Raw genomic sequence first — 57,671 nt, forward strand, 5'->3', positions numbered from 1 at the left:
AACAATTTGCGGTCTCTGGCGCGTTTAACGGCGCGTTACCGTTATGGCTGAACAACGATAAATGGATCATTAAAGACGGCTGGTTTAGCAACCCCGGCCCGATGACCCTGCGGCTGGATAAAGACACCGCCGATGCGTTGGTGGCCGATAACGTCTCCGCCGGCGCGGCAATTAACTGGCTACGCTACATGGAAGTCTCGAAATCATGGACGCGCATCAACCTTGATAATCTCGGCAAGCTGACGATGAGCGCGGCGATTAGCGGCACCAGCCGGGTGGACGGAAAAAGCAGCACCGTGCATTTAAACTATACCCATGAAGAGAATATTTTCGATCTGTGGCGCAGCTTGCGCTTCGGCGATAATTTGCAGGCATGGCTTGAGCAGAATGCAAAACTGCCCGCCCCGCGCTGTACGGATACATGTAAGGAACCAAAATGATAAAACTGTTCGCCGCGGCGCTGGCGACCCTGCTGCTGGCAGGCTGTACGCCGCGTATTGAAATCGCCGCGTCCAAGGAGCCGATCACCATCAATATGAATGTCAAAATTGAGCATGAGATTCATATTAAGGTGGATAAGGATGTCGAAAATTTGCTGAAGTCACGTAGCGATCTGTTCTGAGGCGATAATGAGAAAACGACTGCTGACTGCCACCCTGGCGTTAATGCTGTTGAGTAGCCCGGCGCTGGCGCTGACCTTGAATGAGGCGCGGGCGCAGGGTCGAGTGGGGGAGACGCTGAACGGCTATCTGGCGCCGCTGAAACAGGATGCGCAGACGTTGGCGCTAGTTAAACAGATTAATGCCGCGCGCAGCGAAAGCTACCAGCAACTGGCGGACGACAATAATCTGCCGGTTGATGAGGTGGCGAAAATGGCCGGACAGAAACTGGTCGCCCGCGCACAGCCGGGAGAATATGTGCAGGGGATTAACGGTAAATGGTTGCGCAAATAGTTAACGATAGCGCTTGCGGTATTCGCCAGGCGACACGCCGAAGCGCTGCTTAAACGCCGTTGAAAAATGGCTATGGTCGCTAAAGCCCCAGCTGTAGCCAATTCCCGCCAGTTTCTCTTCATCGTGCGCGTTTTGTAACGCCCGGGCGCACAGGTCAAGACGCCGGTTTTTAATATACTGCGCGACCACCAGACCCTTATCGGCAAACAGGCGGTACAGGCTGCGTACCGACATGCCGGTTTCCCCGGCCAGCCACTCCGGACGCAGCTGTTCCGACTGTATCGACTCATCTATCAACGCCATGATCTTTTGAAATTGCTTGTCGCGGCGCGTCGGCGGCGCGTCCTGTTGCAGCAGCATTGGGCGTAACAGGCAGATGATAGCCTCCAGCGCCGCTTCGCCTTCGCTTTCTGAGAGCGCCGGGCTGCGTAAACTTTCTTGCAGCAACCGCTGGCTGAGCTGGACCATCGGCAGCGTTTTATTCAGCCGGGTGGCGATGCTGATGTCGCCGCCGTGCAGCTGGCTTTCCACGAGCTGGCGGGGCAGCAGCAGCGAAGCCTGTTTTGACGTGTGTTGCCAGAAGATAGAACAGGGGCGCGAGGCATCAATGAGCGTGATATCGCCGGCTTCGAGCGCCACCTGGCGATCGTCCTGCTCGATAGCCGCCTGGCCTTCGAGCTGAAAAACGGTATAGAACCAGGCGTCGTTGTCGCGTTTGATTTCGTTACGGGTGCGGTAAAGATTGACGCCGCGGGCGGTGACGGTACTGACTTTGAGACTACCGGTATAGCTTGCATCAATCTCGCCATGGAATTCGTCGCCCAGCGGACGGGCGGCAAAATGGCCGCATACCTGATTAATCTTCGCTAACCAACGCTGATAGTCCTGCCCGCTTTCTACCGTCGCCATTGTCTGCACCTTGTAATAATGATGTTTCTGCATTGTTGCATTTATGCTGTGAGTGGCAAGAGCGCAGCGTGGAGTATATGAAAGAACTATTACCTGCGGCACATTTCACCGCCTTTCTGGGTGCTTAATTGCGGGACCTGTCACAGCGGCAACAACGATTGTCACAGAGAAAAAAGCGCAAATGGCTGACCCGTCCTAGACTGTGTTCACTTATCCGCGAACAATAAGGAAGTCGCATGTCCACATCACAGGTCGCGCTGCTCGCCAGCGTACAGCAGTTTCTCGACAGACAGCATGGCTTATATATTGATGGCAACCAGCAGGCGGCGCAGAGTGAAAAACGCTTAACCGTCTGGGACCCGGCCACCGGCCAGGCGATTGCCACTACGGCAGATGCTAATGCCGCCGACGTTGACCGCGCGGTGATGTCCGCCTGGCGCGCTTTTGTCGCCCGGAGCTGGGCCGGGCGCACGCCGGCCGACCGCGAGCGGATCCTGCTGCGTTTCGCCGATCTGGTGGAACAGCATGGTGAAGAGCTAGCGCAGCTCGAAACCCTTGAACAGGGGAAGTCGATCAATATTTCGCGCGCGTTTGAAGTCGGTTGCACCCTCAACTGGATGCGCTACACCGCCGGGCTGACCACCAAAATCAGCGGCCGTACGCTGGACGTTTCCATTCCGTTCCCGGAAGGCGCGCGCTATCAGGCGTGGACCCGTAAAGAGCCGGTTGGGGTAGTGGCGGGGATTGTTCCGTGGAACTTCCCGCTGATGATCGGCATGTGGAAGGTGATGCCGGCGCTGGCTTCCGGCTGTTCAATTGTGATTAAACCCTCCGAGACGACGCCGTTAACGTTGCTACGGGTAGCAGAGCTGGCAACGGAAGCCGGGATCCCGGATGGCGTCTTTAACGTCGTCACCGGCAGCGGCGGCGAGTGCGGCGCCGCCTTAACCACCCATCCGCAGGTGGCGAAAGTGAGTTTCACCGGTTCGACCGCCACCGGCAAGCATATTGCCCGCGCGGCAGCTGACCGTCTGACCCGCGTAACCCTTGAGCTCGGCGGCAAAAACCCGGCCATTGTGCTGAAAGATGCCGATCCGCAGTGGGTGATTGAAGGGTTGATGACCGGAAGTTTCCTCAATCAGGGGCAGGTATGCGCCGCCAGTTCGCGGATCTATATAGAAGCGCCGCTGTTTGATAACCTGGTGGCAGGCTTTGAGCAGGCGGTTAAGTCGCTGCAGGTGGGGCCGGGAATGGTTGAAACGACGCAGATTAACCCGGTGGTGTCGCAGGCGCACTGCGCCAAAGTGGCCGCTTATCTGGATGAAGCGCGTCAACAAAACGCCGAGCTGATTAGCGGTAACGTTGGGCCAAATGGCAACGGTTTTTATATTGCGCCGACGCTGGTGATTAATCCGGATGCCGGGCTGCGCCTGAATCGCGAAGAGGTGTTCGGCCCGGTGGTAAACCTGGTGCGCGTCGCCGATGGCGAAGAGGCGCTACGTTTAGCCAACGACAGTGATTTTGGCCTCACCGCCAGCGTCTGGACCCGCGACCTGACCCAGGCGCTGAACTATACCGATCGCCTGCAGGCCGGTACGGTATGGGTTAACAGCCATACGCTGATTGATGCCAACCTGCCGTTCGGCGGAATGAAGCAGTCCGGTACTGGGCGCGATTTTGGTCCGGACTGGCTGGACGACTGGTGCGAAACCAAATCGGTGTGCGTGCGCTACTGATTTTTTGTCGGATGGCGCTACGCTTATCCGACCTACGGTTCGTGCGGCCTGCCTTTAATTTATTCACCATGCTGACTGAAACTGCCGGTGTTGGTGGCCTCAAAATCGCTGAGACGTTCCCGGAAGGCCGGGGCAGCCCGCATGGATGCGGGCTGAGGGCCGTGTTTTGCACGGACGCTGCCTCGGCCCGACCCGAAGCCTGCAGGGATAAGTCGAAGGCACCACGAAGTGGCGATTTTGGCGGCCAGAGCCCGGGAGTACAGAGGGCGGCGGCGACTGGCCGCCCTTTGTGCGCTCCCTGCGCCATGATAGACATAACGCAGAAGACATTTCGGGAGCGCAATGTGCTCTGAAATAATAAAAAACAACTGTTTTTCCCGGACCAAAACAGTTGCAAATCGATAACAGTATCTACAGCGCTGTGCGATTTGGTAGCCCGGAGAAGGCGCACATACCTCTTCCCCCTGAGCGCTGATTTGCTATGATCGGCGCTCTTTTTTTCTGATGTTGCCCCGCTATGTGGAATGATGCGCTTTGCTATCAGCAGTACGGCGCGCCGGAAACGGTGCTCGCGCTGCATCACCTGCCGTTGCCGCCGCTGGCACCCGGACTTGTTCGGGTACAAATGCGCTATGCGCCGGTCAACCCTTCCGATCTGATTCCCATTACCGGCGCTTACCGCCATCGTACGACGCTGCCATCGGTGGCGGGCTATGAAGGTGTTGGGGTGGTAGTTGAAGACTCGACAAACGGTCGCCCACTTCTGGGGCAACGGGTTCTGCCGCTACGCGGCGCCGGAACCTGGCAGCGTTATCTCGATATTGACCCGCGCTGGCTGGTGCCGGTCGCTGAAGATATCGATGACATCCTGGCCGCGCGCGGCTATATCAATCCGCTGACCGCGATGCTGATGCTCACGCGCTGGCCGGTAGCGGGGAAACAGGTGCTTTTGACCGCCGCTTCATCGTCCTGCGCCAGCCTGCTGGGACAGTGGGCGCTAGCCATGGGCGCGCGTTCGGTCAGCGGTATTATTCGTTCGCCGCAGCACATCGCGCGCTTACAGCAATATGGCGTCTACCCGCTACTTGAAGGCGATAGAGCGCTGGTTGAACAAGTAAGCCAGTACAGCGATCTGGTGTTTGATGCGGTGGGCGGTGAGCTGGCGAATTTTCTGCTGGTGGTACTGCCGCAGACGTCAACGCTGGTCTCTTACGGGTTATTATCCGGTAAACCGCTCACCCAGACGCGAGGCTGCGCAGCGGTACGCAAATTTCATCTGCGGGAGGCCTTACCGACACTCAGCGTTGATGCGTGGCAGGCGGCGTTTGCCGGGATCTGGCGACAGCTGCCGACCACGGCGCAGCCCGCCGCGCAGGTGATAAAGCTGTGCGACTGGCGTGAGGCGATTGCCGCCGCAGGCCAGCCGGGAAGAGGCGGTAAAATCCTGCTCGATTTCACCGCGGGCTAAGATTACTTTTTCTTCTCGCCAAGCGTTGGGGTTTCGTCAAAGAAGTTCCACGGCTTGAGCAGCGCGTGCGCCCACTCGGTCGGCATAATTGGCCACTCTTCGGCGCGCGCGACGTGGGTGGTGCCGGTCGTGATCCACACGACGTCGTCGTGGTTAGTCAGCGACTCATCATCCTTCGCGTACTGCCCTAAGCCGGTATCCTGGGCGGAACGGTTGGGATATTTCCCTTCCGGATAACGCTCTGTCGGGTGGTAACGCGTCACCCACAGCTGTTTATCCATAAAGCTCAGACGATGATATATCCACTCGTCCGGGGCGAACCTGGCGCCGGTCGCCGCCGGATGCGTGCCGCCGGCATAAGGGATAATCTGGTAAGAGACCGGGTTACCCATGCGGTTCTCTTTGCTGGTGTTGCTCAGCAGGCGAATGGTGCCCGGGTCGAATTTCTGCGCCGCTTTCTGCTCGCTATCGATTGTGTACTGATTCACCTGCATGGTGCTGGTGCGCGGGCCGCCGGCGGTGTTTGGCTTCACTTCAGGATCCATCGCCACCAGGGTGTTGTTTTCGCCGTCCACGTCGAGATCGAGGCGGAAATTATAAATATGCTGGTGGGTGGTGCCGACAATATTATGGTCGATCAGCGTCCCGTAGCGGGTATCCTCTTTGGCGCTGGGGTCGTGCATGGTCTTCGCCTTCACGCCTTTAACGGCTTCAATGCCGGTGGCGCCGGCATCGATACCGATGGTGCCGTTGTCGTGGAACACCCAGTCAAAGATATAATCATAGTTCCCGACGGTACTGATCCAGCGCACCACCAGTTCCCGGCGCTCGGTGCTGACGTTGGGCTTGCCCATTTCCAGGTGCTTATACTCCGGCCCGGCATAGCGTTCGAATATGGCGACCGCGCCTGGAATAGTGGTCGGTTTGCCGGTGTAATCAGCGATAGTTTCGTCCAGCAGTACCGCATTTGACGGCGCATCTTTACCGCGAACAATCGGCGATGTTAGGGTGCCCATGCCGTAATCGCCGGAGTCCAGATAGGCTTTGAAATACCAGCCGACGTCAGGGTCGCCGTAGGGGACGATCATCCCGCCGAGGGAACCTTCATACATCACCTGGCGTTTTGTGCCGTTATCGTTGTAAGTCACCGTCGAGAGAATGGGCCCGACGCGCGAGTTCAGGCGCAGATGAAAATCCCAGTTCCGCCAGTGAATGGTATCGCCGGTGATCGTGTAGTTTTTGCCTTCCGGTTCGGTTATCTCCAGCGGTTTCACCGCCGGGGCGTTGCGGTCGCGGCCATCATAAGGTCGGGGTTCCATTGGGACCGGGATCACCGGGCCTTCTTCGATTTTGATGATTTTCTTCGCTTCAAGGTCGACCACCGCCACCAGGTTTTCAATCGGGTGCGCCCAGTAGTTGCCGTCGCCGGTATCCAGATAACTGACGACTTTCAGCAGACGCGCATCCTGTTGCAGGCCATCTTTGCCATCAAAGTAGCCGACGGTGAGCGGGGTGGTGACCACTTTACTGGGATCGGCAATACCGTGCTTTTTCAGCACCTCAGCGAACTCGCTGCTGGCATTGATAATGTTCTGCACGCTGACGAAGTCATCGAGCAGCACCATCCCGTGGGCGCCTTTAATCGGCGTCCATGAGAGGATTTTTTTGTTTTGCAGATCGACGACGGCTTCAATGACATGTTTGCCATCGAGCATCACCACATCGGCGGTGCGGGGGGAATCAACGGGCGTTCCCTCCAGGGCAAAGGCCCATACCGCCGCTTTATCCGGCTCGTGTAAGGAAATCTCAGTAAAGCGGGTATTCGGCTGGAACTCCGGCGCGGCTTTGACAATGGTCACTGCTTCACCGATTTCCGCCGCCGAGAGGGAGTTTAGCGGGTGAGGGCGTTTTTCTACCTGGAAGGTCTGATCGAGACCGGACTGGAATACATCGTTGATAAAGGTATCGGAGACCCAGGCTTTACCTTCCTTCATTACTACCGGCACCTGTAGATCAAGGGGTTTACCGTTGACGATCGCCGTTTTGGCGCCGGGTTTTACTTTGACGTAAGCGCCGTCTTTTATCAGGGTGAACATTTGCGCGTAGTCATCCCACTGCACATCGGCGCCGAACGCCTGCAGCGTTTTATCCAACGGCACCATGTGCGCTTCGCTACCGTGAGCGAAGACCGGTGATTGCCAGGCGCAAACCACCGCGACAGCCAGCGCCAGCGCGGTTTTACGAGGGGAAAACATCAAGCCGTTTGCCATTGTGACCTCATCTTATTGTTGTGTTGTTGCCGCTGCGAATGTCGGCTTTGTTACGCTTACCCTAGCAGTCTGCCGCCCGGGAACGTTTGTTTGCTTTTGCCAGCTTGTTTGTCAGTTTTGCCAGACGGACGTAAAAAATGCCTCCGTAGAGGCATTAAGCGCGTGGGTGGTGCGTGTTGACTACGCCGGGAAGTCTCCCTGCTGGCGCGCCACCAGGGTTAGAATGGAATACAGCGCCACCGCCTGCTGGTGCTGGTTGAAAATCTCGACAGCCCATTCCACCACGCCGGTGGCTTTCTCATCGGCGCTGCGCTGACGTTTGACCGTTTTCCGCTTACAGGTCAGGCGAACCTGAATGGTGTCTCCCGGTTTGACCGGCTCAATAAAGCGCAGGTTTTCCATGCCGTAGTTGGCGATAACCGGCCCGACGCCGGCATCGACGAACAGCCCGGCCGCAGCGGAGATCAGGAAATAACCGTGGACCACCCGCTCGCCGAAAATCGACTCAGCGGCGGCGATTTTGTCCATGTGCGCGTAGAAATGATCGCCGCTCAGGCAGGCGAAATTAACGATATCCGCTTCGGTCAGCGTTCGGCGCGGGGTTAATAAGCTATCGCCAGGCTGGATCTCTTCGAAGTATTTACGGAACGGATGAATGCGGTCTTCATTCACCTGAGCGCCGCGCACCCACTGCTGGCTTATGGTCGCCAGCATCGTTGGGCTGCCCTGAATCGCGGTACGCTGCATATAGTGTTTCACCGAACGCAGTCCGCCGAGCTCTTCTCCGCCGCCAGCACGGCCGGGGCCGCCGTGTACCAGCTGCGGCAGCGGCGAACCGTGGCCGGTTGATTCTACGGAGGATGCTTCATTCAGTATCTGAATACGGCCATGCGCGCGCGCGGCGCCAAGGATAAACTCGCGCGCCAGCTCGCCGTTGGCGGTGACCAGCGTACCAGCCAGGCTACCGCCGCCGGCGCGTGCCAGCGTGAGCGCATGCTGGCGGTCGCGATACGGCATCAGCGTCGCTACCGGGCCAAAGGCTTCAATGGCGTGAACCTCTGGCGTTTCATCCGGCTGCGGGCAGTACAGCAGGGTCGGCGGGAAGAACGCGCCATCAGCATTAAGATCTGCCTGTCCGCCGAGCAGCGCTTCACAGCCGGCGGCAATCAGTTTATTGACGTTATCCTGCACATCCTGACGCTGTTCGCGATTAACCAGGGCCCCCATCTTAATGCCCTCCTGAGCAGGGTCACCGACGGTTACTTTATGCAGGCGGGAGATCAGTGCATCGCTAACCGCATTAATCTGAGCCAGTGGCACGATGATTCTGCGGATAGCGGTACATTTTTGCCCGGCTTTCGCCGTCATCTCGCGGACCACTTCCCGAATAAACAGCGCGAATTCCGGTTGCTCCGGCGTGACGTCTTCACCTAATACGCAGCAGTTGAGCGAATCTGCTTCCATGGTAAAGGGAATAGATTTGGCCACCAGGTTAGGGTGCGTCCGTAGCTGCTGGCCGGTGGCGGCTGAGCCGGTAAAGGTCACCACATCCTGGCTATCGAGATGGTCGAGAAGATCGCTCGCGCCGCCGCAAATCAGGCTGATGGCGCCTTCCGGCACCAGGCCGCTGTCGACAATCGCTTTCACCATTGCCTGGGTGAGCTGGGCGGTAGCGGTTGCCGGTTTAATGATAGCCGGCATGCCGGCAAGCCAGGTCGGCGCCAGTTTTTCCAGCATTCCCCAGCAGGGGAAGTTGAAGGCGTTGATATGGACGGCGACGCCTGATTTTGATGTCAGCACATGACGCGCGGCAAAACCGCCCTGTTTGGAGAGCGGGATCAGCTCGTCTTCCGGCCACAGAATATCGTCCGGCAGTTCGCGGCTACCGAGCCCGGCATAAGTGAACAAAGTACCGATACCGCCTTCAATATCCACCCAACTGTCGGCGCGAGTGGCGCCGGTTTGCGCGGAGATGGCGTAGAACTCGTCTTTCTGCTCCAGCAACCGTTTTGCTACCGCTTTCAGCATCGCGCTGCGTTCAATAAAGGTCATCGCCTGCAGGGCTTTGCCACCGCGTTCAATCGCGAAGCGGCGCGCCTGCGCCATATCCAGGCCTTCACTGGTCACCTCCCAAAGCGCCGCGCCGGTGATGGCGTGATGGATAGTACGGGCGCGGCCCCGGCCGGTCTGCCAGGCGCCGGATAAGTAACTGGCTAACTGCTGCATCGCAAATCTCCAAATGTGTTACGCATGATTACTATAAATAGTTCTTTTATGAATCATAAAATGCAAGTCTATATTTAATATTTTATTAACATTGTGATCGGTGGTTAATTGGGGTTTTTGCTTATGTGACTGTTATTGATGCTATTTACAAAAGGTTTTGCGGTTATCATCACAAAAAGAACAAACAAAATTTGTGGTTTTATTTAACCAATATGTAACCTTCAATAAACAAAGTGATTCACATAAATGTTTTTGTTGTTAATATCGGAATCATAAAGGTGATGACGTGACAGAAGAACAACGCTTTGACCAGCGCATCGCGCAGGAAACGGCCATCGAACCGCGGGACTGGATGCCGGATGCCTACCGTAAGACCTTGATTCGTCAGATAGGTCAGCACGCGCACTCGGAAATTGTCGGCATGCTGCCGGAAGGCAACTGGATTACCCGTGCGCCGACGCTGCGCCGTAAAGCGATTCTGTTGGCTAAGGTACAGGATGAGGCCGGACACGGGCTGTATCTCTATAGCGCCGCGGAAACGCTGGGCTGCGCCCGGGAAGACCTGTATCAGAAAATGCTCGACGGGCAGATGAAATACTCCTCTATTTTTAACTACCCGACCCTGAGCTGGGCCGATATCGGCGTAATCGGCTGGCTGGTCGATGGCGCGGCCATCGTCAACCAGGTGGCGCTGTGCCGGACCTCTTACGGCCCCTATGCCCGGGCGATGGTCAAAATCTGCAAAGAAGAGAGTTTTCACCAGCGCCAGGGATTTGAAGCCTGCATGGCGCTGGCGCAGGGCAATGACGCGCAGCGGCAGATGCTGCAGGACGCTATTAACCGCTTCTGGTGGCCGGCGCTGATGATGTTTGGCCCTAACGATGACAACTCGCCGAACAGCGCCCGCAGCATGGCGTGGAAAATCAAACTGCACTCCAACGACGAGCTACGTCAGCGCTTCGTCGATAACACCGTGCCGCAGGTAGAGATCCTCGGTATGACCGTACCGGACCCGGATTTGCAGTTTGATGAAGCCAGCGGCCACTACCGCTTCGGCGAAATCGACTGGCAGGAATTTAACGAGGTGATTAGCGGCCGTGGCATTTGCAATCACGAGCGGCTGGCCGCCAAGCGTAAGGCCTGGGAAGAGGGCGAATGGGTGCGCGAAGCCGCGCTGGCCCATGCGCAAAAACAGCAGGCCCGCAGCGCGGCATGAGGAGAGACAACATGAGCAAAGTTTACTGGCCGTTATATGAAGTGTTCGTTCGCAGCAAACAGGGGTTATCCCATCGTCACGTCGGCAGTCTGCACGCTGCCGATGATCAAATGGCGTTGGAGAATGCCCGCGATGCCTACACCCGCCGCAGCGAAGGCTGCTCAATTTGGGTGGTGAAGGCTAGCGAAATCGTTGCTTCGCAGCCGGAAGATCGCGGCGAATTCTTCGACCCGGCGGAAAGCAAAGTCTACCGTCATCCGACTTTCTATACCGTGCCGGACGGCATGGAACATATGTGAGGCGGCGATGAATAATCCTAACCCCGTAGCCACCTACGCCCTGCGTCTTGGCGACAATGGTCTGGTTCTGGCCCAGCGTTTAGGCGCCTGGTGCGGCCATGCTCCCGAGCTCGAGATCGATCTTGCGCTGGCCAACATCGGCCTCGACCTGCTCGGCCAGGCGCGCAATTTTTTAAGCTATGCCGCCGAGCTTAACGGCTGCGGCGATGAAGATACGCTGGCCTTTGGCCGCGATGAGCGCCAGTTCAGCAACCTGCTGCTGGTGGAGCAGCCAAACGGCAATTTTGCCGACACTATCGCCCGCCAGTTCTTTATCGATGTCTGGCACGTCGCTCTGTTCAGCCGCCTGGTGAACAGCCGCGATACGCAGCTGGCGGCCATTGCCGCTAAAGGGCTGAAAGAGGTGCGTTACCACCAGCGCTTTAGCCGCGGCTGGCTGGAGCGTCTGGGTAACGGCACCGAGTTATCAAATCGCAAAATGCAGCAGGCGGTCGATAATCTGTGGCGCTTCACCGGCGAACTGTTCCTTGCCGATGAAGTGGATCTCAGCCTGGTTGAGCAGGGCATTGCGGTTGATCCGCGTGAGCTTCAGGCCGAATGGCAAAGCGCGGTACACACGGCGCTGCTCGACTCCGGCTTACAAATCCCGCAGGAAGCGGCCTTCCGCAGCGGCGGCAAACAGGGGCTGCACAGTGAACATCTCGGCCCGCTGCTGGCGGAGATGCAATATCTGCAGCGTTCGCATCCCGGACTGCAGTGGTAAGTGAGGTGACTATGCAACGTCTTGCCGATATCGCTCCTGCAGAGGTTCGCACCATCTGGGGGTTATTAAGCGCGATCCCGGATCCGGAAGTGCCGGTACTCACCATCACCGACCTCGGTATGGTACGCAGCGTCGCGCGCCATGGCGACGGCTGGGTGATTGGCTTTACCCCGACCTATTCGGGCTGTCCGGCGACGGAGCATCTGCTGGGCGAGATCCGTACGGTCATGAGCGAGCATGGCTTTCTGCCGGTGCATATCGTCCTGCAGCTGGATCCGCCGTGGACCACCGACTGGATGAGTCAGGATGCTCGCGAGCGCCTGCGCCAGTACGGCATCAGCCCGCCCCAGGGGCACGCCTGCCATGCGGACATGCCCGCTGAGGTGAGCTGTCCGCGCTGCGGCAGCACCCATACTTCGCTGATTAGCGAATTCGGTTCCACGGCCTGCAAAGCGCTCTATCGCTGCGACAGCTGCCGGGAACCTTTTGATTACTTTAAATGTATTTGAGGTTGCCATGACGACGTTCCATTCGCTTAAGGTGGCGAGAGTCGAGCCGGAAACCCGCGATGCGGTGACCATCACTTTTGCGATTCCGCAAGCCCTGCAGGCGGAATACTGTTTTCGCCCGGGCCAGCATCTGACGCTAAAAGCCCGTCTGGGCGGCGAAGAACTGCGCCGCTGTTACTCCATTTGTCGCAGCCGCACGCCAGGCGAAATTAGCGTCGCGGTCAAAGCCATCGACGGCGGGCGCTTCTCGCGCTACGCCCAGCACGATATCCAGCAGGGTATGGAGCTGGAAGTGATGGTGCCGCAGGGGCATTTCGGTTATCAACCGCAGGCCGAACGGCAGGGTGAGTATCTGGCGATTGCCGCCGGTTCCGGGATCACGCCGATGATGGCGATCATTAGCGCGACGCTGGCGACCGAGTCGCAAAGCCGCTTTACGCTGATCTACGGCAACCGCAGCAGCCATAGCATGATGTTCCGCCAGGCGCTGGCCGATTTAAAAGACCGCTATCCGCAGCGCCTGCAGGTGATACACCTGTTTAGCCAGGAGTCGATGGACAGCGATCTGCTACAGGGGCGCATTGACGGCGACAAACTGCGCCAGCTCGCTGACCATCTGCTGGATTTCAGCCGTTTCGACGAGGCCTTTATCTGCGGGCCGGCGGTGATGATGGACGAGGCGGAAGCGACGTTACGTGAACTTGGCGTAGCGGAGAAATCGATTCATCTCGAACGCTTTAATACCCCAGGCGGCAATGTGAAGCGGGCCGCTGGAGTGCAGGCGGAAGGGCGCACGGTGACCATCCGTCAGGACGGGCGCGATCGGCTTATCGCCCTCAGCGCCGAAGACGACAGCATCCTGGATGCCGCATTGCGTCAGGGCGCCGATCTGCCGTTCGCCTGTAAGGGCGGGGTATGCGCCACCTGTAAATGCAAAGTGCTACGCGGTGAAGTGGCGATGGCCGCCAATTACAGCCTGGAAGCGGATGAGCTGGCGGCGGGCTACGTGCTGAGCTGCCAGTCGTTGCCGACCAGCGGCGATGTAGTGGTCGACTTTGACGCGCGGGGGATGGCATGAGTGACCTGCTGATCCACCGTCATGGCCGGGCGCTTCAGTTGACGCTGAACCGCCCGCAGGCCCGCAACGCGCTGAACAATGCCTTATTAACCCAGATTGCCGAGGTGCTGGAGGCCGCGGCAGTTGATGACAGCGTCGGCGTCTGCGTTATCAGCGGTAACGCGCGTTTTTTCGCCGCCGGGGCTGACCTCAATGAAATGGCGGAAAAAGATCTGCCTGCCACCCTTGATGATATTCGCCCACGGTTATGGGCGCGAATCGATGCCTTTACTAAACCGCTCATCGCTTCGGTCAACGGCTACGCGCTCGGCGCCGGCTGCGAGCTGGCTCTGCTGTGCGACCTGATTGTCGCCGGCGACAACGCCCGCTTTGGCCTGCCGGAAATTACCCTCGGCATTATGCCGGGTGCTGGCGGCACCCAGCGGCTGATCCGCAGCGTTGGCAAGGCGCTGGCCAGCCGGATGGTGCTGAGCGGCGAGAGTATTGACGCCCGCCAGGCGCAACAGGCCGGGCTGGTTAGCGATATCCATCCGGCGGCTTTAACCGATGAGTATGCCCTGAAACTGGCAACCACCATTGCCCGCCATTCGCCGCTGGCGCTACGGGCGGCAAAACAGTCGCTGCGCCTGTCGCAGGAAGTCAGCCTGCAGGCCGGTCTGCAACAGGAGCGCCAGCTGTTTAGCCTGCTGAGCGCCACCGAGGACCGCCGCGAAGGCATCGACGCCTTCTTACAAAAACGTACACCGGAATTTAAAGGACGCTAATCGTGGAAGCTTTCATTCTCAGCGCAGTGGAACAGGGCGTCATGACCATTACCCTCAATCGCCCGGACCGTCTCAACAGTTTTAACGATCTGATGCATCAACAGCTGGCGGAATGTCTGAAGCAGGCCGAGCGCGATGATGGCGTACGCTGCCTGCTGATCACCGGCGCCGGCCGCGGCTTTTGCGCCGGCCAGGATTTGAACGACCGCAATGTCGACCCCAGCGGCCCGCCGCCGGATCTCGGCATGTCGGTAGAACGCTTTTACAACCCGTTAGTGCGCCGTCTGGCGGCGCTGCCGAAGCCGGTTATCTGCGCGGTCAACGGCGTTGCCGCCGGCGCTGGCGCCACCCTGGCGCTGGGCTGCGATATCGTGCTGGCCGCGCGTTCGGCCAAATTTGTGATGGCGTTCAGCAAGCTCGGCCTGGTGCCGGACTGCGGCGGTAGCTGGTTCCTGCCGCGGGTGGCCGGCCGCGCTCGCGCGATGGGGCTGGCGCTGCTGGGCGATAGCCTCAGCGCGGAACAGGCCGCGCAGTGGGGGATTATCTGGCAACTGGTGGACGATTCAGAACTGGCGGATACCAGTCTGCAACTGGCGCGCCATCTGGCGGCGCAACCGACGTTTGGTCTTGGGCTGATTAAAAAGGCGCTGCTGGCTTCTGAAACCAACAGTCTTGATGCGCAGCTGGATCTTGAGCGCGATTATCAGCGCCTGGCCGGGCGCAGCGATGATTACCGCGAAGGGGTCAGCGCGTTTCTGGCCAAGCGGCCACCACAGTTCAGCGGGAAATAGGCCATGACAACATCCTTAGCCACCGTGGCGGTGATTGGCAGCGGCACCATGGGAGCCGGTATTGCTGAAGTAGCCGCTGCCGCCGGACATCCGGTGCGTATTTTCGATATTAATCAAACCGCGATTGCCCAGGCGATCGACGGCATTGCTATGCGTCTGGCATCGCGGGTCGAGCGCGGCAAACTGGCGTCAGAGCAGGCCGACGCGCTGCTGGCGCGCCTGCATCCGGCCCACGATTTAGCCGCGCTTGCCGACGCGGATTTAGTAATTGAAGCGGCCTCTGAACGCTTGGAGGTCAAAACGACGCTGTTCGCGCAGCTGGCGGAGATCTGTGCGCCGTCAACGTTGTTGACCAGTAACACTTCGTCTATTTCGATTACCGCCATCGCCGCCGGGGTCAAAAACCCGGAGCGGGTGGCCGGGCTGCACTTTTTTAATCCGGCGCCGGTGATGAAGCTGGTCGAGGTGGTGAGTGGCCTGGAGACGTCTGCTGAGGTGGTAGAGCAGCTGTGCCAGTGCGTAAGCGGCTGGGGGAAACAGCCGGTACGCTGCCGCTCAACGCCGGGATTTATCGTTAACCGCGTAGCGCGTCCGTTCTACGCTGAGGCCTGGCGCGCGCTGGAAGAACAGGTTGCCGCTCCTGAGGTTATCGATGCCGCTTTGCGTGACGGCGGCGGTTTTCCGATGGGACCGCTGGCGCTGACTGACCTGATTGGCCAGGACGTCAACTTCGCCGTGACCTGTTCGGTGTTTAACGCTTTCTGGCAGGACCGCCGCTACCTGCCATCGCTACTCCAGCAAGAGCTGGCGCTGGCCGGGCGGCTGGGTAAAAAGAGCGGCCACGGCGTCTATCGCTGGCCCGCGGAGACGCAGCCGGACGCGGCGCTGCCGACGGTATCTATTGGCGCTCAATCCATTACAGCTATAAGTGACAGTGTCACAGAACTCGATGAGCTCTTATTGCTGGAGACCGAAGGCGAGACCGCGCTGGCGCTAAGCGTTAAGCATCACCGCCCGGTGGTGGTATATGACCTGTGCGCCAGCGATACGGTGGTGCTGGCAGCAGCGGCGACCAACGCGCCTGCGGCCACTGATAAGGCCGTGCATTACTTCCAACAGCAGGGCAAGAAAGTTCTGCGTATTGCCGATTATCCCGGCCTGCTGGTGTGGCGCACGGTGGCGATGCTGATTAACGAAGCGCTGGATGCGGTGCAAAAAGGGATCGCCAGCCCGCATGATATTGATACCGCGATGCGCCTTGGCGTCAATTATCCGCACGGCCCGCTGGCGTGGGGAGAACGCCTTGGCTGGCGGCGGGTGCTGCAACTGCTGGAGAACCTGCAACACCATTATGGCGAGGAGCGCTATCGCCCCAGTTCCCTGTTGCGCCAGAAGGCGCTGATGGAGAAGCACCATGAGCAATGATCCGTGGCGCAACGCGCGCGTGATGTACGAAAAAGATACTTGCGCCAGAAAGATGGGGATTGAACTTATCGAAATGGACGACGGTTTTGCGCAGATGAGCATGACCGTCTCGGCGGACATGCTTAACGGCCATCAGACCTGTCACGGCGGCCAGCTATTTACGCTCGCCGATACCGCTTTCGCTTACGCCTGTAACAGCCAGGGGCTGGCGGCGGTGGCTTCGGCGGCAAATATTGATTTTCTTCGTCCGGCGTTTGCCGGCGACAGGCTGGTCGCCACCGCAAGAGTCAAACAGCAGGGCAAGCTGACCGGCGTCTACGACATCGAAATTGTTAATCAACAGCAAAAGATTGTGGCCCTGTTCCGCGGCAAATCGCACCGTATCGGCGGCACAATCACGGGAGAAGTGTAATGCGCGACGCCTTTATTTGTGACGGGATCCGCACGCCGATTGGCCGCTACGGCGGAGCGCTGGCCGGCGTCCGCGCCGACGATCTGGCGGCGATCCCGCTACGTGAGTTGCTGAGCCGTAACCCCGGGCTCGACCCGGCAGCGATTGATGATGTGATTTTCGGCTGTGCGAACCAGGCCGGTGAGGATAACCGCAACGTGGCGCACATGGCGACGCTGTTGGCAGGTTACCCGCATACCGTGCCGGGCACCACGATTAACCGCTTGTGCGGATCGGGTCTGGATGCGATCGGTTTTGCCGCCAGGGCGATCAAAGCCGGCGATGCCGATCTGCTGATTGCTGGCGGCGTGGAATCGATGTCGCGCGCGCCGTTCGTGATGGGAAAAGCCAGCACGCCGTATCAGCGTCAGGCGGAACTCTTTGATACCACGATTGGCTGGCGTTTTGTGAACCCGCTCATGGCGCAACAATTCGGAACTGACAGCATGCCGGAAACGGCAGAGAATGTAGCTGAATTGTTAAATATCAGCCGGGCCGACCAGGACGCTTTCGCCTGGCGTAGCCAGCAGCGCACGGCGCAGGCCCAGCGCGATGGCATTCTGGCGCAGGAAATCGTGCCGGTGCAGATCATCGGCAAGAAAGGGGCGGTCAGCGCGGTACGCGATGATGAGCATCCCCGCCCGGAAACCACGCTTGAGCAACTCGCACTATTAAAAGCGCCGTTCCGTAAAGGCGGAGTCATTACGGCTGGAAATGCTTCTGGCGTTAACGATGGCGCAGCGGCGCTGATTATCGCCAGTGAACAGCAGGCCAGCGTACAGGGGCTCACGCCGCGCGCGCGTATCGTGGCGATGGCGACGGCGGGTGTTGAACCGCGCCTGATGGGGCTGGGGCCGGTACCGGCAGTGCGTAAAGTGCTGGAGCGAGCCGGACTCAATATTAACGATATGGATCTGATAGAGCTGAATGAGGCCTTCGCCGCGCAGGCGCTGGGGGTGCTCAGACAACTCGGCGTGCCGGATGATGCGGCGCACGTGAATCCCAACGGCGGCGCCATCGCGTTAGGTCATCCGCTGGGCATGAGCGGCGCGCGACTGGCGCTGAGCGCCAGCCTTGAGCTGCAACGCCGGGGCGGGCGTTATGCGCTGTGTACGATGTGTATTGGCGTGGGTCAGGGCATTGCCATGATCCTCGAGCGAGTGTGAGCTAATTTACCTGCGAGTACCCTACAATGATAACTACTACAAAATTAGATCCGATTGAAACCGCATCGCGTGATGAACTGCAGGCTCTGCAAACCCAGCGCCTGAAATGGACGCTGAAGCATGCGTATGAAAATGTGCCGATGTATCGCCGCAAATTCGACGCCGCCGGCGTACACCCTGACGACTTTCGGGAATTAAACGATCTGAAAAAATTCCCCTGTACCACTAAACAAGATCTGCGCGACAACTATCCCTTCGATACCTTTGCGGTGCCGATGGAGCAGGTGGTGCGCATTCACGCCTCTTCCGGCACCACCGGCAAACCGACGGTGGTGGGATATACGCAAAACGATATTGATAACTGGGCCAATATTGTCGCCCGTTCGCTGCGTGCGGCCGGTGGTTCAGCAAAAGATAAAATTCACGTCGCCTACGGCTACGGCCTGTTTACCGGCGGCCTTGGCGCGCACTACGGCGCGGAGCGTTTAGGGGCGACGGTGATCCCGATGTCCGGCGGACAGACCGAAAAACAGGCGCAGCTGATCCGCGACTTCCAGCCGGATATGATCATGGTGACGCCGTCTTATTGTCTGAATCTGATTGAAGAGCTGGAGCGCCAGATGGGCGGCGATGCCCGCGGCTGTTCATTGCGGGTCGGCGTCTTTGGCGCCGAGCCGTGGACGCTGGCGATGCGCGCGGAAATCGAGCGCCGCCTGGGTATCACCGCACTGGATATTTACGGTCTGTCAGAGGTGATGGGGCCTGGGGTGGCAATGGAGTGCCTGGAAACCGTTGACGGCCCGACCATCTGGGAAGACCACTTCTTCCCGGAAATCGTCAACCCGGACGACGGTACGCCGCTGGAAGATGGCGAGCATGGCGAACTGCTGTTTACCACGTTGACCAAAGAGGCGCTGCCGGTGATCCGCTATCGTACCCGCGATCTGACTCGCTTGCTGCCGGGAACCGCGCGGACCATGCGCCGCATGGATCGCATCAGTGGACGCAGCGACGATATGCTGATTATCCGCGGGGTTAACGTCTTCCCATCGCAGTTGGAAGAGGAGATCCTCAAGTTTGAACACCTGGCGCCGCACTATCAGTTAGAGGTCAATCGCCGCGGTCATCTTGATTCGCTGGCGGTACGCGTTGAGCTGAAAGAGAGCGGGCTGGCGTTAAGTCATGAACAACGCTGCCAGATTTGCCATCAGTTGCGTCACCGCATTAAGTCGATGGTCGGGATCTCCACCGATATTACTATCGTCAACTGCGGCAGCATTCCTCGCTCTGAAGGGAAAGCCTGTCGGGTATTCGACCTGCGTAAAGCGGTGGTCAGCGGTTAATTCTCTCCCCGGTAACCCGGCTGAGGCCTTTACGCCATAAGCCGGGAATTTCCTGTGCTATGATTTATAAAGGAAAAATATAACAACAGAATGAATCAGATGAGTAAACTCGACGCCTTTATTCAACAAGCGGTGACGGCGATGCCGATCAGCGGTACGTCATTGATTGCCTCGCTGTATGGCGACGCTTTATTACAACGCGGTGGGGAAGTGTGGCTGGGTAGCGTCGCGGCGCTGCTGGAAGGATTAGGATTTGGCGAGCGCTTTGTCCGCACTGCGCTATTCCGTCTCAATAAAGAAGAGTGGCTCGATGTCGTGCGTATCGGCCGACGCAGCTTTTATCGCCTGAGCGATAAAGGGCTACGTCTGACCCGGCGCGCGGAACATAAAATTTATCGGGCGAATGCCCCGGAATGGGACGGAACCTGGCTGCTGCTATTGTCGGAAGGGTTAGAAAAAACGGTTCTGGCGGAAGTCAAAAAGCAACTGTTATGGCAGGGATTTGGCGCGCTGGCGCCGAGCCTGCTGGCCTCGCCGTCGCAAAAACTGGCCGATGTCCAATCGCTGCTACATGAAGCGGGCGTTGCCGAAAACGTCATCTGCTTTGAAGCCCATTCGCCGCTGGCGCTCTCAAGGGCGGCGCTACGCGACCGCGTAGAGGAGTGCTGGCATCTCACCGAACAAAATGAGATGTACGAGGCGTTTATCGCATTGTTCCGACCATTACTGCCGCTGCTGCGCGACAGCGAGCCGTCAGAGTTGACACCGGAGCGCTGTTTCCAGATCCAACTGCTCCTTATCCATTTCTATCGCCGTGTGGTGCTTAAAGACCCGCTGCTGCCGGAAGAACTCCTGCCGGCGCATTGGGCCGGGCAAACCGCGCGGCAGCTGTGCATCAATATTTATCAACGCGTGACGCCAGGCGCGCTGGCCTTTGTCGGCGAAAAAGGCGAAAGCTCAGTTGGCGAGCTTCCCGCGCCGGGTCCGCTTTATTTTCAACGCTTTGGCGGTTTGCCGGGCGTCTAAGGAGGTTGCATGCCGATTTATCAGATTGATGGGCTGACGCCAGTGGTGCCGGATGAGAGCTACGTCCACCCAACCGCCGTGTTGATTGGCGACGTGATCCTGGGTAAGGGGGTCTATGTTGGGCCAAATGCCAGCCTGCGCGGCGACTTCGGCCGTATTGTAGTTAAAGACGGAGCCAATATTCAGGATAACTGCGTCATGCACGGCTTCCCCGGCCAGGATACCGTGGTGGAAGAGGACGGTCACATCGGCCACGGCGCAATCCTGCACGGCTGTGTGATTGGCCGCAACGCGCTGGTGGGAATGAGCGCGGTGATTATCGACGGGGCAGTAATTGGCGAAAATAGTATTGTCGGCGCTTCCGCCTTCGTAAAAGCGAAAGCGGAAATGCCTGCTAACCATTTGATCATCGGCAGCCCGGCAAAAGCGATTCGTACGCTGAGCGAACAGGAGCTGGAGTGGAAAAAACACGGTACCCGTGAATACCAGGTGCTGGTCGAACGTTGTAAGCAGACGCTGCATCAGGTGGAGCCATTAAAAGAGATGGAGGCCGGGCGCAAGCGTCTGGAATTTGACGAAAACCTGCGGCCAAAATCCTAAACCTGAGGGGTAACTATAATGGCAGAGAAATTATCCGCTCATTGTCACTGCGGTGCGGTGGCATTTACCGTTGAGCTCAGCGATGGCTTCAACACCGTTCGTCGCTGTAACTGTTCATATTGTCGAATGCGTGGGGCGGTCGCGGTCTCTTCGCCGCGTTCAGGAATAGAGGTGGTACGCGGAAGGGATAAGCTCACAGAGTATCGCTTTAATACGGGGGAAGCCGTGCACTTCTTCTGCTCGGTATGCGGGATCTACACCTTTCATCAACGGCGATCAAACCCGCAGCAGTATGGGGTAAATGTGGCCTGCATTGATGGCGTTTCGCCTTTCGATTTTCCTTGCGTGGAGGTCAACGACGGCGTGAATCATCCAAAAGATGGCGGCGGAGGCGTGGTGGGGTATTTGCGCTACGAGAAAAAGTAAAACTCTCCTCCCGCAGGCAGCGAGAGGAGTCAAATATTAGGCTGCAACTACGCTGTCGATAGCCGCTTTGGCATCGGACTGCGCTTTGGCCGCAACTTCTGGACCATAAGCAATACCTTCAGCAAATACGAAATTCACGTCGGTGATGCCGATAAAGCCAAGGAAGGTGGTCAGATACGGCGTAACCAGATCGGTCGGCGTATCTTTATGAATACCACCGCGGCTGGTCAGTACTACCGCACGTTTACCGGTGACCAGGCCTTCCGGACCTTTCTCGGTGTAACGGAAGGTGACGCCTGCGCGGGCAACCAGGTCGAAATAGTTTTTCAGCTGAGTCGGGATGTTGAAGTTATACATCGGCGCGGCGATAACAATCACATCGTTAGCTTTCAGTTCAGCGATCAGTTCATCGGACAGCGCCAGCGCTTCCTGTTGACGTGCGGTCAACTGTGCATCACTCGGACGCAGCGCGCCAACCAGTTCACCATCCAGAACCGGAATCGGGTTTGCCGCCAGATCGCGCACGGTGATAACGTCGCCTGCGTGTTTTTCACGCCATTGTTCAACAAAATAGTCGGACAGTTGGCCGGATTGCGAGTACCCTGCAAGAATACTGGACTTCAGAACTAATACTTTGCTCATGGGTGTTTCCTTTTAATGTGATTGACGGGTCAATGCCCTGGTGCTTGTTGACACTGTATTCACAATCATGCCGCAGAGATAGCGCAATATATCGAATCCTATGTTCAATTTTTTTGAACAAGGCATGAGTTCTATAGATGTGGTAATCTACAGCAATATTTCATGAGAGATTTTTCCGGCAGAGCGCTGCCCGATAACGTTATGACAGAACAACAAAAAATCACTTTCTCGCAGCTCTATGAACGGCTCGATGGTCTGATGCTGCGCGATAAATCGCGCTATAGCCGCCGCCTGCATGGCGCAAAGAAGGTTAAAAATCCTGATGCCCAGCAGGCCATTCTGCACGAGATGGCGCGGGAGATAGAGCAGGCAGCAGGGAAAGTCCTGCTACGCGAAGCCGCGCGTCCGGCAATCACCTATCCGGAAAACCTGCCGGTTAGCCAGAAAAAACAAGAGATTCTCGAAGCGGTGCGCGATCACCAGGTGGTGATCGTCGCCGGTGAGACCGGTTCTGGTAAAACCACTCAGCTACCCAAAATCTGCATGGAGCTGGGGCGCGGCCTGAAAGGCCTGATTGGCCACACCCAGCCGCGTCGACTGGCGGCGCGCACCGTCGCTAACCGTATTGCTGAAGAGCTGCAGAGCGAGCCGGGCGGCTGTATTGGTTATAAAGTGCGCTTCAGTGACCACGTCAGCGAAAACACCATGGTTAAGCTGATGACCGACGGTATCCTGCTGGCGGAAATCCAGCAGGATCGCCTGCTGATGCAGTATGACACCATCATTATTGATGAGGCGCATGAGCGCAGTCTGAACATTGATTTTCTGCTGGGCTATCTGAAAGAGCTCCTGCCGCGCCGCCCGGACCTGAAAATCATCATTACCTCGGCAACCATCGACCCGGAACGTTTCTCGCGCCACTTTAATCATGCGCCGATTATCGAAGTTTCCGGGCGGACTTACCCGGTGGAAGTACGTTATCGTCCCATTGTTGAAGAGGCGGACGATAGCGAACGCGATCAGCTACAGGCGATTTTTGATGCCGTCGATGAACTGGGGCGTGAAAGCCCCGGCGATATCCTGATCTTTATGAGCGGCGAGCGGGAAATCCGCGATACCGCCGAGGCGTTGAATAAGCTCAATCTGCGTCACACCGAAGTGCTGCCGCTGTATGCTCGTTTATCCAATAGTGAGCAAAACCGGGTCTTCCAGTCCCATAGCGGGCGGCGTATTGTCCTGGCAACCAACGTTGCCGAAACCTCGTTGACGGTTCCGGGCATCAAATACGTTATCGATCCGGGTACCGCTCGCATCAGTCGCTACAGCTACCGTACAAAAGTGCAGCGCCTGCCTATCGAGCCAGTATCACAGGCCTCCGCTAATCAGCGTAAAGGCCGTTGCGGACGTGTGTCTGAAGGCATCTGTATTCGTCTTTACTCGGAAGACGATTTCCTGTCGCGGCCGGAATTTACCGACCCGGAAATTCTGCGTACCAACCTGGCCTCGGTCATTCTGCAAATGACCGCTCTGGGGCTGGGCGATATCGCTGCGTTTCCGTTTGTCGAAGCGCCGGATAAGCGCAACATCCAGGATGGCGTTCGTCTGCTGGAAGAGCTCGGCGCCATCACCACCGATGAGCAGGCAACGGCCTATAAGCTGACCCCGCTGGGCCGCCAGCTCAGCCAGCTACCGGTGGATCCGCGTCTGGCGCGGATGGTGCTGGAAGCGCAGAAACATGGCTGCGTGCGTGAAGCGATGATCATCACTTCCGCGCTGTCGATTCAGGATCCGCGCGAGCGCCCCATGGACAAGCAGCAGGCATCCGATGAAAAGCATCGTCGCTTCCACGATAAAGAGTCTGATTTCCTTGCTTTTGTCAATTTGTGGAACTATCTCGGCGAACAACAAAAGGCGCTCTCCTCGAATCAGTTCCGCCGCCAGTGCCGGGTGGATTTCCTCAACTATTTACGCGTGCGTGAATGGCAGGATATTTACACCCAACTGCGCCAGGTAGTGAAAGAACTCGGCCTGCCGATCAACAGCGAGCCAGCGGAGTACCGTGAAATTCATACCGCGCTGCTGACCGGTTTGTTGTCGCATATCGGGATGAAGGACTCCGATAAACAGGAGTATACCGGCGCCCGTAATGCGCGGTTCTCTATCTTCCCCGGCTCTGGTCTATTCAAGAAGCCGCCGAAGTGGACGATGGTTGCGGAGCTGGTGGAGACCAGCCGCCTGTGGGGGCGCATTGCCGCCCGCATTGAGCCGGAGTGGGTCGAGCCTGTGGCCCAGCATCTGATTAAACGTTCATATAGTGAACCGCACTGGGAGCGGTCGCAGGGCGCGGTAATGGCGACAGAAAAGGTCACCGTCTACGGTCTGCCAATCGTCGCCGCGCGTAAGGTCAACTATAGCCAGATTGACCCGGCGCTGTGTCGTGAGCTGTTCATCCGCCACGCGCTGGTAGAGGGCGACTGGCAGACGCGGCATGCCTTCTTCCGCGATAACCTGAAGCTGCGTGCTGAAATCGAAGAGCTGGAGCATAAGTCGCGCCGTCGCGACATCCTGGTGGATGACGAGACGATGTTCGAGTTTTACGACCAGCGCATTAGCCACGATGTCATCTCCGCTCGCCACTTTGATAAGTGGTGGAAGCAGGCCAGCCGCGAAACGCCAGACTTGCTCAATTTTGAAAAGAGCATGCTGATTAAAGAGGGGGCGGAGCAGGTCAGTAAACTGGACTACCCGAATTTCTGGCATCAGGGCAATCTTAAACTGCGTCTTAGCTATCAGTTTGAACCCGGTGCGGATGCCGATGGCGTAACGGTTCATATTCCGCTGCCGCTGCTCAACCAGGTAGAGGAAGCCGGGTTTGAATGGCAGATCCCTGGCCTGCGTCGCGAGCTGGTCATCGCATTAATCAAATCGTTGCCGAAACCCGTTCGGCGTAATTTCGTCCCGGCGCCTAATTACGCCGAGGCATTTTTAGGCCGCGCGACGCCGCTGGCGTTGCCGCTACTGGATTCGCTGGAGCGTGAGCTGCGTAAAATGACCGGCGTGACCATCGACCGCGAATCCTGGCAGTGGGATCAGGTGCCCGATCACCTGAAAATCACTTTCCGGGTGGTGGATGACAAAAATAAGAAACTGCAGGAAGGACGCTCTCTGCAGGTCTTAAAAGACGCGCTCAAAGGTAAAGTTCAGGAGACGTTATCGGCGGTGGCCGACGATGGTATTGAACAGAGCGGGCTGCATATCTGGAGTTTCGGCACCCTGGCGGAGAGTTACGAACAGAAGCGCGGTAATTATAAGGTGAAAGCCTGGCCGGCGCTGGTGGACGAGCGTGACAGCGTCGCCATCAAACTGTTTGATAATCCACAGGAACAGCAGCAGGCGATGTGGCGTGGTCTGCGCCGTTTACTGTTGCTCAATATTCCGTCGCCGATTAAGTATCTGCACGAGAAACTGCCCAACAAAGCCAAACTGGGACTCTATTTCAACCCTTATGGCAAGGTGCTGGATTTGATTGACGACTGCATCTCCTGTGGTGTTGACAAGCTTATTGATGAAGCCGGCGGCCCGGTGTGGACCGAAGAGGGCTTTAGTAAACTGCACGATAAAGTGCGCGCCGAACTGAACGACACGGTGGTCGATATCGCGAAGCAGGTCGAGCAGATCCTGACGGCGGTATTTAACATCAATAAGCGTCTGAAAGGGCGGGTAGATATGACGATGGCCCTGGGGCTGTCGGATATTAAAGCGCAGATGGCGGGTCTGGTTTATCGCGGCTTTGTTACCGGCAACGGTTTCCGCCGCCTCGGCGATACGCTGCGTTATCTGCAGGCAATTGAAAAACGTCTTGAGAAGCTGGCAATCGACCCGCATCGTGACCGCGCGCAGATGCTAAAAGTCGAGAGCGTGCAACAGGCGTGGCAGCAGTGGTTGAATAAGCTGCCGCCGAATCGCCGCGATGACGACGACGTACAGGAGATCCGCTGGATGATCGAAGAGCTGCGCGTCAGCTTCTTTGCTCAGCAGTTGGGTACCCCGTATCCGATCTCGGACAAACGCGTGTTGCAGGCGATGGAGCAAATTACGCCGTAGCCTGGCTGGTTGTCCCCGGAGGCGCTGCGCTTACCGGGGCTACTCGCTTAAGCGTTTACCCACGCCAGAGTAAAGCCGTCCCAGCCTTTAGTGCCCACGGTCTGCAGCGCCGTTGCCGTCAACCGTGGCTCGGCGCCCATCATCTCAATGAATTGACGCACGCCCTGAACGCGCTCGTCGGCGCTCTGTGGGTTGACCACTTCACCGTCGCGTACCACGTTATCGCCAATAATTAAGGTTCCTGGGCGGGAATAACGTAGCGCCCAGCTCAGATAGTGGGGATTATTCGGCTTATCGGCATCGATGAAGATCAGGTCGAAAGCGGGACATTCGCCAAGCGCCTCCAGAGAATGTAGCGCCGGCCCCTCTCGCAGCGTGACCCGCTGGTCAACGCCCGCCAGCTGCAGATTCTCCCGCGCCACCTGGGCATGATGCGCGTCGGCCTCCAGCGTGAGTAGTTGGCCGTCGGCAGGAAGCTCGCGCGCCATCCAGATGGTGCTATAGCCGCCGAGAGTACCGATCTCCAGTATCCGCTTAGCCTGGGTAAGCCGTACCAGCAGGGCGAGAAACTGCCCCTGATTGGCGGCGACATCGTGTGCCGGCAGCCCGGCTCGATGGTTGTTTTCCAGTACCCGATCGAGCACAGGATCGCCGGGGATTAAGGCCTCAAGCAAATAATTGTCTACTGCCGACCACTGTTGTTGCATATTACGCTTCCCCATTTAGCTCCCTGATGAGTCAGACCAGCCGCCTCCCAGCGCCCGGTACAAATCAATCTGCGCCAGCAGCAGGTTATTTTTCACCTGCACCACGCTCAACTGAGTGGAGAATAACGTACGTTGCGCATCCAACACGTCCAGATAGGAAGAGTAGCCGTTACGATAGCGGTTCTGCGCGATACGCAACGTCTCTGCGGCGACCGATTCCTGCTCCTGGAGCTCGCTTAACTGTTCGCTGTAGCGGCTGATGGCATCCAGGCTATCGTTCACCTCTTTGAACGCGCCGCGTACGGTTTTCTCATATCCGTATAACGCCTGATTGCGCTGGGCCATCGAGACATCAACCTGCGCATTTAGCGCCTGGCGGTTGAGTAACGGCGCCAGAATACTGCCGCCAAGGCTCCATAATCGCAGCGGGTTGTCGAGCAGATCCGGTAGCGTTCTGTCCTGCAGGCTGCCGGTGGCGGTAAGGTTGATGGAAGGCAGCAACTGCGCCTGCGACGACGCGAGGGTGGCATCAGCGGCCACCAGTTGGCGTTGAGCCTGCACAATGTCCGGACGGCGGCTCATTAGCGTCGAGGGTAACTGTGAGGGCAGGCGTAGCGGGCTAAGTTGTGCGAACTCGTTACGTTTTACCGCACCGGGATTGTCGCCCAAGAGAACGCTCAGGGCGTTCTCTTGTTGCGCGATTTGATGCTGCAATGGCGGGATCTGCGCCCGCGTCGAGCGCAGTTCGGAATCCGCCTGCATGAGCTCCAGGCGCGAGGTATAGCCGGTTTCATACTGCCGTTTAGCCAGATTCCACGCATCTTCTCGCGATTTCAGCGTTTGGCGGGTGACCCGCAACTGCTCGTCTAATGACAACAAGGTGACGTAGCCGACGGCGACCGATGTCGCCACGGTCAGATTAGCGGCGGCGGCAGCGGCTTTCTGCGCTTCAAGGCTGGCTTCGGCTGCGCTGGCGGCGCTGCGGTTGGCCCCCCAAATATCGACGTCATAGCTGGCGGTCAGGCCGCCTTTGTACAGCGTGCTGTGGATGGGCAGACCAGTCGCGGCGGACTGTGCGCGAGCGCGGGTACCGGTCAGGCTGGCATCAAGCGAGGGGAATAAGCTGCTATCAGCGGCGTAGGCACGCGCCTGATACTCGTTAACTCGCTCGCGGGCGATCAGGACGTCGCTGTTGTAGCGCAACGCCCGATCGACATACTGATTAAGCGCGCTATCGTGAAAATTGCGCCACCACACGCCTTCCACCGGGCTGGAAGGACCCACATCGGCACGCCAGGCGGCAGGGATCGCCAGCGTGGGCTCCGCACGTGGGACATCGGCAGACTGACAACCGACCAGCGCCAGCGCCAGCGCCACGGCAAGGGTTAACGGGCGGATCATTGTTTATTCTCCGCGCGGGTATCAATCGTCACCTGCACCGACATCCCCGGACGCAGACGATAGCTGTTTTTCTGCCCCTCATCGACCGCGATACGGACAGGGATCCGCTGGGCGATTTTGACAAAGTTGCCGGTCGCGTTATCCGGCGAGATCGCGCTGAATTCGACGCCGGTCGCTGGCGAAATACTTTGTACTTTGCCGTGGAAGGTTTCGCTGTTCAACGCATCGACCGAGAAGGTGACCGGCTGGCCGACGCGCACCTCGGCGAGCTGTGTCTCTTTCAGGTTGGCGATAACCCAGTGCTGAGGCGGTACCAGCGAGGTCAAATGCGTACCGGCGCTGACATAGGCGCCGAGGCGTACGGAGATCTGCCCCAGTTGCCCGGCCGTCGGGGCGATAATCCGCGTATTCTGCAGGTCGATTTCGGCAAGCTCCAGCGCCGCTTTGGCGCTGGCCACATCGGCCTCCAGCGAATCGCGATTGACGATAGTGGACTGCAGATCCTGGCGCGACATCTCCAGTGTGGCTTTCGCCTGTTCGATATCGGCTGCGCCTTGAGCCGCGCTGGCCCGCGCAGAGTCGCGTTCGCGAATGGATAACGAACCGTCCGCGGTGAGTTCCTGTACGCGTTTTAAATCGGCCTGGGTTTTCTGATTCTGCGCGCGGGCGTTTTGCAAGGCGGCCTCGTTTTTGACGATGGTCGCTTCGGCGCTTTTCCGCTGCTGCTGATTGTTTTTCAGCGCCGCCTGTTTCATCGCCAACGTTGCCTGCGCCTGGTGCACCCGCTGTTTATAGATGCGATCGTCAATCTGGAACAGCACCTGTCCCGGCTGAACGGTATCGAAATCTTTGACGTTCACCGCGGTGATATACCCGTTAACCTGCGGACTGATAAACGTCGTCTGACCGCGCACGTAAGCGTTATCGGTAAACTGACTATGCCGGGTGAAAGGGGGCAACTGCCAGGCGTAAAGAATCACCAATACGCCGACGATGCCGATCGCCGCGGCGGTAAAAATAGACACCACGCGGATGTTGTTTCGGGTATTGGCCTGTTGCCTGGCCGCGTCCTGCTGACTCATAACCACTCCAGAGTAAAAATTATCTTATTATTTATTGCCGGTTGCGCGTTTTAACGCGATACGGGCGGTGATTCGCAATCTGATTAAGCGCCAGAAAATCCACACCAGCGTTGCGGCAGAGATCGCCGCCGTCAGGAGATAAGTGTCATTGTAGGCGAGAATATTGGCCTGTAGCGTCGAGGCGTTTTGCAGCAACGTGGTAGCCTGCACGTTCAATAGCGTGCTGTCGCCAATCTGGCTTTGATACATCTGGCTGTACTGCTGCAGTCGCTCGGCGATTAACGGGTTCAACGTGGTTATCTGATCGGCCAACTGGCTGGAATGAAATTTTTCACGCCAGGTCTGAAAAGTACCGAGGATAGCTGATCCGAGCAGGCCGCCGATATTTTGGCTCATGCCAAACAGAACCGAGAAGCTGACCAGATTCCGCTGGTCGGCAATCACACCGCCAATTCCCGCCAGCATGGCCGGCGCGAGGAAGAAGGCACTGCCGAAGCCAAGTAAAAACTGGCTGAACATCAACTGTTCCGGACGGGTCAGGGCAGTTGACTGACTATCAAGCAAGGAGGCAATCATAATCAACGCCAGCGCGGTCGCGGTGGGCCAGTAGAGGCGCTGCGGGTTAAGCGTCAGGCAACTGGCGACGATACCGCAGACGATACCGGCGAAAATCGACCATGCCAGGTTGGTCATCTGCTCGTTTTGCAAACCGACGTACTGCAGCCAACCGATGACCCCGGTATTCTGTTCCGCCAGTACGATGCGAATCAGCAACATAATCAGTCCCAGACGAAGGATACTGCCGCTGGAAAGCCATTTGGTGTTAAGCAGCGGGTTAGTGCGATTATGCTCGAAGGCGATAGCCGAAACGATCAGCACCACCGCTCCCGCCAGCGACCAGCCAAGCCACGGCGCCTCAAACCACCAGTCCAGACGGCCCAGCGACAGGACCGCGCAGACTAAAGCCATACCGGGAGCCAGTAGGAAGAAGGTAATAAAGTCCTTCTTCTCAAACACCTTTTTGCGGTCGCTGGGCGGCAGTTTCAGCGCGATGACGCAGGCGAGCGACACCAGCGCCAGGCCGAGCTCAAAGAAGTAGAGCCCGCGCCATTCGTCAATCTGCAGCAGTTCGGTCGAGAACAGACGCGCCAGCGGGATCGCCAGCGACGATCCGGTGATACCGATGGTCAACGCCTTCAGGCGGTGGCGTGCCGGCCAGGCCTGCACCTGATAGTAAATTCCCAGTGAACTCAACGCCGCTGCCACCATGCCGTGCGCCGCGCGCACCATCATTGCCGAGCTGAGGTCGTTGACGAACAGGTGGAAGAAAGTGACCAGTACATACAGTACCAGGAAGCCTTCGGTAAAGGCGCGCAGGCCGAACTGTTGGCGAAATTTCACCAGCAGCAGGTTGATGGAAACGTTAGTCATAACGTAGACCGCCGGCAGCCATGCGATTTCCGTCGACCAGGCGGCGAAAGTGCCCTGCAGCAGCTGCAGGTTGGCGGTAACGACGGCGTTACCCAGCGCGCCGGTCAGGCACACCAGCAGCCCGACGATGCCGTAAGCGACGCGTTTCGGCGTACTGTGGATCGGCGTCGACGGCGAACCGAGCATCGCCGGTTTTTCATGCGGCGCCCAGTCGTGGGGCACATAAGGATTAGCTTCGCGACGAGGCATTATTTCTTTTCCACCTCGTGTAGCAGCTTTTCCAGTACCCGGTGGGTTTGCTCACGCTCTTCCGGAGTAATGGCGGTGAGGATCTCCTCACGCAGGTCGTCGGCGACCGCTTTCACCTGATGAAAGAGCGCCATCCCTTTTGCGGTGGCAACCAACAGACGCTTACGTTTATCGCTGTCAGGCTTAACGCGCTCCACCAGTTCAAGTTCGACCAGGCGGTTAATAAGCGGGACGATGGTGGCGCTTTCGACACCCAGTTCCTGCGCCAGTTCGCTTTGCGAGAGGGGCTGTTCGTTGCGGGCAATGGCTGAGACCGCCACCCATGACGCCTGGCTCATGCCAAGATTTTTCAACCGCCGGTTAACCGCCAGCCGCCAGTGATGCGCGGTTAAGTATAAGAGATGGGAAAAGTTAAGCTGTCGGTTATCCATGTTCCGCCTGCAAATTCATTAGAGCTCTAATGATTTTAGGCGCGGCGATTTACCGATTTCAAGTCACGAAGATAAAAATAGGTTAACGCAATGTGCGTTTTTTGTGGAAAAGGCGGGCTGACACGTGGAGAAAAAATAAAAAACCCGGGCGAGCCCGGGTTTCGTATCTGGATTACCTGGACATTAGCCCGGATAGATGCCGCGATCTTTACGCGCCAGCAGAATGCGCTCGCAGGCGACGATGTAGGCCGCGGTACGCAGAGAACACGCTTTCTCGGCGGCTTTATCGCAGACGTGAACAATAGCATCGGTCATGATGCGGTCCATCTTGGCGTTGATCTCTTCTTCGCTCCAGAAGAAGCTTGCCATGTCCTGCACCCATTCGAAGTAGCTGACGGTCACGCCGCCGGCGTTACAGATAACGTCCGGAACCACGATCACCCCACGGTCGGCCAGCACGTCGTCGGCGTCCGGATAGGTCGGGCCGTTGGCGCCTTCGAGGATCAGCTTACAGCTGATTTTTTCCGCGCGTTCACGGGTGATTTGGCCTTCCAGCGCCGCCGGGATCAGGATATCCATCTCGGTGGTCCAGAAATCTTCTTTGGCGATTTCACGCGCGCCCGGGAAACCGGCAATCTTCTTGTTCTCGGCCTGCCATGCGGTCAGCGCCTGCATGTCGATGCCGCCTTCGTTGAACAGGGTCGCGGTGTGGTCCTGGATAACGACAATACGCGCGCCAACGTCGGCGAACAGACGAGCGGCTTCGCTGCCGACGTTACCAAAACCTTGCAGCGCGACTTTCGCGCCTTCGATTTCGATCCCGTTGCGACGGGCCACTTCACGACCGGTGACGAAGACGCCGCGGCCGGTGGCTTTTTCACGGCCCAGCGAACCGCCGAGATGAATCGGCTTACCGGTAACCACGCCGGTGATAGTGGTGCCGTGGTTCATGGAGTAGGTGTCCATCATCCACGCCATCACTTTACCGTTGGTGCCAACGTCCGGCGCCGGGATATCTTTCTGTGGCCCAATGATAATGCCGATTTCGCTGGTATAGCGACGAGTCAGACGTTCCAGCTCGCCTTCAGACAGTGAGAACGGGTCGACGCGGATGCCGCCTTTGGCTCCGCCGTAAGGAATATTGACCGCGGCGCACTTAATGGTCATCCAGGCAGAAAGCGCCATTACCTCGTTAAGATCGACATCCGGATGGTAGCGAACACCACCTTTACCCGGTCCACGCGATAGATTGTGCTGTACGCGATAGCCTTCGAAATGGCGGATGGTGCCATCATCCATCTGCACTGGAATATCAACGATCAGCGCGCGTTTCGGGTGACGCAGAGTTTCCACCCAGTAGGCGAGGTCGCCCAGATACGGCGCGACGCGGTCGATCTGGCGCAGGTAAGTGGTCCATGGAGATGTACTACTTTCAGATGCGTAAGATAACTTTTCCATAAGAGTCCTGTATCTCAATGTTATTTGTGTCGTGTAAAACCGTGGAATAGGTACAGCAGTAAAATCTGTGTGATGAATGTTATCACCAATTTTATAAACCAGTATTTGACGGCTATTCCGAATTTTACATTTTTGTTAGTTTTTTGGGGTTGCATTTGAATAAATAAGCACGACCAGGTGCCTGTATGTCATGCATGGATATGCATATTTTATGCAGATAAGTGAATATAGAAATAATTTTTTCATATTTTTCATTATCTTGATGATCCTCTAAAAGTGAATAAAATGATTCATGGTTGTATTGACTTTGTTGCTCGTCAGGGCCCAGCATTAGCTCACGCAATACACAAGGTATTAACCGTGAATTAACATATATCCATGCAAATAAAATGGCTTATTTCAGTTGTGGTGAAAATATTTGTCATCGCAGCGGGACGTGTGCGCCCTGAAAACGGCTAAAGGGAAATTGTTAAATTCGACTATTCACGATTGGCCAATTTATGCCGCCGATCCTCGTTCCGGAGAATTGTTATGTCAGGCAGTATCACTCGCGAAGATTTTGATGCTTATATGGTTCCGTGTTTCGCTCCCGCGCCGTTTATCCCGGTGAAAGCGGCGGGCTCCCGCGTCTGGGACCAGCAGGGTAAAGAGTACATTGACGTGGCTGGCGGCATTGCGGTTAACGCGCTGGGTCATGCGAATCCGGCGCTGGCTAACGCGCTGAAAGCGCAGCTGGATAAGCTGTGGCACATCGGCAACGGCTATACCAACGAACCGGTACTGCAGCTGGCGAAAACCCTGGTGGAGTCGACCTTCGCCGATAAAATTTTCTTCTGTAACTCCGGCGCAGAAGCCAATGAAGCCGCGCTGAAGCTGGCGCGCAAGTATGCGCACGACAAATTCGGCGCTGACAAGAGCGAAATTATCGCCTTCAAAAACTCTTTCCATGGCCGCACTCTGTTTACCGTAACCGTAGGGGGGCAGCCGAAATACTCCAGCGACTATGCGCCATTACCGCAGGACATCACCCATCTGCCGTATAACGACATCGACGCGGTGAAAGCGGCGTTCTCTTCCCGCACCTGCGCGGTCATCGTCGAGCCGATTATCGGCGAAGGTGGCGTCATGCCGGCGGATCCGCAATTCCTGCAGGTGCTGCGCGAGCTGTGCGATAAGCATGAAGCAACGCTGATTTTTGATGAAGTGCAGACCGGCGCCGGGCGTACCGGCCAACTGTATGCTTACCAGCATTACAACGTGGTTCCGGATATTCTCACCAGCGCGAAAGGGCTGGGCGGCGGCTTCCCAATTGGCGCGATGCTGGCGAAAGAGGCCTGGGCGCAGGTGTTCCAGCCGGGTACTCACGGCACGACTTTCGGCGGCAACCCGCTGGCGGCGACCGTCGCTAATAGCGTGCTGGCGCAAATAGATAGTGCGCTGCTGGCGGGCGTGGGCGAACGCCATACCCTTATCGTCGATAAACTCAATGCGCTGAACGCCAAATATGATGTCTTTAGCGCCGTGCGCGGAATGGGGCTGCTGATTGGCGCCGAACTGGCAAGCCATCTGCGCGGCAAAGCTAAAGCGCTGACCAATCTGGCGGCGGAAGAGGGGCTGATCGCGCTGATAGCCGGGCCGGACGTACTGCGTTTCGCCCCGGCGCTCAATATTCCACTGGCGGATATTGATGAAGCCTTTGTGCGCCTTGAGCGCGCCGTCGCCCGCTTAACCAGCTAATCCGGGAGACGGCCTATGATGTTATTTCGTCCCGTACGGGAAAACGACCTCGATGATATTGTCCGCCTGGCCTCCCGGGCGGGCGTGGGAATGACTTCGCTGCCGAATGATGCCGTGCGCCTCGCCGCACGGATCAAACGCAGCGTGGAGACCTTTGCCGGCAAGCTGACGCGCGGCGAACAGGGGTTTCTGTTTGTTCTGGAAGATACCGAACTGAGCCGGGTTGTCGGCGTCAGCGCCATTGAGGTCGCGGTGGGGCTCGACGAACCGTTCTACAATTTTCGTATTCAGAAGACGGTACGGGCATCCAAAGAGCTTGGGGTTTACAAGCATCAGGAATTGCTCAATTTAAGCTACGACCATACCGGCCACAGCGAACTCTGTACCCTGTTTCTTGACCCGGAGTACCAGAAGAACCGCAACGGCCTGTTGCTCTCCAAAGCGCGGTTTGTCTTTATTGCCGCGTTCCGCGAGTGGTTTTCACCGCATCTGTTCGCCGAGCTGCGCGGGCGCAGCGACGAGCAGGGGAATTCGCCGTTCTGGGATGCGTTGGGGCACCACTTTTTCGACATTCCTTTCGCCGATGCCGACCGCCTCACCGGTACAGGAATGAAAACCTTTATCGCCGAACTGATGCCGGCCTACCCGATTTACATCTCGCTGCTGCCGGATGATGCCCGCGAGGTGATAGGCCAGGTTCATGCTAACACCGCGCCGGCGCGGGCTATTCTCGAAAAAGAGGGGTTTAGCTGGCGCGGGTCCGTCGACATCTTCGATGCCGGCCCGGTACTGGAAGCAGAAACCGATAATATTCGCGCCATCAGAGAGAGCTACTCGCTGCCGGCGCTGCAACTCATGACGCCGCAGGCGACGCCAACCATCGTCGCCAACGGACAGTTTGATAATTTCCGCGCGGTGCTCATCGCGCAAGAGACGCCGGGAGCGCTCGATCAGCAGGCGCTGGACGCCCTGCAGGTCAATGCCACCGACCGGGTTCACGCGGTGACACTCAATCCAGAGGAAAACAGATCATGGCGGTAAACGCACAGTTTATAGCAGGTAAGTGGCAGCAGGGCGCAGGCGCGCCGTTAACCAAGCTGGCGCCGGAAGACCAGTCTATTTTATGGCAGGCGAGCAGCGCCGGCGCGGCCGACGTGCAGGCCGCCTGTACTGCCGCGCGCGAGGCGTTTTATGGCTGGTCGCATCGCCCATTAAGCGAACGCATTGCCGTGGTTCAGCGTTTCGCGGCGCTGCTGGAAGAGAATAAAGAGGCGCTGGCGACGTTAATTTCCCGTGAAACCAGCAAGCCGCTGTGGGAAACCCGCACCGAAGTACAAGCGATGATCGGCAAAGCCGGGATTTCCATTGATGCCTACGCCGAACGTACCGGTTATCGCGAGTCCGCTATGCCGGACGGCAAAGCGCTGCTGCGCCATAAGCCGCACGGCGTGATGGCGGTGTTTGGCCCTTACAACTTCCCGGGGCATCTGCCGAATGGCCATATTATCCCGGCGCTGATCGCCGGTAACACCGTGGTATTTAAACCGAGCGAATTGACGCCCGCGACCGCGGAACTCACCGTTCAGCTATGGCAGCAGGCCGGGATTCCGGATGGGGTGCTAAACCTGGTGCAGGGGGCGAAAGATACCGGCCAGGCGCTGCTGGAAAACCGCGATATCGACGGGGTGCTGTTTACCGGGAGTGCCGCCGCTGGCTTCCATTTCCACCGCTACCTCGGCGGCCAGCCGGAGAAAATGTTGGCGCTGGAGATGGGCGGCAATAACTCGCTGATCGTGGCCGACGTTGTCGATAGAGTTGCGGCGCTGAACGTGATTATTCAATCGGCCTTTATCTCCGCCGGGCAGCGCTGCACCTGCGCGCGTCGTTTACTGGTCCCGCGCGGCCAACAGGGCGATGCGCTACTTGAACAACTGATTGCTGCCAGCCGGCAGATCCGCGCCGGTAAATGGGACGCCGAACCGCAGCCGTTTATGGGCGGGGTAATTTCGCAAACCGCCGCGCAGGGCATGCTGGCGGCGCAGTCGAAGCTGGAAGCACTAGGCGGCAAAGTGCTGCTGCGCATGAGCCAGCCTGATCCGCGCTCAACCGTGCTGACGCCGGGAATTATCGATGTTACCGGGATCGCGGTGCCGGATGAAGAGTACTTCGGCCCGCTGCTGACCGTGATTCGTTATGACCAGTTCGATGAGGCGATCGCGATCGCCAATAACACCCGCTACGGTCTGGCGGTGGGGCTGATTTCAGCCGACCCGGCGCTGTTCGACAAGCTGGCCGATGAAGCGCGCGCCGGGATTGTTAACTGGAACAAACCGCTCACCGGAGCCTCCAGCAAAGCGCCATTCGGCGGTGTCGGCGCCTCCGGCAACCATCGCGCTTCGGCGTGGTATGCCGCCGATTATTGCGCCTGGCCGATGGCTTCTCTGGTCAGCGAAACGCTGACGCTTCCGGCGACGACGTCGCCAGGTCTGCCATTCTGATAACCGTTTTTGTGAGGACACTATGTCTGGATTTGAAGCGAATTTTGACGGCCTGGTGGGGCCAACGCACCACTACGCCGGGTTGTCGGTAGGCAACGAAGCGTCACAAAACAACCGCGACGGTTTATCTAACCCGAAGAAGGCGGCGCTGCAGGGACTTTATAAGATGAAGACCCTGGCCGATCGTGGCTTTGTTCAGGGCATTCTGCCGCCGCAGCCGCGGCCAAATATGACGATGCTGCGCAGTATTGGTTTTCAGGGCAGCGACGAGCAGGTGATCCAGCGTGCGGCTAAAGAGGCCCCGCAGCTATTGTCGGCCTTTAGCTCCGCTTCCTCAATGTGGACCGCCAACGCCGCCACCGTGTCGCCGTCGGCCGATAGCGCTGATGGAAAAGTGCATTTTACGGTGGCGAACCTCAACAATAAGCTGCACCGCATGCAGGAAGCGCCGATCACCTCGGCCATCCTCAGGGCCACCTTCGCCGATGAGCGTTACTTCGCGCATCACGCGGCGCTGCCGCAGCATGGCGATTTAGGTGATGAAGGGGCGGCGAACCATAACCGTTTCTGTGGGGATTATGATCGCCAGGGCGTGCAGTTTTTTGTCTACGGTAAGCGAGCCAGCGGCGGCATTGCGCCAGCTAAATACCCCGCACGCCAGACGCTGGAGGCCAGCGAAGCGGTGGCGCGTCTGCATCAGCTCGACCCGCAGTACACCGTATTCGCTCAGCAAAATCCGCAGGCTATCGACCATGGCGTATTCCACAATGATGTTATCGCCGTCAGCAACCGCCACGTGCTGTTTCATCATCAGCACGCCTTCCTGCAGCAGCGGGAGGTGCTGGCAACGCTGAAGGAGAGCAACGCCAGGCTGAATATTCCATTCACCAGCGTTGAAGTGCCGGACGAGCAGGTTAGCCTCGATGACGCGGTGGCCTCTTATCTGTTCAACAGCCAGTTACTGAGCAAAGCCGATGGCAAAATGCTGATCGTGGTGCCGGAAGAGTGCCGTCAGCGTGAAAACGTCTGGCGTTATCTCTCCGCTCTTGCCGCCGATAGCGCATCGCCTATCGATGAAGTGGCGGCATTCGATCTACGTGAAAGCATGCGCAACGGCGGCGGCCCGGCCTGTTTACGTCTGCGGGTGGTGCTTAACGATGCTGAGCGTGCGGCGGTCAACGCTCACAGCCTGATGAATGACGAACGCTACCAGCAACTGACAGCGTGGGTTGAAAAGCATTATCGCGATCGCCTGCATGCCAGCGATCTCGCCGACCCGCAGCTGCTGCGCGAAGTTTATCAGGCGCTGGATGAGCTGACGCAGATTTTACATCTGGGCGCGATTTATGACTTCCAGCGATAAGGGGCCGGGAATGGAACAAAACGTCAACGATTTACTGCATTGTAAACTGCAGACATGGACCTTTCCGCCGACTATCGAAGCCAGTTGGTTAGGCGATGGCATTCTGCAACTGCTGCCAAAAACGTCATGGCGACAGGCGACGGTGCTTTCTGCCGGGGTGCACGGTAACGAAACCGCGCCGATTGAAATGTTGCTGCAGATCCTGCAGGGATTAAGCCTGGGCGAGCAGCCGCTGACCCACGCGCTGCTGGTGGTGTTCGGCAATCTGCCCGCCATTCGCGCCGGCCGTCGCTATCTGCATAACGATCTCAACCGGTTGTTTGGCGGCCGCCATCTGGCGGTGATGCCGGGTAACGAGTCGCGTCGCGCTTTTGAACTGGAGATGGCCGTACAGGCCTTCTTCCGTAGCGCCGATGCCCACGGTAAGGTGCCGCGCACGCATCTCGATCTGCATACCGCCATTCGCGGGTCAAAATATCGGCAGTTCGCGCTGCTGCCCGCTCATGATGGCGACTACAGCGCGGATTTTTATCAGCTGTTGCAGGCCAGCGGTATGGACGCCATCGTGCGCCATACCGAACCGGGCGGCACCTTTACCCACTTCACCAGCGAGAAGTTCGGCGCGCAAAGCGCCACGCTGGAACTGGGGAAAGTGATGCCATTCGGTGAAAATGATTTGCGCTTGTTTGCCGCCACCGAACTGGCGATCGGCGCGCTGATCGCCGACGGCATCATGCCGCCGCGGAGCAAAGCGCCGGTCGAATACTTTGTGGTGCAGCAGAGCATCATCAAGAGCGAGAACGGTTTTACCCTTAATCTCGACCCGAAAATTGAAAACTTTACCGCGCTGCCGGCAGGCTATGAAATCGCCCGTCAGGCACAGAAAACCTGGGTGGTCAATGCCGACGCCCCCTACATCCTGTTTCCGAATGCGGGCGTCGCCGCCGGTCAACGCGCCGGGCTGTTGCTGACCGCTACCGCGCCAAGCCTTTCCATGCCTGCTTGAAGGAATCAACATGACTGAACATCAACGTGAGGGGCAGGTTCATCCTGCCACCGACGGGGAGTGCCCGTCGCAGCTCAAACGCGGCCTTGGCGCCCGGCACATTCAGATGATTGCGCTGGGCGGCGCTATCGGCACCGGACTGTTTATGGGGGCGGGCAGAAACATCGCCGTCGCCGGAACATCCATTCTGCTTATCTATCTACTGGTAGGTTTCTTTACCTATATGGTGATGCGGGCGATGGGGGAGCTGTTGCTGACCCGCCTGGATTACCGTTCGTTTGCGGATTTCGTCGGCGACTATCTTGGCCCGCAGGCCAGTTTCTATCTGGGCTGGACCTACTGGCTTAGCTGGGTGGTGACCTGTATCGCCGACGTGGTGGTATGCGGCAGCTATATGCAGTACTGGTTTCCGGAGATGTCGGCGTGGATGCCCGCGTTGAGTACGCTTGGGATTCTGTTCTTGTTTAATTTGTTGTCGGTAAAAATGTTCGGCGAGGCCGAATTCTGGTTTGCGCTGATTAAGGTCATCACCATTATTGCGCTGATTTTAACCGGCGCGTGGATGATTGCTATCGGCTGGACTTCGCCGGACGGCGTGAAGGCTTCGTTAGGCCATCTCACCGACCCGACGGCCTTTATGCCGCACGGGGTGACCGGTTTCTTCGCCGGTTTCCAGATAGCGATCTTCTCCTTCACCGGTATTGAGCTGCTCGGCACCATGACGGCGGAAACGCGCGATCCTGAGCGCATCCTGCCGAAGGCGATTAACGCGCTGCCGCTGCGCATCATTATTTTCTATCTGCTGTCGATGGTGGTGATTATTGCCGTGGCTTCATGGCCGGGCGTCTCGCCGGATGCCAGTCCGTTCGTGACCCTGTTCGCCAAGGCCGGGCTACCTGCCGCCGCCGCGGTGATAAACTTTGTCGCCTTGACGTCGGCAATGTCGTCGGCGAACAGCGGCGTTTATTCCAGTACCCGCATGCTGTACGGCCTGTCGGTGGAAAAACATGCGCACTGGCAGTTCCGTATACTATCGCGTAATACCCGCATTCCGGTACGTAGCCTGCTGTTCTCCTGCTTCTGCATGCTAAGCGGTACGTTACTGCTGTTCCTGGTGCCAAACGTGATGACGTTGTTCACCATCGTTTCAACGCTGGCGGCGATCATGGTGGTTTTCAGCTGGGGTATGATCCTCGTGGCGTACCTGGTGTATCGCCATAAACGCCCGGACCTGCACGCGCGGTCGAAATTCAAAATGCCGGCGGGAGTGGTGATGTGCTGGCTGAGCCTGCTATTTTTCGCCTTCTCAATCTTCATTATGATTTTCGACCCGGATACGCTGCTGGCGCTGATGGCCTCGCCGCTGTGGTTTGTTGCGCTATGGTGCTTCTGGAAAGTGAAACAGAAGCGCGAAGGGCAACTGGCATTGGATAACGCCAGCGCCTGATGATACCCGGCAGCTGAAGCGTGGCTGCCGGATTTTCCTTTTCGCCGTAGCGCGGTTTATGATGTCGCCCGACACTTCATTGTTGGATCAGGACAGAAGAAGGAAAGGGTATGACAGAGCATTTCCCGGCGCTTTCACACGACACGTTAGCGGCGGCCAATCTCATCGGCGACTGGTTGGCGCAGGATGATTTGCCGCAGAATGCGCAGCCGCAGATTGCGGTGTTGGCCGGTAACGCGGTGATCCCGACCATTGACGCCGCCTGTCGGCTCGCGGCTCAGAGGCAGATTCCACTATTGATAAGCGGCGGTATTGGTCATTCGACGACCTTTCTTTACGACGCCGTACAAAAGCATCCGCACTATCAGGCGCTGCAGGTAGAGGGGCGTCCGGAATCGCATATCCTGGCGGACATCGCCGAACAATTCTGGCAAATTCCGCGCGATCGCATTGTGGTGGAAGACCGTTCAACCAACTGCGGCGAAAACGCGTGGTTTACCCGCCGGTTACTGGAAGAGCGTGGGCTGGATCATTCCTCTGGCGTGGTGATTCAGGATCCGACGATGCAGCGTCGGACGATGGCGACCTTTGCCCGCGTCTGGCAGGAGGCACCGGCGCAGCCGCAGTGGTGGAGCTATCCCGGTTGTTCGCCGCGGCTTGAAAACAGCGCTGCTGGCCTGAGATTCAGCGGAGACGATAGTGGATTGTGGCCGGTGGGGCGTTATCTGGCGCTGCTGCTTGGCGAGCTGCCGCGTCTGCTGGATAACGCGCAGGGTTATGGCCCCAACGGTAAAGGGTTTATTACCCACGTCGATTTCCCACACGATGTTAGCGCGGCGTGGCAATGCTTGCGTGAAGATACGCTATTGAGCGAGGCGCTGAACGCCAGAACGCTGGGGTAGGGAGAAAGGCGGATAGCCGCAGCTATCCGCTGGTTCTGAGTTTACTTCGCGAATTTATCCAGTACGCGGACAAGCTGGGTAACAAAGCCGTACTCGTTATCGTACCAGGCCACGGTTTTCACGAGCTGTACGCCGCCGGCTTCCATGATCTCCAGTTGAGTCGCATCATAGATTGAGCCGAAATGGCTGCCAATAATGTCGGAGGAGACAATTTCCTCTTCGGTGTAGCCAAAAGATTCATTGTTCGCCGCCGCATTTTTCATGGCCTGATTAACCTCTTCAGCGGTGACTTTCTTCGCCAATACGGAAACCAGTTCCGTCACTGAGCCGGTTTTAGTCGGCACGCGCTGGGCGTGACCTTTCAGTTTCCCGCTGAGTTCCGGAATCACCAGACCAATGGCTTTTGCCGCGCCGGTGGTGTGCGGAATAATGTTTTCCGCCGCCGCTCGCGAGGCGCGCAGGTCTTTGCCACGCGGCCCGTCCACCAGCGATTGCGTACCGGTATAAGCGTGAATAGTGGTCATGGTGCCCACGGTAATGCCGAAAGCATCGTTGAGCACTTTAGCCATTGGCGCCAGACAGTTGGTGGTGCAGGATGCAACCGAAATGATGGTATCATCCGGGCTCATGGTGTCGTCGTTAACGTGATAAACGATGGTTTTCATCTCGCCGGCAGGGGCGGAAATCAGCACTTTCTTCGCGCCGGCGGTCAGGTGCGCCTGCGATTTTTCCGCCGACGTATAGAAACCGGTACATTCAACAATCACCTCAGCGCCTGCGGCTTTCCACGGAATATGCTGAGCCTCTTTTTCCGCATAAACGGTGATTTTTTTACCATTAACGATCAGCGCATCTTCTGTAAAATCAACGCTCCATGGGAAAGGACCGTAGTTAGAGTCATGTTTAAGCAGGTAGGCTAAGACTTTCGGTGAGGTGAGATCGTTGATGGCCACGACCTCCAGCGGGCTATTTACTTCTAACAGGCGGCGAAGTACTAAACGTCCTATACGACCAAATCCATTAATCCCAAGTTTGCTCATGGATATTCTCCTGGTGGTGAAGTTGATACGTTAAAACTTCTTCAGGCAGAGCGGGGAGAGTAAACTATTTACTTTCAGCGGCTTAGCAGTTCACCTGCGGTGTTTCTATTGCTAAGTTACCTGCCTGAAGCGTCTTCAGTAACTGTCACGTGGAGCCAGATGGTGCGAAGGAAGTATAACGCCGGGTCGGAGGTGGTTCCAATGTTCTTACCGCGACAGCACAACAAAAAGAGTGCCTACCATTGTTCGCTATTTCATGCGGTGTTGAGTGGTAAATATGATCTACATCACAATAACAGAAATTAGAAAAAGCGCAGAAGGATATAGCTACATCGAGGTTGTATTGATAACTATAGCGGTGGTTCAGCACAATATCGATAATGAGAATGAATATCATTCATTGACATCTGGTCATATTAATGTAACCTTGCATTAGGAATAATACAGGGATGAATAGAAAATGGATTGCGGCCTGAGGAATAATTATCAACCCATAGCTTAAAAATTTAAAAATCATGCCGAAATTCCATCCTGCTGGCATGAAATGCGGGGAGGAAAATCTGCAGGGTAAATCATAATGCGGGTGTTTAAAGATATTATCCTTGCCGGGAGCATTCTCTTTTCTGTCTTATATTCTGTTTTCTCGTTGTGCGATGTTTTGTTGATTATGCAGATATTTTATTGGCACCCAGAGCACTACTGTCTGTGTTTGCCATTGGATGTATATATTTTCTGAGCAATGCTTATTTTTGGCTATTGAATTACATAAGGAATATGAAAGATGAAAGAGCTAACAAATAAACAGTTGGGTATGGTCTCCGGTGCAGGGGGGGATATTGGGCGGGAAATTGCTCAGGGAATCGGCGCTGGAGCTGGCACATTTGTAGGCGGAACTCCTGGTGCTATAACCGGTGGGATCGCAGGGGGACAGGTTTATGACTGGGCTGCAACAAAAACACCGGACCCAGCGATGTCCCCATCTGGTCTGGGCGGAACGCTCAAACAAAAACCCGCTAACCTTCCATCCGAAGCGTGGAATGCAGCAGCAGGCAGAGAATGCTACTGGAATCCGAATAACCTCAATGATATTTGTTACTGACAGATGCTGATTGGGGTACGGGTATAAACCAGTCTAAAAGCCAATAAGGATAGCTGTTAGCGTATGGAAGAGCATATTATCAGCTCTTCCATCTCTTAACCTTTAAAACTAGCCATAATTAAAGTTTGTCAGTCGAGTGGGAGTCGTCCACGCCTTTTGGCGCCGATGGAATAAAAAATGAACGTTGACGGATATAACCGCGAGTACAATATTGCAAGAAACAAAGCCGTAACCGGCTGTTTTGCCATGTTTGCGCTATTTTTTAGCATCACATGTTTGCCGCTTTTTTTCGAGGGCAGCAAAGACCTTATGATAACGGGATATCTCTATCCACTACTTTTCGGACTAGAGTTCCTGGCAATTGCCCCCCTTTATTATCTCTATTTCTACAAACGCGAGGGTATGGGGAGAGGAAATTTTCATTTCGGCATTTTTATTATACTTTTCCTGTGTATTCTGTTGATCCAATTTCTGTTGCCTTTTGTCACTGCAGGCTATCAGACTGAAAACTGGTCAGCTTCACAGATGCGACTGGATGCGCATGTATTCTGGCTAAATGCCATTGTGATGATTCTATTGGTTCCTGTTTATGAAGAGATGGTCTTCCGCGGCTGTCTTTTCAGTGTGTTTAAATACTGGCTCGGGAATAACAATTATGCGGCGGCTGTCGCTGTGTCTGTTGTATTTTCAGCCTGTCATTTACAGTACATAGACTGGCGATCGTTCCTGATATTATTTCTGGTTTCGCTGATGCTGGTTATCGGGAGAATAAAAACCGGCGGAATACTGATGCCAATTATTCTTCATGCGCTGATGAACGCGGTCGTAATTGGTATTCAGTATGTGTCATTCCTCCAGTATTCCGGAGAGGCTTAGCTATAGCGGGAATGAAATATGTTTCGTAAGGAAGCGCTCGAAAACAGGGATAAAACATGGTGTGGCAAAGCAGTATTACTACCGGGAATCTCCTCTCGGCTGGTTATAATTACCAGCGCGCTTTTTTTCGTCTGCTTCATTGTTTTAATTAGCACCGGCACTTATACACGACGTATTAGCGTGCAAGGTGAAGTTACCACCTGGCCGAGACCGGTTAATGTCTATTCCGGTGTCCAGGGATTTGTCGCGACACAGTTCGTCCGGGAAGGGGACCCTGTAAAAAAGGGTGATCCTGTTTATCAAATTGATGTCAGTAAAAGTACACGTAGAGGCGTGGTCAATGAGACTCAACGACAGGATATCGAAAACCAATTGAAGCGCATCGCCGAGATTATCGCTCGCCTTAGAGAGAGTAAGGAAACCACTTTGCGGATGCTTGAGCAACAGAAAATACAGTATAGCGCCTCTTTTGAACGCTCGGCAGGCATTGTCAGGCGTGCTGAGGAGGGAATAAAATTAATGAAAAATAATATGGATAATTACCGACGGTACCAGCAGCAGGGGTTGATTAATAAGGACCAGTTAACCAGTCTGGTGGCCTTGTACTACCAGCAGCATAATAGTTTGCTCAGCCTGAGCGCGCAGCATGAACAAAATGCTCTACAGTTAACCAATCTGGAAAGTCAAATTCAGACGCAGGCGGCGGAATTTGACAATCGGGTTTATCAGATGGAACTGCAGCGTTATGAGCTACAGAAAGAGCGGATTAATACTGATGCGGGAGGCGATATTATCATTCGTGCCTCATCAGACGGCAAAATTGATTCATTAAGCGTCACCCCAGGTCAGATGGTCAGCGAAGGCGACAGTCTGCTGCAGATAATTCCAGAAAAAATACAACGCTATTATTTGGTTCTTTGGGTACCCAATGAAGCCGTTCCATATATTTCAGTCGGTGATAGGGTGAATATCCGCTACGAAGCCTTTCCGGCTGAAAAGTTTGGTCAGTTCTCGGCGAAAGTCACACTCATTTCCCGGACGCCAGCTTCCTACCGTGAAATGCAGACCTATACGACCGCCCCGATTAACTCTACGGCAGGTGCGGCTGCTTACTACAAAGTTGTGATTAGTCCAGAAAAGCAGGCTGTCAGCTACGCCGGCAAGTGTCTGCCTCTGGAAAATGGCATGAAGGCACAGAGCACGTTATTTCTGGAAAAACGTAAAATCTATCAGTGGATGCTCTCGCCATTCTACGATATGAAGCGCAGCGTTACGGGGCCGATTCATGAACCGTAACCACTTCATATCATCCATCGAGGAGAAATTGGATCTGAAATTTCGGCGGCGAGTCCCGGTCGTTCATCAGACAGAAACGTCAGAATGTGGACTGGCCTGTCTGGCGATGATATGCGGACATTATGGTCGTAATATCGACATGATCGCCCTACGTCGCCAAATAAATCTGTCTGCCCGTGGAGCCTCGCTTGCCAGTGTTCAGCAAACCGGGATTGAGTTAGGGATGGAAAGCCGGGCATTGTCACTGGATCTCCATGAACTTAATGCTCTCAGAATGCCCTGTATCCTGCACTGGAATTTTAATCATTTCGTGGTGCTCGTTAGCGTACGTAAGAATCGGTTCGTGCTTCATGACCCTGCGAGGGGGCGAAGAACTGTCGGGAGTGATGAAATGTCACAGTGCTTCACCGGCGTGGCGCTGGAGGTCTGGCCCGGCAGTACATTTGTGCAGGAAACGATGAAGAGCCGAATCGGAATTCGGGCATTAATCAGCAGCGTGCAGGGTATCCGGGGCGTACTGAGCAAAATTTTCTGTCTGTCGCTGATTATTGAAGCTATCGGCCTGGTGATGCCTGTCGGTACGCAATTGGTGATGGATCATGCTATTCCTGCGAATGACCGGGGACTGCTCATGCTTATCTGTGGAGTCCTGATGTTTTTTATTTTGGGGCGTACTTTGGTTAGCGTGATCCGCGCATGGTCATCCCTTGCGATGGAGTCATTGATAAATGTGCAATGGCAGTCGGGGCTATTCCGTCATCTGCTTCAGTTGCCGTTGACCTATTTTGAGCGACGAAAGATGGGCGATATTCACTCCCGCTTCAGCTCGTTGGATGCGCTTCGCGCCACGTTTACAACCTGTGTGGTGGGGGCAATGATGGACAGCATCATGGTTGCCGGTCTCTTGTTGATGCTTATCCTGTACGGTGGAAAATTGACGGTTTTTGTACTGGGCTTTACAGCGGTATATGTCTTCATTCGTATATTGACCTATAGCCGGTACCGCCAGCTGTCGGAAGAAGCGTTAATCGCCGGAGCCCGTGCTGGTTCATATTTTATGGAAACACTCTACGGAATAGCTACGGTTAAAATGCAGGGAATGGCAGAACGGCGTGGGAGCCACTGGCTGAACCTGAAGATTGATGCCATCAATACCGGTATCAGACTCAGCCGACTTGATATGTTCTTCGGCGGCATTAACACGTTTGTGGCGACGTGCGATCAGGTGACTATTCTGTGGCTGGGCATCAGTCTGGTTATGGAGAACCAAATGACTATCGGCATGTTTGTGGCATTTGGCGCATTCCGCGCGCAGTTTTCTGACCGGGTAGGATCGCTGGTCAACTTCTTATTACAGCTGCGTATGATGAGCCTGCACAACGAAAGGATTTCGGATATCGCTTTGAATGAAAAGGAAGAAAGAAAACCGGATTTAGGATTAAAGGCAACCATGTCTCCGGCTAGTCTGGAGATTAAAGCGCTAAGCTTCCGTTACGACAGCCAGTCAGCACCCGTCTTTAGCGGCCTTAGTTTCAGGATCCGAGCCGGCGAGAGTGTGGCCATTACCGGGCCCTCAGGTTCGGGGAAAACCACGCTGCTCAAAGTACTGTGCGGCTTGTCTGAACCGATATCAGGGACTGTCTTAATGAATGGTACGGATATCAGGCAACTGGGGATAAATAACTATCATCGCTTGATTGCCTGCGTAATGCAGGATGACCGGCTGTTTTCTGGCTCAATTCGGGAGAATATCTGCGGATTCACTGAAAATATTGATGATGCCTGGATGAGAGAATGTGCCCGGACAAGCCGTATTCATGACGTGATATTGGCTCTGCCAATGGGGTATGAGACGTTAATCGGAGAACTGGGGGAGGGGCTATCTGGGGGTCAGAAACAGAGGATTTTTATTGCCCGGGCGCTTTATCGCCGTCCGGATATATTATTCATGGATGAAGCCACCAGCGCACTGGACGCAGAGTGTGAAAAAGACGTCAGTCTGGCAATGAAAAAGTTGAATATAACCCGAATAATTATTGCTCACCGTGAAACGACCCTGCAAACCGCGGACAGGATCATCACCCTCGGCGAATCCAATTAACAGCCAATATCCTAATCCACTGCGGCCATTTGGTTTGCGATGCGGTTGAATAATGAACACAAAGCGGAATGGCAGGAGTGGCAGGGCCTGCAGTGAGTTATCCACAAACTATGCGATCTGATACCGACTCGTTTTGTGGATAACCTCAAATCTTTCGGGATACTTAATTCACTCTGCGTTATAAGTTTGCGCTATACATCACGATAATCAATGTCTTCACTCGGTACCCTTAATATAAGAATACTTAAACAAGGGGAATAGCATACCAATGAAAAAGAGCATTGCACTGACGATGGTGGCGCTGGCCTGCCTGGCGGCTAACGTCCAGGCAGCAGAGAAACTTGCTGGTAATGAAATACTTGCCGTACAGAAAGGCGGGGTGCCGGATAAAGTCTATACCCAACATCAGCCGAAATTACGTATAGCAACCTATAATATCGGCAAGAATGAAGCGTCTGATAATGTGGCCGATTTTACGGCACTTAATTCAGCGATTAAAAAAATTAACGCCGATATTATTGCCGTCCCGGAAGTCGATCACAAAACTCAGCGCAGCCAGAAAATCGATCAGCTTAAGACGATTGCCGATGCTAACAATATGCATTATGCCTTTGGTAAAGCGTTAGATTTCGACGGTGGCGAATACGGACTGGGGCTGCTGTCAAAATATAAAATCCTGCATTCTCAGGTGGTGAAGCTGCCGTCAGGCAATGCGGAACAGCGCGTGGCGCTACTGGCGCAGGTTGATGTACCGGGTTTTGATTCCGCGCCGATTATTATGGTGACCCATCTCGACTGGCAAAAAGATCCCACCATGCGTACCGAACAGGCTCGCTATCTTCTTGATTTGAGTATTGGCGATGCGGCGTCTGATTTTAAAGATATCGCCTCTTCAATTAAGATCCTGGCCGGCGATTTCAATTCAACCCGTGAAGAACAGCCGGTGAAAGAGATCGGTTATTTCTTTAACGAAGTGTCGAAGCAGGGGACGGATACGCGTAGCTGGCCTGCCGTTAACCCGGCCATTGATATCGACCACATTTTCACCTTCAAAGGACAAAAGTGGGATGTGAAGAAGCTGGAGATCCCGCATAACTCGCCGGAATTTAACTGGTCAGCGGCCAGTGACCATCTGCCGGTCATTGCTGAACTGCAACTCACCGAGCAGTAACATTGCCCAGGGCTCTTTGCAAAAGAGCCCTGATGCTATTCAATTCGCGCTAACGCAGTTTTTTAAGCCTCGGTAAAGGTTAATGAAAATTTAAGGGAAGGCGGTTATGTTAACAACATCACACTTCCATTAAGGTTTGTTCATGCGCGATAAATATTCTGGCCTGCAGATAGGAATACACTGGCTGGTCTTTTTACTGGTTGTCGTCGCCTACGCGGCGATGGAACTGCGCGGCTTCTTTCCGCGCAGCGACCGTCCGGTGATAAACATGATCCACGTCTCCTGCGGTATTTCCATTTTTGTCCTGATGATCGCACGCCTGCTGGTGCGCCTGAAGTCTCCGGCGCCGCCGATTGTTCCTAAACCCTCGCCGATGATGACCGGTTTCGCCCATCTTGGCCATCTGGTGATCTATCTGTTGTTTATCGCGCTACCGGCGATTGGCATGGTAATGATGTATTACCGCGGTAACCCGTGGTTTGCTTTCGGCCTGACGATGCCCTTTGCGGCGCAAAGCAACTTCGCTTTGGTCGACAGCCTTAAGGGGCTGCACGGCTTACTTGCCAATATCGGCTATTTCGTGATTGGCCTGCACGCGCTGGCGGCGCTGCTGCATCACTATTTATGGAAAGATAATACGCTGCTGCGCATGATGCCGCGCAAGCGCTGAGTATCACGCCCGGCACTCCTGAACCCGCCCACCGGCGGGTTTTTTGTTTCCGTAACTCGCCAATAAATGATTCGCAAAATGTTACTTATGCTGCAAATTTGTATCGAATATGTAAATAAAAATGTCTAATCGAAACGAAAGGTTCTATAAGAATCTCAGTGCGGTGGATTGAATCCAGCCGGGAGGCCGTCGAAACGACACCCAGGCACGTTCAGCGGTATCCGCAGCGTCATTGGCTAAAACGCCTGCTTTTTCAATACCGATGAGCAAAAGGAAAACCTGACATGACCGATAATATACCGGCCGCTTCTCCCCCTGTCGCCGATGTGGGGGGCGCTGAACGCCTGAGCCCGCGCGAGCAGGTGGTGATCAATAAATTGTTCCGCCGCTTAATTCCTTTTCTGTTTCTGCTTTTTATCTTTTCGTTTCTTGACCGTATCAATATCGGCTTTGCCGGGCTCACCATGAGCCAGGATTTGGGGCTGAGTAGCACTATGTTCGGCCTCGCGACGACGTTGTTCTACGCGATGTACGTCATCTTTGGTATTCCCAGTAACATCATGCTGGGGATCGTTGGCGCGCGCCGCTGGATTGCGAGCATTATGGTGGTGTGGGGAATCGCATCGACAGCGACCATGTTCGCGACTGGGCCAAACAGCCTGTATCTGCTGCGCATGCTGGTGGGGATTGCCGAAGCCGGTTTTCTTCCGGGGCTTCTGCTCTACTTAACCTACTGGTTTCCGGCCTACTACCGGGCGCGCGCCAATGCGCTGTTTATGATTGCTATGCCGGTGACGATGGCGTTGGGCTCGCTGGTCTCCGGCTATATTCTCAGTATGGATGGCATGCTGGCGCTTAAAGGCTGGCAGTGGTTATTCCTGCTGGAAGGATTCCCATCGGTGTTGTTGGGGGCGGTAGTCTGGTTCTATCTTGACGACAGTCCGCAAAAGGCCAAATGGCTCACCGATGAGGACAAACGTTGCCTTAGCGAGATGATGGAGAAGGACAAACTACGGCTAGTGCAACCGAACGGTAGCGCCAGCCTGAGCGCCCTGCAGCAGGGGAAAGGCAGCCTCTGGCGCGACGTCTTCACCCCGGTGGTGTTGATGTATACGCTGGCCTATTTCTTTCTCTGTAATACCTTAAGCGCGCTCAGCGTCTGGACGCCTCTAATTCTCAAAAGCTTTAACCAGGGCAGCAGCAATATCGCCATCGGCTTGCTTAGCGCCGTACCGCATATCTGTACCATTGTGGCGATGATTTGGTGGAGTAAACGTTCTGACCGCTTACAGGAACGTAAGCTGCACACGTTATTGCCCTACCTGTTTGCCGCCGCGGGCTGGATGCTGGCGGCGCACGGATCAAATAGCATCATGCAACTGTTGGGGGTAATTATGGCCTCGGCAGGGGCCTATGCGGCGATGGTGATTTTCTGGACCACGCCAGATCAGTCCATCAGCCTGCGCTCACGAGCGATCGGCATTGCGGTGATTAACGCGACGGGTAATATGGGATCGGCCATGAGTCCGCTGTTATTCGGCTGGCTGAAGGATTTAACCGGCAGCTTTAACGCCGGCTTTTACCTCGTGGCCGGGTTCCTGGTATTGGGGGCGCTGGTGGTATCGCGCATCCCGATGAAGGCCAGCCGTCCACGAGCGACGCCATAAAAAAGATAAAGGAGTAGTGATGAGAGTGAGACGCGCGGTACCTGATGAAGCCCCTGCGTTGTGGAATATCCGTAATCAGGCGATTCGCCATGGCTGTCGTCAAAGCTATGGCGCTGAAGTGATTCACGCCTGGACGCCGGAACAGATGCCCGAAGGGTATCGTCACGCCGTTGCCGATAATCCGTTTTATATCGTGGAAAATAGGCTGGGCCAACCCGTCGCTACCGGCTATCTCGATATTGAGTCCTTAAGCGTGGAAGCGATCTTTACGCTGCCGGAGTGGGGCGGGCAGGGATGCGCGGATTTGATCATGAGGGCGGTTATTGCCGAAGCTCGCCGACGGGGGCTCGAAACGATTACGCTTGAGGCGACCCCCAATGCGGCGGGCTTTTATCTACGCCATGGCTTTGTTTCACAAGGAGAAAAGAGTCATTATTCGAAAATGGCCAACGCCGAGCTACGCTGTATAGCCATGAGCCTCACTCTCGATTAACGGTAAACTTGCGCCGCTATGCTATGGTTGTTAACGGCGTTTCAATTTGCCACTTTAGTTAAATAAATATAGTATACCCCCCTATATGATATGGAGGGCCTCTCGTGCCACATTCACCAGAAGACAAGAAGCGTGCGCTTAGCCGCGTACGCCGTATTCGCGGGCAGGTTGAAGCGCTGGAACGTGCGCTGGAGTCCGGCGAACCCTGCATGACTATCCTGCAACAGATTGCCTCCATTCGCGGCGCCGCCAACGGTTTGATGGGCGAGTTGGTGGAGATGCATCTGCAGGATGAACTGGTTAGCGGCGATACCACCCCGGACCAACGCGCCGCCCGCATGGCGGAAGTCGGTCACCTGCTACGATCCTATTTAAAGTAAAATCACGACGAGGAATGGACAGTATGAAATCACGTGCAGCAGTTGCCTTTGGCCCCGGCCAGCCGTTAAAAATCGTGGAGATTGACGTCGCGCCGCCAAAGAAAGGCGAAGTCCTGGTCAAAATCACCCACACCGGTGTTTGCCACACCGATGCTTTTACTCTCTCTGGCGACGACCCGGAAGGCGTGTTCCCGGCGGTTTTGGGCCATGAAGGCGGCGGTATCGTCGTTGAAGTCGGCGAGGGCGTGACCAGCCTGAAACCTGGCGATCACGTTATTCCGCTGTATACCGCCGAGTGCGGCGAATGTAAATTCTGCAAGTCTGGCAAAACTAACCTCTGCCAGGCGGTCCGCGCCACCCAAGGGAAAGGTCTGATGCCGGATGGCACTACGCGATTCTCCTATAACGGCGAGCCGATTTATCACTATATGGGCACCAGCACCTTCAGCGAATACACCGTCTGCGCCGAGATTTCGCTGGCAAAAGTAAACCCGCAGGCGCCGCTGGAAAAAGTATGTCTGTTGGGCTGCGGCGTCACCACCGGTATCGGCGCAGTACATAACACGGCGAAGGTGAAAGAGGGCGACAGCGTCGCGGTGTTCGGGCTGGGCGGTATTGGCCTGGCGGTGATTCAGGGGGCGGTGCAGGCGAAGGCTGGACGTATTCTGGCGGTCGACACTAATCCGGATAAATTTACCCTCGCCAGGGAGATGGGTGCTACCGACTTCATCAACCCGAACGACTACGATAAACCGATTCAGGACGTGATTGTCGAGCTAACCGATGGCGGCGTTGATTTCAGTTTCGAATGTATTGGTAACGTCAACGTCATGCGCGCGGCGCTGGAGTGCTGCCATAAAGGTTGGGGTGAGAGCGTTATCATCGGCGTTGCTGGCGCCGGCCAGGAAATTAAAACCCGTCCGTTCCAGTTGGTCACCGGCCGGGTATGGCGTGGTTCCGCCTTCGGCGGCGTGAAAGGGCGTAGCCAGCTGCCGGGGATGGTTGAAGACGCGATGGCGGGTAAGATTCGCCTCGATCCGTTTATCACCCACCGGTTACCGCTCGATCAGATCAACGAAGCCTTCGATCTGATGCATGAAGGTAAATCGATTCGTACGGTTATTCACTTCGGTGATAACTAAGTATTGCTGATAGCGAAACCCGGGCCATTTATCGCCCGGGTTGACTTCTGGCCGCGTTAATACTTGCGCCAGTGCTCATAGCCGGTTTGCCAACGACGTTGCTCTCGCCGTTCTCTTTCACGCTGAATATCGGACTTTTGATCTTCCCAGACTGGGCAATCCGGGCCGCTTGCCACTTCGCAGGGGGCGGAGGTATCGTTTAGCGGATTGACCTTTTTCTCTTCCCACAGCTTTGGATCGCGTAAATCCACTTCTGGCGCTTTCAGCGCCTGGGCTGAGGTGGTTGCGGCTAATAAGAGTGCGCCGATCGGCAGGTGATGGAGGGCTCCTTTCATCTTTTATCCTTGTTATGTTGTTATTGATAACCATTCGCAATAATAACATAACGCAATAGAACATTCTAAAATTAGAGCCTGCCGAAGGCACTTATAGTGCTGACGCAGGGATCACATTGAGCTTGAATTCCCCCGGCATAGTGGAAATCGCCTCTACGGTTAAACCGTTTTTATCGGTTCTGCCCTTGAATATTTTGCCGTCTGGCGTGGTGATTTGGTAGGGCAGATACGGAATAGGTTTGCCAGTCAAAGGATGTTTAATTACAAAATCATGGCGATAAAGTTGCTGAGGCTGGTGATGCGTACAACCTTGCAGCAACAGGAGAAAAATCAACGCGGCAGCGCCTTTCATTAAAGACATTATGGCTTCTTCCCTGATTATCGAGCCGGAAATATAAGACGCTAGTGTAACAAAGGCGTGCGGATCGGCACCTAAATGGAATCTGAAAGCGGTGAAGAAAAAAAGGCCCCTGAACGGGGCCCTGGTTTTATTTTTTATCGGGTAACGCGTAGGCGATGATGTAATCGCCGCGGTCCGGAGACTGGCGCGCGCCGCCGGCGTTGATAATGATGTACTGCTTACCGGTTTTCGGTGAAACGTAGGTCATCGGGCCGGATTGGCTGCCCACCGGCAGGCGAGATTTCCAAATCTCTTTGCCGTTGGCGGTATCAAAGGCGCGCAGATAGAAATCCTGGGTGCCGGCGAAGAACAGCAGGCCAGACTGGGTAGACAGCGAAGCTCCCAGCGTTGGCATGCCGATAGGGATCGGCATATGCATGCGGATACCCAGCGGACCGGTATCTTCTACCGTACCTACCGGAACCTGCCAGACCAGCTTACCGCTTTTCAGATCAACCGCCGACATGGTGCCGAACGGCGGCTTCTGGCAGGGGATACCCAGCGGCGACAGGAAACGTTCGCGCATCGCGCCATACGGCGTACCTTCCATCGGCACGATACCCATTTCGATACCGCTGGCATCTTTAGCCACTTTCGCTCGCGGTACCATGTAGTTAGCCAGTCCAAGGCGCATGTCATTGACGAACATCAGGCCGTTATTCGGATCGACCGACACGCTGCCCCAGTTCATTCCGCCAAGCGAGCCCGGATACTGCAAGGAGCGGTCTTCACCCGGCGGTGTAAAGACCCCCTGATGGCGCATCTCTTTGAACTGAATACGGCACAGCAGCAGGTCAACCGGGGTGGCGCCCCACATATCCGATTCTTTCAACGTTTCGTTGCCGATCATCGGCATGCCGACGGAGTAGGGCTGCGTCGGCGAGTAGCGTTCACCTTTGACGTTGCCGGCCGGGACAGGGCGTTCTTCCACTTTCGCCACCGGTTCACCCGTCGCGCGGTTAAGCATGAAGATCATGCCCTGCTTGCTGGTTTGCACCAGTACCGGCGTCGTACCGCCTTTACCGTCCGGCAGATCGTACAGCAGTGGTTGCGAAGGCAGGTCGAAATCCCACAGATCGTGATGGGTGGTCTGGAAATGCCAGCGCACTTTACCGGTGGCGGCATCGACCGCAACGATTGATGAGCTGTATTTATCATCCAGCGCCGTACGTTCGCCGCCGAAGAAATCTGGCGTGGCGTTACCGGTTGGCAGATAAATGAGATTCAGTTTGGCATCGTAGGACATCGCGGACCAAACGTTCGGCGTCCCGCGCGTGTAGGTTTGTCCTTCCGGCGGTACGCCGGTCAGCTGCGGGTTACCCGGATCCCAGGCCCAGGCCAGTTTACCGGTATGCACGTCAAAAGCGCGAACTACACCCGGCGGTTCACCGGTGGAGTAGTTATCCGCGATGCGACCACCAACGACAACAAGGTTACCGGCCACCAGCGGGGTAGAGGTCTGCTGATAATAACCAGGTTTGATTTCCCCCATGCCGACGCTGAGATCGACGGTACCGTGTTCACCAAATGCTTCACAGGCTTTACCGGTATCGGCATCGATTGCGATCAGGCGCGCATCGGTAGTCGGCAGGAACAGGCGGCGGGCACAGGCGGCAGGCTGAGTCCCGGCCACGGCATTAGCCTGTGCCTGGCTATCTTCGTAGTAGCCTAAACCGCGGCAACGTTGCCAGTTCGGCGCCGTCGCTTTTGAGTCATAGCGCCATTTTTCTTTGCCGCTATCGACATCCAGCGCCAGGACTTTGCTATATGGCGTACATACATACAGCGTATCGCCAATCTGTAGCGGCGTATTCTGGTCTTCCGCACCGGAACCGTTACTCTGCGGAATATCGCCGGTATGGGCAATCCAGGCAACCTGTAGCTGGTTGATATTGTTTTTATTGATCTGATCCAACGCGGCGAAACGGTCGCCGTGAGTGGTATTACCCCAGTGCTCCCAGTTTTTTTGTTCTTCACCTGGCTGTACCGGTTTTACCGGAACCGCTTCGCTGGCGCTGACCAGCGGCTGGGATTTAAACATCCAACCAAAACTGACCAGCAGTACCACGGCCAGCACGCCCGCGAGGGTGAAGGCCGCGCCTTTTTTTGCCGGTGCGCTGGAAAGGAAAGGCCAAACAATGGCGCACAGAAAAGCCAGAACGCCAAGCGCAAACAGGCGTGAGAACAGCGGCCAGTAGGTCCAGCCGGCGTCGCTGATCGCCCAAACAATGGACGCCGCGAAGGCGACGGCATAAAGAACGATGCCGCCGCGACGATTGCGGAAAATAAGCAGGGAGGCGATAACCATCACCAGTCCCATAATGGCGAAATACCAGGTGCCGCCGACGCTTGCCAGTTTGGCGCCTAAAATGCCGATTGCCAGACCGATGATTAACATCAGTCCGGCGAGTAGCCACTGCAGGATCCGGGGGAATCCGCGCGGCACGTTGCCCGTAGCCATGTTGTCTCCTTATACCACCCCTTGCCAGGCGTGTACCAAATGAATCAAGTGCAAATAGAAATTGCTTTTGAGTGAAGCTGTTCAAAGCTTCATAAATGTGATTTCAAAAGATGAATTCATTTCACATGAACCAAATGGTGAAATCATGGCTATGATAAATCTGTTAATGAAATGAGCGCAAATGTTAATGAATGATTTCGCACTAATTGATTAGCGCGATGTATATATTAAGTGGCAGAAGAATGAACGTAGCGGTGCCGTTACCTCAATGTGCTGATTCGGGGTAACGGCCACTGAGAGTCAGCCAGGCATGGATTTGCGTATCGCGCTCAGTAGAGTTTGCGCCCCCTGCGACAGGCTGGCGTCCACCCGGGTAAGAATACCGATCGGCTCGCCGGCGCCTTCGGTGGCGATAGGTAATGAGGTTAACAAACCGCGACGCAGGTCGTCTTTCACCGCGCCGGAAGGGACGAACCAGACATAGTCGTAATCGACGGTGAGCTGGCGTGAAAGCGAGGCCGACAGCGTTTCAATACAGCCGGGGGGAATTTTACAACCCTGGCTTTGCAGTAGCGTTTCCGCATTCTGCCGCGGGATTGTCCCTTTCGGTGAGACCACCACCGGCCATTCCATCACCCGGCTGAGCGTTACCGTCTCCTGCAG

The 57,671-nt window shown here is 56.1% G+C and carries 52 protein-coding genes (2 of these 52 running past the window's edge); 37 read left to right on the forward strand and 15 right to left on the reverse strand.

Annotated elements, in window-relative coordinates:
• The 3 genes in view from ABLU86_RS05355 to ABLU86_RS05365 are tightly spaced (at most 7 nt apart) and all read left to right on the forward strand, a layout consistent with a single transcriptional unit that may run on beyond the window.
• A protein-coding gene (locus ABLU86_RS05355) for a YdbH family protein (RefSeq protein ID WP_045414171.1) crosses the window boundary here: on the forward strand, window positions 1–440 show its final stretch. Its footprint begins 2,194 nt before the window's first position; only the last 440 of its 2,634 coding nucleotides appear in the window; its start codon lies off the left edge, out of view; its stop codon occupies window positions 438–440.
• Complete coding sequence (locus ABLU86_RS05360; protein WP_015366326.1) at window positions 437–622, forward strand: YnbE family lipoprotein; 186 nt, start codon at window positions 437–439, stop codon at window positions 620–622. Before ABLU86_RS05355 ends, ABLU86_RS05360 begins: the two co-directional genes overlap by 4 nt.
• Before the next feature lie 7 nt (window positions 623–629).
• Window positions 630–953, forward strand: coding sequence for a YdbL family protein (locus ABLU86_RS05365; protein ID WP_015366327.1), 324 nt, complete (start codon window positions 630–632; stop codon window positions 951–953).
• Here ABLU86_RS05365 and feaR read toward each other — a convergent pair whose 3' ends face one another.
• Window positions 954–1,862 carry a transcriptional regulator FeaR gene (feaR, locus tag ABLU86_RS05370; RefSeq protein ID WP_020078635.1) on the reverse strand — a complete coding sequence of 303 codons (909 nt, stop codon included), beginning with the start codon at window positions 1,860–1,862 and terminating at the stop codon, window positions 954–956.
• 236 nt (window positions 1,863–2,098) lie between these two features.
• Here feaR and ABLU86_RS05375 point away from each other — a divergent pair, with 236 nt between their 5' ends.
• Together ABLU86_RS05375 and ABLU86_RS05380 are read left to right on the forward strand one after the other, a co-directional pair.
• Window positions 2,099–3,598: an aldehyde dehydrogenase family protein gene (locus tag ABLU86_RS05375; RefSeq protein WP_015366329.1), complete on the forward strand. Its 1,500-nt coding sequence runs from the start codon at window positions 2,099–2,101 to the stop codon at window positions 3,596–3,598.
• Window positions 3,599–4,115: 517 nt separating this feature from the next.
• Window positions 4,116–5,066: a zinc-dependent alcohol dehydrogenase family protein gene (locus tag ABLU86_RS05380; protein WP_047465298.1), complete on the forward strand. Its 951-nt coding sequence runs from the start codon at window positions 4,116–4,118 to the stop codon at window positions 5,064–5,066.
• Window positions 5,067–5,068: 2 nt separating this feature from the next.
• On the opposite strand, the gene tynA is transcribed toward ABLU86_RS05380, so the two are convergent.
• Window positions 5,069–7,336, reverse strand: coding sequence for a primary-amine oxidase (gene tynA / locus ABLU86_RS05385; protein ID WP_163359336.1), 2,268 nt, complete (start codon window positions 7,334–7,336; stop codon window positions 5,069–5,071).
• A 180-nt stretch (window positions 7,337–7,516) separates the two neighbouring features.
• Window positions 7,517–9,562: a phenylacetic acid degradation bifunctional protein PaaZ gene (gene paaZ / locus ABLU86_RS05390; protein ID WP_047076384.1), complete on the reverse strand. Its 2,046-nt coding sequence runs from the start codon at window positions 9,560–9,562 to the stop codon at window positions 7,517–7,519.
• Between the two features lie 286 nt (window positions 9,563–9,848).
• Here paaZ and paaA point away from each other — a divergent pair, with 286 nt between their 5' ends.
• The 14 genes from paaA to ABLU86_RS05460 all read left to right on the forward strand — a co-directional run bounded on the left by paaA (window position 9,849) and on the right by ABLU86_RS05460 (window position 21,419).
• The gene (paaA, locus tag ABLU86_RS05395; RefSeq protein WP_015366333.1) at window positions 9,849–10,778 is read left to right on the forward strand and encodes a 1,2-phenylacetyl-CoA epoxidase subunit PaaA; all 930 of its coding nucleotides are present in this window, start codon (window positions 9,849–9,851) and stop codon (window positions 10,776–10,778) included.
• 11 nt (window positions 10,779–10,789) lie between these two features.
• A complete protein-coding gene (gene paaB, locus ABLU86_RS05400) occupies window positions 10,790–11,077 on the forward strand; it encodes a 1,2-phenylacetyl-CoA epoxidase subunit PaaB (protein WP_002902768.1) in 288 nt (95 codons plus the stop codon).
• 7 nt (window positions 11,078–11,084) lie between these two features.
• Window positions 11,085–11,840, forward strand: coding sequence for a 1,2-phenylacetyl-CoA epoxidase subunit PaaC (paaC, locus tag ABLU86_RS05405; RefSeq protein ID WP_015705612.1), 756 nt, complete (start codon window positions 11,085–11,087; stop codon window positions 11,838–11,840).
• Window positions 11,841–11,851: 11 nt separating this feature from the next.
• Window positions 11,852–12,349 (forward strand): 1,2-phenylacetyl-CoA epoxidase subunit PaaD, encoded by a 498-nt coding sequence (paaD, locus tag ABLU86_RS05410; protein ID WP_004224495.1) that lies wholly within the window; start codon window positions 11,852–11,854, stop codon window positions 12,347–12,349.
• Window positions 12,350–12,356: 7 nt separating this feature from the next.
• Window positions 12,357–13,427, forward strand: a complete 1,071-nt coding sequence (gene paaE, locus ABLU86_RS05415) for a 1,2-phenylacetyl-CoA epoxidase subunit PaaE (RefSeq protein ID WP_015366337.1) — start codon at window positions 12,357–12,359, stop codon at window positions 13,425–13,427.
• Window positions 13,424–14,191: a 2,3-dehydroadipyl-CoA hydratase PaaF gene (gene paaF, locus ABLU86_RS05420; protein ID WP_015366338.1), complete on the forward strand. Its 768-nt coding sequence runs from the start codon at window positions 13,424–13,426 to the stop codon at window positions 14,189–14,191. Before paaE ends, paaF begins: the two co-directional genes overlap by 4 nt.
• 2 nt (window positions 14,192–14,193) lie before the next feature.
• Complete coding sequence (gene paaG, locus ABLU86_RS05425; RefSeq protein WP_015366339.1) at window positions 14,194–14,982, forward strand: 2-(1,2-epoxy-1,2-dihydrophenyl)acetyl-CoA isomerase PaaG; 789 nt, start codon at window positions 14,194–14,196, stop codon at window positions 14,980–14,982.
• Between the two features lie 3 nt (window positions 14,983–14,985).
• Window positions 14,986–16,407, forward strand: a complete 1,422-nt coding sequence (gene paaH, locus ABLU86_RS05430) for a 3-hydroxyacyl-CoA dehydrogenase PaaH (RefSeq protein WP_015366340.1) — start codon at window positions 14,986–14,988, stop codon at window positions 16,405–16,407.
• Window positions 16,397–16,819 carry a hydroxyphenylacetyl-CoA thioesterase PaaI gene (paaI, locus tag ABLU86_RS05435; RefSeq protein ID WP_015366341.1) on the forward strand — a complete coding sequence of 141 codons (423 nt, stop codon included), beginning with the start codon at window positions 16,397–16,399 and terminating at the stop codon, window positions 16,817–16,819. Before paaH ends, paaI begins: the two co-directional genes overlap by 11 nt.
• Window positions 16,819–18,024 carry a 3-oxoadipyl-CoA thiolase gene (gene pcaF / locus ABLU86_RS05440; RefSeq protein ID WP_015366342.1) on the forward strand — a complete coding sequence of 402 codons (1,206 nt, stop codon included), beginning with the start codon at window positions 16,819–16,821 and terminating at the stop codon, window positions 18,022–18,024. The genes paaI and pcaF overlap by 1 nt, the downstream gene beginning before the upstream one ends.
• Window positions 18,025–18,050: 26 nt before the next feature.
• Window positions 18,051–19,367: a phenylacetate--CoA ligase PaaK gene (paaK, locus tag ABLU86_RS05445; RefSeq protein WP_004224503.1), complete on the forward strand. Its 1,317-nt coding sequence runs from the start codon at window positions 18,051–18,053 to the stop codon at window positions 19,365–19,367.
• A 99-nt stretch (window positions 19,368–19,466) separates the two neighbouring features.
• On the forward strand, window positions 19,467–20,393 hold the full coding sequence (gene paaX / locus ABLU86_RS05450) for a phenylacetic acid degradation operon negative regulatory protein PaaX (protein WP_026612287.1): 927 nt from the start codon (window positions 19,467–19,469) through the stop codon (window positions 20,391–20,393).
• A 9-nt stretch (window positions 20,394–20,402) separates the two neighbouring features.
• Window positions 20,403–20,993, forward strand: coding sequence for a phenylacetic acid degradation protein PaaY (gene paaY, locus ABLU86_RS05455; protein ID WP_020078643.1), 591 nt, complete (start codon window positions 20,403–20,405; stop codon window positions 20,991–20,993).
• Between the two features lie 15 nt (window positions 20,994–21,008).
• Window positions 21,009–21,419, forward strand: a complete 411-nt coding sequence (locus tag ABLU86_RS05460; protein ID WP_031590551.1) for a GFA family protein — start codon at window positions 21,009–21,011, stop codon at window positions 21,417–21,419.
• A 36-nt stretch (window positions 21,420–21,455) separates the two neighbouring features.
• On the opposite strand, the gene azoR is transcribed toward ABLU86_RS05460, so the two are convergent.
• Window positions 21,456–22,061, reverse strand: a complete 606-nt coding sequence (gene azoR, locus ABLU86_RS05465) for an FMN-dependent NADH-azoreductase (RefSeq protein WP_015366346.1) — start codon at window positions 22,059–22,061, stop codon at window positions 21,456–21,458.
• Between the two features lie 201 nt (window positions 22,062–22,262).
• Here azoR and hrpA point away from each other — a divergent pair, with 201 nt between their 5' ends.
• Window positions 22,263–26,165 (forward strand): ATP-dependent RNA helicase HrpA, encoded by a 3,903-nt coding sequence (gene hrpA, locus ABLU86_RS05470; protein WP_058676192.1) that lies wholly within the window; start codon window positions 22,263–22,265, stop codon window positions 26,163–26,165.
• Between the two features lie 47 nt (window positions 26,166–26,212).
• Here the strand turns inward: hrpA and ABLU86_RS05475 are convergent, their stop codons facing one another.
• The 6 genes from ABLU86_RS05475 to ABLU86_RS05500 all read right to left on the reverse strand — a co-directional run bounded on the left by ABLU86_RS05475 (window position 26,213) and on the right by ABLU86_RS05500 (window position 32,924).
• Complete coding sequence (locus ABLU86_RS05475) at window positions 26,213–26,887, reverse strand: O-methyltransferase (RefSeq protein ID WP_072201346.1); 675 nt, start codon at window positions 26,885–26,887, stop codon at window positions 26,213–26,215.
• On the reverse strand, window positions 26,888–28,273 hold the full coding sequence (locus ABLU86_RS05480) for an efflux transporter outer membrane subunit (RefSeq protein WP_032722512.1): 1,386 nt from the start codon (window positions 28,271–28,273) through the stop codon (window positions 26,888–26,890).
• A complete protein-coding gene (locus tag ABLU86_RS05485) occupies window positions 28,270–29,355 on the reverse strand; it encodes an HlyD family secretion protein (RefSeq protein ID WP_015705600.1) in 1,086 nt (361 codons plus the stop codon). Before ABLU86_RS05485 ends, ABLU86_RS05480 begins: the two co-directional genes overlap by 4 nt.
• 27 nt (window positions 29,356–29,382) lie before the next feature.
• The gene (locus tag ABLU86_RS05490; protein WP_015366351.1) at window positions 29,383–31,035 is read right to left on the reverse strand and encodes an MFS transporter; all 1,653 of its coding nucleotides are present in this window, start codon (window positions 31,033–31,035) and stop codon (window positions 29,383–29,385) included.
• Complete coding sequence (locus tag ABLU86_RS05495) at window positions 31,035–31,466, reverse strand: MarR family transcriptional regulator (protein ID WP_015366352.1); 432 nt, start codon at window positions 31,464–31,466, stop codon at window positions 31,035–31,037. The genes ABLU86_RS05490 and ABLU86_RS05495 overlap by 1 nt, the downstream gene beginning before the upstream one ends.
• Window positions 31,467–31,649: 183 nt before the next feature.
• Window positions 31,650–32,924, reverse strand: coding sequence for a Glu/Leu/Phe/Val dehydrogenase (locus ABLU86_RS05500; RefSeq protein ID WP_015366353.1), 1,275 nt, complete (start codon window positions 32,922–32,924; stop codon window positions 31,650–31,652).
• Between the two features lie 531 nt (window positions 32,925–33,455).
• On the opposite strand from ABLU86_RS05500, the gene ABLU86_RS05505 reads away from it, so the two are divergent.
• From ABLU86_RS05505 to ABLU86_RS05535, 7 genes are all read left to right on the forward strand, one after another.
• On the forward strand, window positions 33,456–34,661 hold the full coding sequence (locus ABLU86_RS05505; protein WP_042894614.1) for a bifunctional succinylornithine transaminase/acetylornithine transaminase: 1,206 nt from the start codon (window positions 33,456–33,458) through the stop codon (window positions 34,659–34,661).
• A gap of 18 nt (window positions 34,662–34,679) precedes the next feature.
• Window positions 34,680–35,702, forward strand: a complete 1,023-nt coding sequence (astA, locus tag ABLU86_RS05510) for an arginine N-succinyltransferase (protein ID WP_161801935.1) — start codon at window positions 34,680–34,682, stop codon at window positions 35,700–35,702.
• Window positions 35,693–37,159, forward strand: coding sequence for a succinylglutamate-semialdehyde dehydrogenase (gene astD / locus ABLU86_RS05515; RefSeq protein WP_015705596.1), 1,467 nt, complete (start codon window positions 35,693–35,695; stop codon window positions 37,157–37,159). The genes astA and astD overlap by 10 nt, the downstream gene beginning before the upstream one ends.
• A 22-nt stretch (window positions 37,160–37,181) precedes the next feature.
• Window positions 37,182–38,522, forward strand: coding sequence for an N-succinylarginine dihydrolase (astB, locus tag ABLU86_RS05520; protein WP_042894616.1), 1,341 nt, complete (start codon window positions 37,182–37,184; stop codon window positions 38,520–38,522).
• 10 nt (window positions 38,523–38,532) lie between these two features.
• Entirely contained in the window at window positions 38,533–39,528 is a 996-nt protein-coding gene (astE, locus tag ABLU86_RS05525; RefSeq protein WP_348795977.1) for a succinylglutamate desuccinylase, read from the forward strand.
• Window positions 39,529–39,538: 10 nt separating this feature from the next.
• A complete protein-coding gene (locus ABLU86_RS05530) occupies window positions 39,539–40,975 on the forward strand; it encodes an amino acid permease (protein ID WP_015366359.1) in 1,437 nt (478 codons plus the stop codon).
• Between the two features lie 110 nt (window positions 40,976–41,085).
• On the forward strand, window positions 41,086–41,877 hold the full coding sequence (locus ABLU86_RS05535) for a YdcF family protein (protein ID WP_015366360.1): 792 nt from the start codon (window positions 41,086–41,088) through the stop codon (window positions 41,875–41,877).
• Between the two features lie 41 nt (window positions 41,878–41,918).
• Here the strand turns inward: ABLU86_RS05535 and gap are convergent, their stop codons facing one another.
• Window positions 41,919–42,917: a type I glyceraldehyde-3-phosphate dehydrogenase gene (gap, locus tag ABLU86_RS05540; protein WP_015366361.1), complete on the reverse strand. Its 999-nt coding sequence runs from the start codon at window positions 42,915–42,917 to the stop codon at window positions 41,919–41,921.
• A gap of 781 nt (window positions 42,918–43,698) precedes the next feature.
• Here gap and ABLU86_RS05545 point away from each other — a divergent pair.
• The 10 genes from ABLU86_RS05545 (at window position 43,699) to ABLU86_RS05590 (ending at window position 53,812) form a co-directional block, all read left to right on the forward strand.
• On the forward strand, window positions 43,699–44,016 hold the full coding sequence (locus ABLU86_RS05545; RefSeq protein ID WP_015705590.1) for a colicin V family bacteriocin: 318 nt from the start codon (window positions 43,699–43,701) through the stop codon (window positions 44,014–44,016).
• Window positions 44,017–44,193: 177 nt separating this feature from the next.
• On the forward strand, window positions 44,194–44,892 hold the full coding sequence (locus ABLU86_RS05550; RefSeq protein WP_015366363.1) for a CPBP family intramembrane glutamic endopeptidase: 699 nt from the start codon (window positions 44,194–44,196) through the stop codon (window positions 44,890–44,892).
• Between the two features lie 18 nt (window positions 44,893–44,910).
• Window positions 44,911–46,188: an HlyD family secretion protein gene (locus tag ABLU86_RS05555; RefSeq protein ID WP_348795978.1), complete on the forward strand. Its 1,278-nt coding sequence runs from the start codon at window positions 44,911–44,913 to the stop codon at window positions 46,186–46,188.
• Window positions 46,178–48,289, forward strand: coding sequence for a peptidase domain-containing ABC transporter (locus ABLU86_RS05560; protein WP_015705588.1), 2,112 nt, complete (start codon window positions 46,178–46,180; stop codon window positions 48,287–48,289). The genes ABLU86_RS05555 and ABLU86_RS05560 overlap by 11 nt, the downstream gene beginning before the upstream one ends.
• A gap of 268 nt (window positions 48,290–48,557) precedes the next feature.
• Window positions 48,558–49,460, forward strand: coding sequence for an endonuclease/exonuclease/phosphatase family protein (locus ABLU86_RS05565; protein ID WP_015366366.1), 903 nt, complete (start codon window positions 48,558–48,560; stop codon window positions 49,458–49,460).
• Between the two features lie 142 nt (window positions 49,461–49,602).
• The gene (cybB, locus tag ABLU86_RS05570; protein WP_015366367.1) at window positions 49,603–50,130 is read left to right on the forward strand and encodes a cytochrome b561; all 528 of its coding nucleotides are present in this window, start codon (window positions 49,603–49,605) and stop codon (window positions 50,128–50,130) included.
• 284 nt (window positions 50,131–50,414) lie between these two features.
• Window positions 50,415–51,797 carry a 4-hydroxyphenylacetate permease gene (gene hpaX, locus ABLU86_RS05575; RefSeq protein ID WP_015705587.1) on the forward strand — a complete coding sequence of 461 codons (1,383 nt, stop codon included), beginning with the start codon at window positions 50,415–50,417 and terminating at the stop codon, window positions 51,795–51,797.
• Between the two features lie 19 nt (window positions 51,798–51,816).
• Window positions 51,817–52,290 carry a GNAT family N-acetyltransferase gene (locus tag ABLU86_RS05580; protein WP_015705586.1) on the forward strand — a complete coding sequence of 158 codons (474 nt, stop codon included), beginning with the start codon at window positions 51,817–51,819 and terminating at the stop codon, window positions 52,288–52,290.
• A 104-nt stretch (window positions 52,291–52,394) separates the two neighbouring features.
• Window positions 52,395–52,670: a metal/formaldehyde-sensitive transcriptional repressor gene (locus ABLU86_RS05585; protein WP_015705585.1), complete on the forward strand. Its 276-nt coding sequence runs from the start codon at window positions 52,395–52,397 to the stop codon at window positions 52,668–52,670.
• A gap of 23 nt (window positions 52,671–52,693) precedes the next feature.
• Complete coding sequence (locus tag ABLU86_RS05590; protein WP_015366371.1) at window positions 52,694–53,812, forward strand: S-(hydroxymethyl)glutathione dehydrogenase/class III alcohol dehydrogenase; 1,119 nt, start codon at window positions 52,694–52,696, stop codon at window positions 53,810–53,812.
• A 56-nt stretch (window positions 53,813–53,868) separates the two neighbouring features.
• On the opposite strand, the gene ABLU86_RS05595 is transcribed toward ABLU86_RS05590, so the two are convergent.
• From ABLU86_RS05595 to ABLU86_RS05610, 4 genes are all read right to left on the reverse strand, one after another.
• Window positions 53,869–54,147, reverse strand: a complete 279-nt coding sequence (locus ABLU86_RS05595; RefSeq protein ID WP_348795979.1) for a hypothetical protein — start codon at window positions 54,145–54,147, stop codon at window positions 53,869–53,871.
• 91 nt (window positions 54,148–54,238) lie between these two features.
• On the reverse strand, window positions 54,239–54,508 hold the full coding sequence (locus ABLU86_RS05600; protein ID WP_020078653.1) for a hypothetical protein: 270 nt from the start codon (window positions 54,506–54,508) through the stop codon (window positions 54,239–54,241).
• A 127-nt stretch (window positions 54,509–54,635) separates the two neighbouring features.
• Window positions 54,636–57,008, reverse strand: a complete 2,373-nt coding sequence (locus tag ABLU86_RS05605) for a glucose/quinate/shikimate family membrane-bound PQQ-dependent dehydrogenase (RefSeq protein ID WP_045414142.1) — start codon at window positions 57,006–57,008, stop codon at window positions 54,636–54,638.
• A gap of 300 nt (window positions 57,009–57,308) precedes the next feature.
• Window positions 57,309–57,671 carry the 3' end of a LysR substrate-binding domain-containing protein gene (locus ABLU86_RS05610; protein ID WP_015366376.1) on the reverse strand. The gene runs 561 nt beyond the window's last position, so 363 of the gene's 924 nt are visible here — the last part of the coding sequence; the start codon falls outside the window, past its right edge — the gene reads right to left on this strand; its stop codon occupies window positions 57,309–57,311.

Source organism: Klebsiella sp. JN_Kp121 (assembly GCF_040062145.1).
Taxonomy (GTDB): domain Bacteria; phylum Pseudomonadota; class Gammaproteobacteria; order Enterobacterales; family Enterobacteriaceae; genus Klebsiella; species Klebsiella aerogenes.

Coding starts and splice junctions, on each gene's coding strand:
- ABLU86_RS05535 (WP_015366360.1), top strand. CDS start 41,086: ATGACAGAGCATTTCCCGGCGCTTTCACACGACACGTTAGCGGCGGCC.
- ABLU86_RS05375 (WP_015366329.1), top strand. CDS start 2,099: ATGTCCACATCACAGGTCGCGCTGCTCGCCAGCGTACAGCAGTTTCTC.
- ABLU86_RS05380 (WP_047465298.1), top strand. CDS start 4,116: ATGTGGAATGATGCGCTTTGCTATCAGCAGTACGGCGCGCCGGAAACG.
- ABLU86_RS05495 (WP_015366352.1), bottom strand. CDS start 31,466: ATGGATAACCGACAGCTTAACTTTTCCCATCTCTTATACTTAACCGCG.
- ABLU86_RS05365 (WP_015366327.1), top strand. CDS start 630: ATGAGAAAACGACTGCTGACTGCCACCCTGGCGTTAATGCTGTTGAGT.
- ABLU86_RS05565 (WP_015366366.1), top strand. CDS start 48,558: ATGAAAAAGAGCATTGCACTGACGATGGTGGCGCTGGCCTGCCTGGCG.
- ABLU86_RS05485 (WP_015705600.1), bottom strand. CDS start 29,355: ATGAGTCAGCAGGACGCGGCCAGGCAACAGGCCAATACCCGAAACAAC.
- ABLU86_RS05590 (WP_015366371.1), top strand. CDS start 52,694: ATGAAATCACGTGCAGCAGTTGCCTTTGGCCCCGGCCAGCCGTTAAAA.
- astA (WP_161801935.1), top strand. CDS start 34,680: ATGTTATTTCGTCCCGTACGGGAAAACGACCTCGATGATATTGTCCGC.
- ABLU86_RS05580 (WP_015705586.1), top strand. CDS start 51,817: ATGAGAGTGAGACGCGCGGTACCTGATGAAGCCCCTGCGTTGTGGAAT.
- paaH (WP_015366340.1), top strand. CDS start 14,986: ATGACAACATCCTTAGCCACCGTGGCGGTGATTGGCAGCGGCACCATG.
- feaR (WP_020078635.1), bottom strand. CDS start 1,862: ATGGCGACGGTAGAAAGCGGGCAGGACTATCAGCGTTGGTTAGCGAAG.
- hpaX (WP_015705587.1), top strand. CDS start 50,415: ATGACCGATAATATACCGGCCGCTTCTCCCCCTGTCGCCGATGTGGGG.
- paaY (WP_020078643.1), top strand. CDS start 20,403: ATGCCGATTTATCAGATTGATGGGCTGACGCCAGTGGTGCCGGATGAG.
- paaF (WP_015366338.1), top strand. CDS start 13,424: ATGAGTGACCTGCTGATCCACCGTCATGGCCGGGCGCTTCAGTTGACG.
- ABLU86_RS05500 (WP_015366353.1), bottom strand. CDS start 32,924: ATGGAAAAGTTATCTTACGCATCTGAAAGTAGTACATCTCCATGGACC.
- paaI (WP_015366341.1), top strand. CDS start 16,397: ATGAGCAATGATCCGTGGCGCAACGCGCGCGTGATGTACGAAAAAGAT.
- paaZ (WP_047076384.1), bottom strand. CDS start 9,562: ATGCAGCAGTTAGCCAGTTACTTATCCGGCGCCTGGCAGACCGGCCGG.
- azoR (WP_015366346.1), bottom strand. CDS start 22,061: ATGAGCAAAGTATTAGTTCTGAAGTCCAGTATTCTTGCAGGGTACTCG.
- paaD (WP_004224495.1), top strand. CDS start 11,852: ATGCAACGTCTTGCCGATATCGCTCCTGCAGAGGTTCGCACCATCTGG.
- paaE (WP_015366337.1), top strand. CDS start 12,357: ATGACGACGTTCCATTCGCTTAAGGTGGCGAGAGTCGAGCCGGAAACC.
- ABLU86_RS05530 (WP_015366359.1), top strand. CDS start 39,539: ATGACTGAACATCAACGTGAGGGGCAGGTTCATCCTGCCACCGACGGG.
- paaC (WP_015705612.1), top strand. CDS start 11,085: ATGAATAATCCTAACCCCGTAGCCACCTACGCCCTGCGTCTTGGCGAC.
- ABLU86_RS05505 (WP_042894614.1), top strand. CDS start 33,456: ATGTCAGGCAGTATCACTCGCGAAGATTTTGATGCTTATATGGTTCCG.
- tynA (WP_163359336.1), bottom strand. CDS start 7,336: ATGGCAAACGGCTTGATGTTTTCCCCTCGTAAAACCGCGCTGGCGCTG.
- ABLU86_RS05490 (WP_015366351.1), bottom strand. CDS start 31,035: ATGCCTCGTCGCGAAGCTAATCCTTATGTGCCCCACGACTGGGCGCCG.
- cybB (WP_015366367.1), top strand. CDS start 49,603: ATGCGCGATAAATATTCTGGCCTGCAGATAGGAATACACTGGCTGGTC.
- astB (WP_042894616.1), top strand. CDS start 37,182: ATGTCTGGATTTGAAGCGAATTTTGACGGCCTGGTGGGGCCAACGCAC.
- ABLU86_RS05595 (WP_348795979.1), bottom strand. CDS start 54,147: ATGAAAGGAGCCCTCCATCACCTGCCGATCGGCGCACTCTTATTAGCC.
- hrpA (WP_058676192.1), top strand. CDS start 22,263: ATGACAGAACAACAAAAAATCACTTTCTCGCAGCTCTATGAACGGCTC.
- ABLU86_RS05605 (WP_045414142.1), bottom strand. CDS start 57,008: ATGGCTACGGGCAACGTGCCGCGCGGATTCCCCCGGATCCTGCAGTGG.
- ABLU86_RS05360 (WP_015366326.1), top strand. CDS start 437: ATGATAAAACTGTTCGCCGCGGCGCTGGCGACCCTGCTGCTGGCAGGC.
- ABLU86_RS05480 (WP_032722512.1), bottom strand. CDS start 28,273: ATGATCCGCCCGTTAACCCTTGCCGTGGCGCTGGCGCTGGCGCTGGTC.
- ABLU86_RS05560 (WP_015705588.1), top strand. CDS start 46,178: ATGAACCGTAACCACTTCATATCATCCATCGAGGAGAAATTGGATCTG.
- gap (WP_015366361.1), bottom strand. CDS start 42,917: ATGAGCAAACTTGGGATTAATGGATTTGGTCGTATAGGACGTTTAGTA.
- paaK (WP_004224503.1), top strand. CDS start 18,051: ATGATAACTACTACAAAATTAGATCCGATTGAAACCGCATCGCGTGAT.
- astD (WP_015705596.1), top strand. CDS start 35,693: ATGGCGGTAAACGCACAGTTTATAGCAGGTAAGTGGCAGCAGGGCGCA.
- ABLU86_RS05475 (WP_072201346.1), bottom strand. CDS start 26,887: ATGGGGAAGCGTAATATGCAACAACAGTGGTCGGCAGTAGACAATTAT.
- astE (WP_348795977.1), top strand. CDS start 38,533: ATGGAACAAAACGTCAACGATTTACTGCATTGTAAACTGCAGACATGG.
- pcaF (WP_015366342.1), top strand. CDS start 16,819: ATGCGCGACGCCTTTATTTGTGACGGGATCCGCACGCCGATTGGCCGC.
- paaB (WP_002902768.1), top strand. CDS start 10,790: ATGAGCAAAGTTTACTGGCCGTTATATGAAGTGTTCGTTCGCAGCAAA.
- ABLU86_RS05545 (WP_015705590.1), top strand. CDS start 43,699: ATGAAAGAGCTAACAAATAAACAGTTGGGTATGGTCTCCGGTGCAGGG.
- ABLU86_RS05555 (WP_348795978.1), top strand. CDS start 44,911: ATGTTTCGTAAGGAAGCGCTCGAAAACAGGGATAAAACATGGTGTGGC.
- ABLU86_RS05600 (WP_020078653.1), bottom strand. CDS start 54,508: ATGTCTTTAATGAAAGGCGCTGCCGCGTTGATTTTTCTCCTGTTGCTG.
- paaX (WP_026612287.1), top strand. CDS start 19,467: ATGAGTAAACTCGACGCCTTTATTCAACAAGCGGTGACGGCGATGCCG.
- ABLU86_RS05550 (WP_015366363.1), top strand. CDS start 44,194: ATGAACGTTGACGGATATAACCGCGAGTACAATATTGCAAGAAACAAA.